This window comes from Aeoliella mucimassa (genome assembly GCF_007748035.1).
Lineage (GTDB): Bacteria > Planctomycetota > Planctomycetia > Pirellulales > Lacipirellulaceae > Aeoliella > Aeoliella mucimassa.
Genome location: NZ_CP036278.1, coordinates 4,613,715 through 4,671,385, shown reverse-complemented (window position 1 = coordinate 4,671,385; position 57,671 = coordinate 4,613,715). Strand labels below are relative to the sequence as shown.

Below are 57,671 nucleotides of genomic sequence, written 5' to 3'. Positions count from 1 at the left end.
AACGAACCAGCATCGCCAAGCGAGGCCCCCCAAGGGCCCCACCAGTCGCTCTCGCCCGCCAATGCGGCCCTGCGAGAGAAGCTGCGTCGGTTCCGCCGCGAAACGCCCCGCGACTAGCTGGCAGACCAGAAAACAGCCGATTTGCCGCGAATTGCGAGGGGGAGAACCCACTGGCAAATCACAGAAAGCGTGATATATTATGAGACTCGGACGAACCACGGCCCCGGCCGCTGGCTTTGTCCCACCCCGAGGGCGCGTAGCTCAGTTGGTTAGAGCGCTTGCTTGACATGCAAGAGGTCACAGATTCGAGTTCTGTCGTGCCCACTTCTTTTAAGTTCTTTGGCAGACGCTAGTTAGCGTCTCCGGCCTGTGGTTATCTTCGTCTGGTTGTATCCGTACAACTGGGCGGCCACCGGGCATGCCGCGGAAGCGAAGAGTTCCCGCTTATTCTCTTCGTAAGCCAGCGGGACCAATCTTCCTTAACAGCAATGGCAAGCCTTGGACGAAAGACTCTATCAACAGTGCGTTTTGCAGGCTGAAAAAGAAGACCAAGATGGATAGCCTGTGTGCCTATGACTTTCGGCACGGGTTCGCAACAGAGACGCTGAAGCGTGGAGTGGATACCACAACCGTACTCTCGCCGCTCGGCTGAGTAGCTCCCCTGTCCCGTAGCCCAGCAGGCAGGTTTTCTTAGCTGCAAAGTCCGCTATGCCCTGCGGATCGCCCAACGTGGATGGACCATCAAGAGGCATGCTTTTTGAGGTTCGATTCCAGGCGGGTTCTGAGTTGGGCAGGAGTCATACCGAAAGCATAGGTTACGCACTCCAGCGGAGAGCCGCTACAATCGAACCTATGGACGAAACCAAAATCATCGCCTGGCTGGACTCACTCACGGATAAGCAATTCGCAGAGTTTTTCTACAAGGCAGTCGCAAACCGGTCTACCTCCGATCACCCTGATTGGCGAGGGCACCTAGTGCTTGCCGACGCCCAGCAAGTCACAGAGGAACCGTGGTCATTCGACTTCATTGGACTACCAGCTGAAGGGAATTGGGCGGATGATAGCCCGCTGTGCCAATCTGGTACATGCGGTGTTTGTGGAAGCCAAGTTAGGTCTATTGCAAAACACGCTAGTTGCCCAGTTTGCTTGTCAGGAGTTTCTTGTACCTAGAGTATTGCGATGACGAAGGACGACGCTCTTCGCATCGCTGAGAAGCACGCCATTGAGAATAACCTGCCGTGGGACGACCGCTGTGTAGACGTAGTATTCGATGATGAGTATCCTGCCGAAAATGGTGAGTTCGTACCCACGTGGATGGTTAGGACCAACGCAGACCGCATGGGCGGCAACCTAGATATTACGATAGACGCCACAACGAAAGTTGTGATCGAAGCGATTTGGTGCAACCGGTAGAAATTGAAGCTCGTACTTATCTACGCGAGGCAATGCAAGTCCATGTCAAGGCTACGCTTTAGCTCAGTAGACCAGTCGCACTCTGCCAACATCGTTAAGCAACTTCGAAGTCTCACCGATCTTCCGGTCTCCACAATTCTGAACCATCTAAACAGCGGACTTCCATTAGTTGAAATCACTCCCTTTACGACTACATGGGAGGACGACCGCGTGAAGCTTGTAAAGATCGCAAAAGCGATTGAATCAGGGGACTTGCCTTTCAAGGTCACGGAAGTCTACGAAGATGGTTCCGAGGCAGATGTCTCCCCCACGATGCTCCGGAACTTAATTCAGCACTTTCGTGAAATCGAGTTGGAGACCCAAAGAGATACAATGTTGGAACTAGGAGATATAGAAATCCCGTCGCAGTTCACGCCCGTTGATGACGATTGGACTCAGTAATGTGCCAAAGTCGCAGCCACTCGCTCTCTTCCTCGCTCCGAATGGTGCATTGTTATTCAAAATACTACGTACACCCCCATACACAGTGATTGTCATGCATCAGGTTCTCGACAATCTGATTGACCGCTTCCGTAGGGCACAGGACCTCGCTGTAGATACATTGCTTCACGATTTGTCGATTCCACTTGGCCTTGTTGAACAATTAGTCACAAACCTCCGTAAAAACTAACGTGGAATGGAACCACGTACCTTTTTTACGGAGATCGAACATGGCTACGAAAGAAAAACGAACCTACAAAGTCACGAACTGGAAGGAGTATAACAAGTCGCTCATCGAGCGTGGAAACATCACTATTTGGTTTAGCGACGAGGCGTTGGAGAACTGGGAACATCCTAACGACCAGACAAAAGTCGGTCGCCCTTTTGTCTTCAGCGATACGGCGATCGAGTGCTTGCTGACGATTCGCGAACTGCTGAAACTTCCCTATCGGCAGACTGAGGGATTCGGCCGCTCGCTGGTGGCGATGTTGGGCGTCGAGGCAGCGATTCCCAATTATTCTTCGCTCGCCAAGCGAGCCAGCAAGCTGAATGTTTCGCTCGATATCGCTAACAAGAGGGGCGACATCGATATCGTGGTGGATAGCACCGGCATGAAAGTGTTTGGCGAGGGCGAATGGAAGATGCGGACGCATGGCAAGTCGAAGCGGCGGACATGGCGGAAGCTGCATTTGTCGGTGAATCCTGACACCCGCGAGATTGTGGCGGAGATTTTGACCGAGAACAGTTGCCACGATGCCGATGCGGTTCCCGAAATGCTGGAGCAGGTGGAGCAGCCCGTAAAAAAGTTTCACGGCGACGGTAGTTACGACAAGTGGAAGGTTTATGAAGGGCTGGAATCCGAAGGCATTGAGCCGGTGATTCCGCCGCAGCACAACGCCAAGATCAAACAACATGGCAACTCTGCGGAGGAGCCTTTGCCCCGGGACGAGGCAATTCGTCAGATTCGACGCAAGGGGCGTAGGAGTTGGAAAGAGGAAGTGGGCTATCATCGTAGAAGCTTGGCGGAAACGACCATGTACCGAGTGAAACAAAGCTTTGGGAGCCATCTCAAAAACCGAGTATTCGAAAACCAACAAACGGAAGCCCGCTTGCGCTGTAAAATCATCAATCAATTCACCCAACTCGGGCTTCCACAGTTCGAGTGGAGTTAGTCAACAAGGCCCTGTAAAATCATCAATCAATTCACCCAACTCGGGCTTCCACAGTTCGAGTGGAGTTAGTCAACAAGGCCATTCCACTTCCCGAATCCAATCGTGCGTGGTCGTTCTACTGTGCTGCGAATGGTCTACATGAAGCGCGAGAGTTGAACGGAATCGGTATCTACGCACATGGTTATGGCGTAGAACTGAAAATCAACGATCTTGTTATTGACTTCGATTGGGGCGACAACGGCGAACCCGATGGATTCGATTCTTGGCGGCTCTGGAGCTTCCAAGCTGACAATTGCCCAATAATGGAATGTTCGCACAACGCCGTGAAGGATTGGCTCGAATTGGCCTTTAACGATGGCGAACTAATCAAGGACAGTTCGCTCTATTACGACCCCAGACGCCGTGCATCGTGACGCTTTCAGATGCAAGCACTTACGCGTGTTGCCCCCATTCCTTCCCTCCGAATGGTGCTTTGGTCACTCGCGGAGCGTCAGCAGAAGTTGCCTAACGGCCAGGAAGCCTTGGACGAAACGCTCTACCGCTCAGATTCTTCTATCACACGGCGGAAGTGGGCAAAGTCGGTCTTCGCCTCTTGAATCGATAGCCCTGGATTGATTCTGCGATGTTCTTTGATGAAGGCCAGTTGGTCATTGGCAAACGCGTGCTCCGAAAGAGCCTTAGTGGTCACCTTGGGTGGGGGCAACTGGAGGTATACGTGGTCGGGACGCCACGCCCCCCAATCTAGACCACGATGAAAGTGGCCCCACTTGGTGGCATCCTTCGTACAGTGGAAGCCGTGGATCGGACCGACCGCTAGGTGAACGCAACGTGAGCACTTCCGCGGAACGGTTACCTTGGCTTTCACAAACTCATCTTCGTACTCAACCGGGGCCGTCGGACCATCGATTCCACACGGGCCGTGGTCGAGGTGCAGAAAGCGGCCAACTTCCTCGATAAACCGCGTGCACTCGCCTTCAAACAGATGGCGGCACTCGGAACACTTTTTCGGCACCGCACCAGACAATCCCATATGACCGAACGGCACCGGCGGCTCAATCGGACCATCAACGGGGCAAGATGGAAAGTAATGGATGTACACAATGCAGGTCGGCTTAAGTGTATAGTCGGGCTATCACAGAGTCTTGATTATACGCCATTCACACTTGAATACGCACGACCAGCAATACTACGAGCGTAGGGATTGGCTGGAAAAAGACTACGTCTAGAGGGTGCTTGCCCTTAATGCGGGATCGCGGTCCTCTATCTCAGGCTTGACTTGGGTAGAATGGCAACTCCACCGGCGTGATTCGGACTAGATGCAGGTGGGTGTTGAAAAGCCTCACAACCAACGCCGGTCTCATGCCCTTTCGGTAGGGCAGAAGCCGAGGGTGCCGAGCGATGAGTAATACAACTTGGCTCTGGGAACAACTTCACGACCAGTTCGATACGGACGATGGTTCCCTGCCAGATGTGTACTTCGAGAACCTTAATCCTGATGCGATCATAGGAGCGTATGAGCTACTTATAAGTCGTGCGAAGTCTACCGTGACAGAGTGCCCTGTTTTTTGGTCCAAGACGGATGAACAAGAGCACCCATTGAACTCCGTACCAAATGCCGCTGCCCTGGTAGTGTGCGATGAGGCGGAACCGTTCCACGTCGTTCTTGGTGGAATTGAGGCTAGGGGGACTGTCATTCCTGATTTGGGCGTGTTCGTATTTCAGGAGTGTATTGCACTAGACTACCGAATGGGGGCTGAGTGGGGTCCGCTACAACTGGACGCCTTCTTTGGGCTACTGCTGGAGTTATCGGCTTTGGATCAAACTTGCCGACTTACGTTAGACGAACATGTGCAACAGGGATTTCAAGATCGCTTTCACACTGCGTTCCTTCGCTTCAAACGCGAGAACGCACCACCAGAGCATTGAGAAGCTCGCAGAAACCTTCCTGCCTCACTTCGTCGCACAAGTATGGGATTAGTCGTGCAGACATGAATCGAGATTTGTTCCGCACAACTGAGAGTTGGTATGGTTCATACTATGAACTATGCGTGGAACTTGGAGCAACGGGAAACGACCAACTGCTTCTAGAAGCCTTACGTACAATTTGGGCACAACCTCCCCTCTTTGGATCGTGGACTAACCGCAGCGAGTTCGGAGGAGTATGTTCAGACTTTCAAATTGAGGAACGCACTGTTGTACACCACTACGGCGTACTCACTGTGGGAAAAGCCGAACTTGGCTGTTTGACATGTGTTGTGCGTGAATCTGATGGATCAGATTGGCTTGACCTGTGCGTGCCAACGGGGATGCTAGAACTTGCTTTCGATGTTGCCTACCCGCTGGAACGAGAGACAAATCCGTGGATGGCAAGCGTTGATTCTGCTTACATCTCGATTGCTACATCGGTATTCGCATCGTGCCCATTCCAATTGGCACTCGTCGGCGAAGAGGTGTCTGGCTTTACAGACGCTGCTTCAATTACCCCCAATGACGTTGGGCGTGGGGTTTTTCTACTGCCCGATGCACTAGCGGAATCGCTTGGAATTGAATCGCAGGCAAGTCGTCGCTCTAAGGGCCTCGTAAGCATCGGTCATACAGACAAGTAAGACTGCCCGATCCCTCACTCCGAAATGATCTTAGGTTTCTCCCTGAGCGTTTGCAGAGGTTGCCCAACGGATAGTTAGGCAGCTTTAGGAGGAACGCTCTACCGCTCAGATTCCTCTATCACACGGCGAAAGTGTGCAAAGTCTGCCTTGGCCTCTTGAATAGACAGCCCTGGATTTATTCTGCGATGTTCTTTGATGAAGGCCAGTTGGTCATTGGCAAACGTGTGCTCCGAAAGAGCCTTGGTGGTCACCTTGGGTGGCGGCAACTGGAGGTATACGTGGTCGGGACGCCACGCCCCCCAATCGAGACTGCGATGAGCATGCCCCCACTTGGTGGCATCCTTTGTGCAGTGGAAGCCGTATACCGGATCGACTGCCAAGTGGAAGCAGCGTGAGCACTTTCGCGGAACGGTTACCTTGCCTTTCACAAATTCGTCTTCGTACTCAACTGGGTCCGTCGGACCATCGATTCCACACGGGCCGTGGTCGAGGTGCAGAAAGCGGCCAACTTCCTCGATAAACCGCGTGCACTCGCCTTCAAACAGATGGCGGCACTTGGAACACTTTTTCGGAACCGCACCAGACAATCCCACATGGCCGAACGGCACCGGCGGCTCAATCGGACTATCAACGGGGCAAGATGGAAAGTAATGCGTGTACACAATGCAGGTCGGCTTGAGTGTAAAGTCGTGCTATCACTGAGGCTTGATTATACGCCACTCACACTTGGTTACGCAGGAACAGTAATACCACGAGCGTAGGAACTAACTAGAAAAAGACTACCCTAGAGGGGGCTTGCCACGACAGTTTGTCCAAATTCCGACAGCCATGAGGCAATTCGAATTGTTTGGCGCGAATGCCTAATCGATGCACGCTTGCCAAAGCTTCCTAAAAGCTGATCGAGTCCCGGTTTTTGATACCTCTGGACCCGCGTTTCACGGCGAGTAAATCCACACTGGCTGCCGTTCCACGTTGCAGAGCCATTGGAATGGTCTCTCAAAAACTCCAGTTTTCGCTAGTAATTGGCCACCTATGGTGTTCTAATGAATAGGTGATAGTTGTCCGTAGTCAATTGTCCGTTGTTGGAGGATGGAATGGTATAGGAGTGTGAGGGGGGCTTTGAATGCCAGCATCGACGCGCAGGCGATGGTTCGCCGGCGTGGGCGTTCGCTGCTGCGCGTGTTGGTAAAGTGGTTGGTGGGGCTGCGTCGCTGGAAGCTCCTGGACCCACCCTTGTATCTTGCAGAGGTGGTGCTATCAACGATTTCGCCGTCTTCTGCGGAGTGAGCGTAGCGAACGAAGTAGAAGACGGCGGCCGCCGGTAGATCGTCCCACCCTCGGTCCTCACGAGACCGATCTCGTAGCTGGATCGCCGGCCGGCCGCCTGTCGCATTAGCCCGAACAGTCGCCAGAGCTGTTTTAACAAGCTCGCATATGCAAGGAAGGGTAATCGATGGAAAACCATTTGCAAAGTACTTGGATTGGGATCGATGTTTCCAAATACCACTGGGACATCGTCGTTGCGGGGCAACCGCAGATGCATCATTGGTCTGCCGGTCAAGAAGGATGCCAGCAACTTCGGCAGTTGTTAGTGCAGCATCAGGTGACCCACGCCTGCCTGGAAGCCACGGGAGGTTGTGAACGCATGCTAGTCGACTTCCTTCGCGAGCAAGGGATTGCGGTGAGTGTCGTCAATCCACGTCAGATTCGCGACTTCGCCCGCGCGCAAGGTCAGCTCGCCAAGACCGATCGCCTCGACGCGCTGGTGATCGCCCGCTATGCCGTGTTGATGCAGCCCAAAGAAACCCAAAAACCCTCGGAAAACGAGCAAAAACTCCGCTCCCTCCGAACTCGTCGTCAGCAGGTGAGTGATGCTCTGACACGGGAAAAGAATCGGCGAGGCACGCAGCGAGATGAGCAGGTGCGTCAGTCGATCGAAGAAGCGATCGACTTCTACCAACGACAACTGGAGCAGCTCGACCAACAGATTCAACAGCTCATCAAAGCCGATCCTCAGTTTCAAGAACGCTCGTCGCTGCTAGTCACGGTGCCTGGCGTAGGAACGACGACGGCGGCGGCCTTGCTCGCCGATATGCCGGAGTTGGGCACTCTCAATCGTCGCGAAGTGGCACGCTTGGCAGGGCTGGCACCGATCAACCGCGACAGCGGAACCTTGCGTGGCAAGCGTATGATTGGCGGCGGTCGAGCGGCGGTGCGTCAGGGACTCTACATGGCCACTCTTGTGGCCACCCAGCACAACCCGATTATCCGCGAACACTACCAGCAACTTCTGCAGCGAGGCAAAGCCAAGATGACCGCTCTCACCGCCTGCATGCGAAAACTACTGCTGATACTCAATGCCATGATCAAAACAAAAACGGACTGGAAATGCTCCAAAGAGACTTGAACTTTAAGACAGTCGCTACTGCCCTTTCTAACTTCCAACTCCCAACATCCAACTCCCAACTCAAAATACTTTCCCATGGATGGGAATCTATTTTGGGCAATAACAAAGGAGGTGTTGATGTAAATGCATACAGACACACGACTTGCGATGAGTTCCCATCGCGAAAATAGATTCCCATCGGATGCGTTTTGGGAAATGGGAATCTATTCGAGGCCGAAAACCACTGGTTTTGTAGAGTGGGCGGAGATTCAATTTTCCCATCGGTGGGAAAATTGGGAATCTATCGCGAGCGGAGGAAGCCCAGCGTGTGTGCGGCGAGAATCATGCCCACGATCAGCAGCCCGGCGTGGGGCTCCGGCACCCGCATCATTTCGGCAAACGCCGAAGCACCATACGCATCGGTATAGAGTTGTTTGAATTGCACGAAGTCGTCGTAGTTACTAAATCCGTCGAAGTTGAGATCGCCGTGCAGGTAGCGCTCGGTCTTCGTCAGATTGGAAACATCGGTATGCATATTCGCCACCAACGTCAGCCAATCGGCGCGATCGAGCTGACCGTCGCCATTCAAATCGCCCGCCAGACTGTTTTCCAACACGTAGTCCACGGTCGCTACTCGCAAGTCGATGTAGCTACCGGTTTCGTCGCTTCCGAGGCCGAGTACCAGGAACTCGTACCACTCGGTCAGCAGCTCCCAGGGGGCCGACGGGGCAGGGGGATTGTGCGACAGGAAGTCGTCGCCATCGCCGGAGGATTCGTAAATCGAAACTCCAAGGTCGAGCTGACGCAGCGAAAGGCCAACTTCGAGGTCACGCTCGCGATTATTGCGATCAGTACCCCCTTCGGGATTCACGTCGAGCAAGGCGTTGTCGAAATAGAACAGCAACCCGTCGGTGCCGGAGCGGTATTCCAAGGTGATGGTGTTGGAGGTCGATGTAAAAGCTCCACGATTGCGATTGAACTCTTCTCCCTCTTGGGTGAAGGTCAGTCCGTAGAGTTTGTCGCTCGCGTAGGTCTCTTCGACCCCGTACATATCGAGTCGCGGATTGTAGGTGGTTTGCAATTCGTCGTGGGCGTAGATGCGATAGACCCCATCGCCGACCTGATCGAGATCGGGTACTTGTTCCGAGCTGAGCCAATCCATGTTGGTCAGCTTCTCACGAACCGAGAACTGACCTCGCGAGATGTTGCCCATCACCGTGTAGGGGTCGCCGTACTCGTCGTAGTTAATGCCATACGGCATCGCCTGGGCGCTGTCGGTATCGGCCGAGTATTCCACGTAGGTCTCGGCGTCGTAGTCGTACACGTAGGGAGTGAAGTTGTTATCGTTTCGCGCCCGCCAGGCTCCGGAATGGGGGGAACCAACTCGGTGGCCGAGTTCGTGGTCGACCACAATCTGTCCCCAGTTCGAAGTAATGTCTTCTTGCAGCGCAGTGCTGTTGCCCCAGGCAATGCCCGACCAGCCTTGGTCGGGATCGGGCTCGGTCGCGCTCAGGTCATACACCTTGGAATGGAAGTCGTTCGGCTCGATGCCATAGTGCGTGCGGACGTACGATTGGGCATCGCCGGCCCAGTCGCCGTCGCGGGTACCGTCGTCGTTGAGCACGAGCGGAACGTCGAGAATATGGGCGTAGTGAAAGTCGAAGGTCCCGCCGGAACTGGCCGCGTAGAACTCGCGGGTGAGTATTTCGCTGGCCTCGATCTGGCCGATGCGCGTATCGCTGAGCGGGGCCGCGTCGACGTCTCGGACCACCATGTACAAGCCTTCGTAGTATCCCTGGCTTGAAGAGAGATTTTGCCGCGGAAAGGTGGCGGCCGTGCAGTCATCGATGGCGACAGCAAGCAGAGTTGCTATCAGCAAACCAATGCACCGAAAGAATGGATTGTTCATGTTGTCTTCTCTGTTACTACGCCGGAGTTCACTCGACGCAGTGACCGCTGCCCTGCTCGTCCCCGCCCTCTCACAAGGCAGGGTACCCGCCCGCTACGTTCCGACAGTAGCGGGCGGGGTTCCCATTTTCTTAACGTCGACGCATCGCGGCAACCGCTGCGACACCAAAGAGAGCCAAGATCATCGTGCCTGGTTCTGGCACATTGAGCAGCTCACCTGGCGACAATGCAACGTCGCTGATGCGAACTTCATCGATATAGCCATAAGCGCGATCGCCATGACCACCATCATACATACCACGACCAACAGTGAAGTTGCCTGCATCCCAGTCGCCACCGTCGCCTGCACCAGCGCTCAGACCGGTGTTGGTGCTTCCGCTAGCGAGCAGGTCGGCTTGTGCAACGAGTTGATAGTTGCTGGGATCCTCTTCCGACGAGAGGTAGACAGACAAAGTGCTTCCGTCGCTCACCGCAGCGGCGTGATACCACAGCGCGTCGTTGGGATCATCCACACCATATTGCCAAGTGTCGACAATGTTCTCGGCCGAAATCGCTTCGTGCCAGAAACCAGCTTGGTCGGCAAACTTAAAGGCAATCGCGTTGCCAGGGACCAACTGGAAGTAAAGTGCCGAAACCGCGGCGTTATCGGTCACAGCGCCGTAGCTGTCGCGTCCGACGAACGTGCGATGGCCGCCATCTTCGAGCTTGATCGAAGCTTCGATGGTGAACTGGGCAGGGGCAAACGACTCGATACCAGTCGGGCCGGTGAACATGCCAGGATAGCTACCGGTGTTCTGCACACTCAGTTTATTGGTTTCGCTGGTGCTCTCAACGATGGGAGCGGCCACATCGCTGCGATAAGCGTGTCCCGCATATTCTCCGGTGATCCAAGCAGAAAGATGATGGCCGTTGCCCGACACGTCCATGACGTCGGCCGACCAGGTGTTAGCATCGACCGCAATATGCTCGAGATCAGCATCCGCGGTACCATCTTCAAATCGCCAATAGGCGATGGTGCTAGCGTCTACAGCGACGCCATACAGGGAAACATACCCTAAGATTAGGGTCCAAAGCATTCTTCGCATGAGCACTCTCCAGGTGAAAAGAAAAGGATGAAAGTCGTCAACAGTAGCAACTCATACACTCACAACAACCAATACAAAAACCGATAAATGCACATTTACAATTACATTCGATCTCACAGTACTCAGTTCGCGGGAGCGGTGAGATTAAAATCCATTACCTGCGATCCGCTCTTTACTTCCACGGTTTGCATATTGCCAACCGCGTTGTAAGGAACCGTGTCGATGGTTTCGACTGGCTCGGTCGATCCGGGGGGGATTTCCGGGATTTCGTAACCCGAGATAGAAACCTTCTTTTCCCCAACGGTGGCTTCTTCGATGTTGTACTTGCCATCCTTAATAGGGCTGGCCACCGGAGTACCACTGCCATCGACGGAGGTAAAGGTAATGTTCCCATTTGCTACAGGGGTCCCCTCGTATTGAACGGTACCCGAGATCGAGGGGGTGCCGCCGCAGCCTGACGCTACGAGCGAGACCCCCAACAGCAATAAACAGAATCTGATATTCATAGGTAAATGACTGAAAGAGATAGGGAATAGCAGGCCATCATGGCACTGCTATGAAAGGGAGTTACAGCGAGCCATTTACTTCGCCTTGATCACGCGTTCCAGCGGCCCGCCAGATAATCCAGTCGACGTCGTCCTGGACGAACTTCACCGAGCCATCAGCCATGGCTGCCACGACCCCACCAGGGTGATAACTGCGAGCTGCGGCGAAACCACGAGCTCCAGCGGGTTTCAGACTTCCGGGATGCAGACCAACGGTGCGAGGATAGCAAGGTGCAGGATAGTCGTTGTCGCCTTGGTCCGCGGGACAAGGTCCATGGATTCGGTCTTGCATGCTCGAATTCGGTGGTGTTGCGGTAGAGAACAGTGCTCCCCCCATGTTGCCATAGACGGTTTCACCGAGGGCTCCACCCCATTCCGGAATCGTCGGTACGATACCTTCGGAGAGCATGACTGTTTGCGAGGTGCCATCGACAATTTGAGCCAATCGACATTCGAAGGTGCGGTTAGTGAATGTCATGTCTCCGGGGGTACGGTCGACCCCCGATTCGGATTTAACAGAAAAGACGCCCGGACCAAAGGGACTTGTATCGGTACCATCCGATAGACGGAACACACGGAACTCAGCTTCAGTGAGTCGGTCGCCGTACATGTCGCCGTTGCCGGTGCAGCCACGGTAGTTACCACGATAGAAACCATAGGCGGGAGTGCCGATTTCGTTCGGTTGGGGGGTGTCGTCGCTTGGGCAGTAGAAGCCATCGATAATTGCTTCGCGACTGGAGCGAATCCGGGGGTCGTCTGCCAGTGGGGTGTAGTTCGCAACGCCTGAGGTGCGGATCGGTGTTTCGGGAAGGGTCCAGAAATTGTCGAAGACCTGTTGCTGCTCGATTTGAGGAAGCACCAATGCGGTCCAGGTGTAAGCGTCCCACAAGTCGTACTTGCGACCATAGGGCAGGCGACGATTGGCCGATTCGTAGTTGAGATTGGCGAGCGCCAGTTGCTTCATGTTATTCGTGCAAGCGGCGCGGCGGGCTGCTTCGCGGGCCGATTGCACGGCCGGCAACAGCAGAGCCACGAGGATGCCAATGATCGCGATGACCACCAGCAATTCGACGAGGGTAAATCCTTTTACACCCCGATGTGCGAGACTAACTTTTTGTGGGTACATGATGGCCTTGTTGACTAACTCCACTCGAACTGTGGAAGCCCGAGTTGGGTGAATTGATTGATGATTTTACAGCGCAAGCGGGCTTCCGTTTGTTGGTTTTCGAATACTCGGTTTTTGAGATGGCTCCCAAAGCTTTGTTTCACTCGGTACATGGTCGTTTCCGCCAAGCTTCTACGATGATAGCCCACTTCCTCTTTCCAACTCCTACGCCCCTTGCGTCGAATCTGACGAATTGCCTCGTCCCGGGGCAAAGGCTCCTCCGCAGAGTTGCCATGTTGTTTGATCTTGGCGTTGTGCTGCGGCGGAATCACCGGCTCAATGCCTTCGGATTCCAGCCCTTCATAAACCTTCCACTTGTCGTAACTACCGTCGCCGTGAAACTTTTTTACGGGCTGCTCCACCTGCTCCAGCATTTCGGGAACCGCATCGGCATCGTGGCAACTGTTCTCGGTCAAAATCTCCGCCACAATCTCGCGGGTGTCAGGATTCACCGACAAATGCAGCTTCCGCCATGTCCGCCGCTTCGACTTGCCATGCGTCCGCATCTTCCATTCGCCCTCGCCAAACACTTTCATGCCGGTGCTATCCACCACGATATCGATGTCGCCCCTCTTGTTAGCGATATCGAGCGAAACATTCAGCTTGCTGGCTCGCTTGGCGAGCGAAGAATAATTGGGAATCGCTGCCTCGACGCCCAACATCGCCACCAGCGAGCGGCCGAATCCCTCAGTCTGCCGATAGGGAAGTTTCAGCAGTTCGCGAATCGTCAGCAAGCACTCGATCGCCGTATCGCTGAAGACAAAAGGGCGACCGACTTTTGTCTGGTCGTTAGGATGTTCCCAGTTCTCCAACGCCTCGTCGCTAAACCAAATAGTGATGTTTCCACGCTCGATGAGCGACTTGTTATACTCCTTCCAGTTCGTGACTTTGTAGGTTCGTTTTTCTTTCGTAGCCATGTTCGATCTCCGTAAAAAAGGTACGTGGTTCCATTCCACGTTAGTTTTTACGGAGGTTTGTGACTAATTGTTCAACAAGGCCGTACATGATTGTAACCCTCCTTCGTAGTACTTGTCCGACAGGCGGACCTCCCTTTGGAATTGGGAGGGAGTCCACCCATCGAGACCAAAGATCCTTTGTGCTAGCGACTGCGGCGGTAGAACAAGCCCAACAAACCAGTTGCCAACAAGGCAATCGTGCTGGGTTCGGGAACCGAGGCAGTGCTAAGCGAGCCAGATATGTAATTCACACCACCAATGAACTGGCCAGAACCAGGGCGACCGTAAGTGAAGCTCAGGTCTTCGCCACCCATGGCGGTGTTGTAGATGTTACCGAGGGAATATGAGGTGCCGGGTTGCATTGAGGTGCCGGCTGCTTCGAGCAATAATTCGGAGAGGATGTTAGCATCCGAACCACCTGCTTCGGCCCAACCGCCACCAGAGGCAACAGTGCCGAAGTTGGCCTTCCACACGTCGTAGTCGGCTTGCGAGTAGGTGCTGCCAAGGTTGTCGCGCCATACGGTGTAGTCGCCCAGGTTCACTTCGCCATCGCTGTTGAAGTCGCCAGGGGTGTTGGCCACGATGCCTTGGTCTTCCAGGCTATTCCAGTTGGCTACCGACAATGCGCCGGATTCACTGGTGATTTCGTAGTAATCAAGCGTGATGGCGGAAGGCGACTCGTTGCGGAGGGTGACCGCACCGCTGGTGGTGTCGACATCGATCTGCAGATTCTGACCACTTTGGAAGTGCAACAGGTTGCTGATCGAAACCGCGTCGTCGCTAATGCGAACTTCGTCGATGTAGCCATAAGCACGGTCGCCATGACCACCACCGTACATGCCGCGTCCGACAGTCCAGTTGCCGGCATCCCAGTCGCCACCATCACCAGCACCGGCCGTGAGTCCAGTGTTGGTACTGCCGCTCGCGGTGAGATCGGTCTGAGCAACAAGCTGATAGCCTGTGCCCTCTGTCCCATTTGACAGATAGACCGAGAGTGTGCTGCCATCACTCACCGCGGCGGCGTGGTACCAATCTGCTAAGGCGGGATCGTCTTCACCAAATTGCCAGGTGTCGACAATACCGGGTTGTGAAATGGCTTCGTGGAAATAGCCATCTTGATCGGCAAACTTGAAGGCCAGAGCATTGCTTGGAAGCAGTTGGAAATAGACTGCGGCAACATCCGGATTGTCGGTGGCAACGCCCTGGCTGTCGCGGCCAATAAACGTGCGGTAGCCGCCATTTTCTAGCTTGATCGAGGCTTCCACGCTGAACTGAGCGGGAGCGATCGTTTGGATACCAGTGGCACCGGTAAACATGCCAGGAGAGCTACCGGTGTTTTGCACGCTCAGATTGTTGGTTTCGCCGGTAGCGGCAATGGTCGACGAGGCGACATCGCTGCGATAGGCGAAGCCGGCGAAGTCGCCGGTAACCCAGGCAGACAGATCATTGCCGTTGCCCGAAACGTCGGGAACGTCGGCCGAGTAGGTGTTGCCATCGACCGCGATGTGTTCCACATTCTCGTCGGCAGTGCCGTTTTCGAACCGCCAGTAAGCGACCGTGTCGGCTTGAACCGTGGTTGAGAGCCAGGCCATGCTGAAGAACGTTAAGGTGGCACAGAGGCCAACGCATTTGGTGAATCGTTGAGTGATCATGGATAAATGTCTCCGCTATGTGTGAAGTAAATCGTGGTGTGTGGTTTAACCGCGGCGGTAGGCCAAAGGAGCCAAGCAGAGTGCGAGGAGCACCACGCTGGCGGGTTCTGGCACTGCCGAGTTCCCACTCACGAGTGCGGCAAAAGCCTCTGCGCCGTTAGCGGCCACATAGGCGTCTTTGAAGAGACGGAAATCGTAGTAATCGGTATCGCCATCGCGATCGAGGTCGCCGTGAAGGAAGCTCTCGTAGCTGGAGTTCACGGTGTAGTCCGTATGAACGTTAGCCACAAAGGCGTCGAAGTCGCTGGCGTCGAGCACTCCGTCGGCATTCAGGTCGGCCGCGGCAATCGCACCATCAAAGCCGGTGTATACGACCTGGCCAGCAGCACTCGAACCGCTAGCAAGCGTGTAAGTGAATACCAGGTCTTCGTAAGGCGACACGTTCCACGCAGCACCAATCGACTGATCGCTCATCGCAGCAATCTGGCCACCGTCGCCGGTGCCAGTTTCGCCGATCGACATCTCGGTGCTGGAGGTTTCGGTCCAGGTGCCGTTCGGATCGAACGAGCCGGAATCGATGGAGGTCCACGAGATGGGATCAAGCGAGCCCGAAGCGGAGGTGATGGTATAGCCAAGCAGGTTGAGTTGGGCGCCGGTGTCGTTCGCTACCGAGATGGTGCCATCTTCGCGATTGACATAAAGGGTAGGCAACGCTAGAGGAGCATCAACCACCGGACCAGTAGTGTAGTTATTGGCAACTTCCGTGGCGTCGAGGGCGTGACTGTAAACGCTGAACTCGTTGTAGCTGCCGTCGAACAACGCGTCGCCCCATTGGGCGCGACCAAGCCAGTTGTTCACATCTTGAATGAAGGTGAAGTCGACAAAACCTTCGTCTTCGACCGGACCGGTGGAAACAAGCGAGCCATCAAGGTACAGGTTAAGCGTTCCATTGGCACCAGCGGTGGTATCGAACTGGTCCACCGACACAACGATATGATGCTCGACACCAGTGCTGAGTGGGCCATTGGGATCGGGAACGAAGTCTTCTTGGCCAGTGAGCGAGTGAGTGGATGCGGCAAAGTAGTTGCCAGCGTTGCCCGAAATCGGATCGACAATATTGCCACCGGTGCGGGGTACGACGATCAGGTAGTCGGATTCGGAGCCCGAACCGGAGACGTCTTCACCACCGTTGCTATGGCCGAAGTCGCCCAGGCGTGCCCAGTCGCGATTTTCTTCGACCGTGGCCCAGAACTCGAGGCTGAACTCGAAGAAGTCGCCATTGTTGGCTGCCGAGCTGATCAGTCCGTTCGGCAAATTCACGTAAGCACCAACGGTCGAGGGATTCGAAAAGTCCTGGTTCGAGTTCGCACCATTATTGTTGGTTAAGTAGACCTGACCATCGTTGTAATAGGCAATGTTCGATGGATCGACCAGTTCGCCGTCTTGACCACCGACCGAGTCAGCGACGTTCGCAAAGTTGAACGTGTAGCGGTTTACCAGATCGGCCTGAGCGGTTGTTACCAACGACAGCAAGGCCGAGAGAGCGATAGAAAACGGGATGGAAGCATGTAGCATACGAGAGCAAGTCATTGGAGCCCTCCTTGCGGGTAGAGGAGTGAGAGATTGGAACTTCGTCAAAGCGAGTAAGCTAGGTTGTAAATAGGAGTAAATACGTAAGTGCGATTAGATGTTCGGTTGCTGCAAGTGCGTGCATTACGCGACTTGGCGACCCAAGATCGGAGTTCAGCTACGGACCAAAAGCAGAAGGGTGGTCCGGTAGATTAGAAGTAAGTTCATCGCCGTCGTCGGCGGCGTGTAAAGCGATAAGACCTAGGTCGACATACTGCCCGCCAATCGATTGGTGGCAGTGAACAGCAAGAACAGCCTTACCGGATAGTAGTAGTTTACGAGACTCTTCAGGAATTTCAACGATGCGGTAATCGGCCGTGAAGCCAGCTAGTTTCAAGACCTCTCGGCCATTGATATAGATCTCCGCATCCTCATCATGATGGATATTAAAGTAAATCGAATCGCCGTTCTTCGGTGCGGTGAATTCCACTTCCTTTCGCAGCCAAATGTCGGAAGTGTTCCATTCGGTGCGAACCGTTGCCCCTGGTGTGTTGGGCGAACCGAATCCAGCTTGGCCTCTGAGCCACTTCGAGTCGTCGAAGTCGGCCGCCGTCCAATCTTTGGCAGGTGTTTCGGTGGTATAGCTCCAGAACTCGCCAGCAATCGAATCATCCTGTGAACTTGGTACCAGTACTTGCAAATTGGGGGCAGGAGCGTAGAGCCGCTTGTTTAGCTGGGTGATTGCTTGCGGATCACACTTTAAGACCCGACGATTGTAAGTGGCGAAACCGTTCACTTCGCCTTCGACGTCGGTCAATTGCGTGTAAATCGCCGCAGCAAGCCCTTCGCGTTTTAGCAGCCAAACGTTGTCGAGAAGCACCTGATATTGATTTTCGAGTTCCTGTTGCGATTCGAGTGTCTGGTATCCCCAGCTTCCCGACTCGAACCACAGGTTATCTGGTACCACGAGTCCCAGGCCGCCGAACTCACCGATAATCGAAGCACGCCCTGAACCGACTTCGTGCATGTCGGGCCCCGGGTAACTGTGCATGTCGATCAAATCGCCCTCGCCGCGATCGCTCCAGCCGCTGGGGCCATCGACTAAGCGGGTGGGATCGTAATCTTTAATCCAGCGAATAATCTCGTTCGTTTTGAACTGCCCCCAACCTTCGTTGAAGGGGGTCCAAACGATGATCGAAGGATGGTTGCCAAGCGTGTCGATCATCGCTTGCAGTTCCTTGCGGAATCCCTGCTCCGAATCGGAACTGCGAATCAGGTCTTGCTCGTTGGGACCAATCGCCCGATCGCTATTTGGCATGTCTTGCCAGACGAGCATGCCCAGCTTGTCGCACAGGTAATACCACCGCGAAGGCTCAACCTTCACGTGCTTTCGCAAGGTGTTGAACCCCAGCTTCTTTGCCGTTTCGATATCCCAGCGGAGGGCTTCTTCAGAGGGAGCCGTGTAGAGACCATCGGGCCACCAACCTTGGTCCAGCGGACCCAGACAGAACTGTTCGCGGCCGTTCAGGGCAATGCGACTTTGGCCTTGAGAATCGGTAAACAGATTCACGCTTCGCATGCCGAAGTAACTGTCGACATGGTCTATTGCCTGGTACTTACCAGGGCCAGCGGTGGTGACTTCCACGCTTAAGTCGTAGAGATAAGGATCGTTGGGGGACCACAAGCGTGCCTGCGGAACTTGCAGCTCCAGAGGCTTGCCAACGGGGCCGCTAGCTGCGATCACCTTTCCAGCGGTTGTCTTGCTGGTGACTCGAAGCACCAAGTCGTCGGTTGTGTCGCCAGCCACTTCGGCAATCACTTCGAGCACGCCGGCCTTCACCTTAGGAGTGAGTTTCAGCGAAGCGATACGAGTCGCGGGAACCGGTTCCAGCCAGACGGTCTGCCAGATGCCGGTGACGGCCGTGTAGACGATGCCACCTGGCTCGAGCGATTGCTTACCATGTGGTTGATCGCCGTGGTTGGTGGGATCGGTTACCCGAACAAGAACGGTTTGAACGTCCGACTCAGCAAGGGCATCGGTGATGTCGAAGCTGAAGGGATCGAATCCCCCTTCGTGCCGCCCGACTTCGGTGCCGTTTACCCACACGGTGGTCGCCCAATCGACCGCTCCGAAATGAAGCAGTAGTCGTTCGCCTGGTTGGTGGTCGGCTTTGAACTCGTGCTGGTACCAGACGGCTTGATCGGGGGTAACCGCACGCTGCACGCCGGAAAGCGTCGATTCTACGGGGAACGGAACCAGGATCGATTCGTTGAATTCCTGGGGTTTTGCGTCACTTAGATCGGTTTGGGCGAAGTCCCACTGGCCGTTGAGGTTCTGCCAACGCTGACGAACCATTTGGGGGCGTGGGTACTCGGGTAGCACCTGATTGGTGTCGAGCGTCTCGCCCCAAGGTGTGAGCATACGCTGAGTCTCCTCGGCTGCCATTTCCGTAGAAACCGCAACCAAGCAGCAAATAGCACATGCCAGTCGTATGAACGACGCTAGAGAAGCCACCTAGTAAACTCCCGCCAAATCACTCACGCACGCTACACGTTATCTTGCGGCTGAATAGCCTCAACGGTTGCGCACCAAGCCGTGGTGCGACACTCAGAAACCACCTTGTTAGTCGCGTAAAAGCCGAAACGTGCGGAAAAAAGTAATATGAGTAGGGGGCCAAGCAAGAGGATTTCGAGAAGCTAAGCTACCGCTTCTCGAACTACCTACCCCTCACTGGCTGTATGTTTATGGTGGGAATAATTCTTAATCTTAATCCGCTTTCACGAAATTTGAAAAAAAGATCGTTATCTTAAGTCAGACCCGCACTAATCCGCATCTAGTTATGGCGGTTCCGTCTTGAATCTCTGCCGAACCCCTGCAATCTTATGAGTAGGCGACGTGTTATGGTGTCTCTTGGGGAGTGCCAGAACCACAGCTCTTCCTTAGGTAGGAACTCCGTGATTCGGTGTGGGAGTTCCTGATCGCGATACGCTCGCTTGTTCCCGCGGCGAGAAGCTGTTGCATCCGCTGTTCCCGTCTTTGCAAAGGCGGTGCAGGTGCTCTGGAAGTCGAGTTTCTTTGATAGATTGCGATTAAGATTTCTGGGGGTTACTCCACATACAGGTAATGGGAGTGCTTACATGGCGGTAGACGACCGTAACCCATCCGAGCGCCGTCTCGACTTTGCCACGCAGTGGGCAGAATCGTACGACAGAATCCGCGCGTACGTGCGAATTTTCGTCCCCGCATGGCATGATGCGGAAGACGTGATTCAAGAGACCGCGGTGGCGATCGCCAAGGATTACGAGAAGTACGACCCGGAACGACCTTTTCTCGAATGGGCTGTAGGAATTGCACGCAACCGCGTGTACGAATACTACCGTCGTTGTGGACGTGATCGGCGAATGCTTTTCGATGTCGAAACCGTCTACAAGATCGAAAGCACTCTTGTCGAGTTAGAAACACAAGTCGACGACTACCTGGAATCGCTGGAGCATTGCTTGGACTCTTTGCCGAAACGGTCGCACTCGATGCTTGAGTTGCGCTATAAGCAGAGTTTGAGTACTGGCGAGATCGCCAACCGACTCAAAATGACTATCAACTCCGTCTATTCCCGTCTGTCGCAAATTCGCATGGCGCTGCGCAACTGCATCCATCGGCGACTGCAGAAAACGGAGGAGCCGACTACATGAGTAGATCTCTCGAACTTCTCAACGCCTATCTCGATGGCAAAGAGCTATCGCCCGCTGAAGAGCAAGCACTGTCGCAGTGGGTTAACGATCCAGACAACGCGAAGACGATCGTCGAGCTGGCGATCATCCATTCGCACATTCAGCACTGGATGTCGGTGCCTAGCTTATTTTTGGGCTGTAATCGCGAAGCCAAGATTCATCGAATCGATGGACCCGAGTTGGTGCCTTGTCCCGCGCGGCCGAAAGTCCACAAACCCCGTCGCATAGCCAACTGGTACCTTGCGCTCGCAGCCAGCCTCATGCTGGCCGTCGTCGCGTATCGCGGATATCCCTGGAATACAACGAATAACCCCGTTCCTATTGCCGCAGCGAGCTCCAGCACTCAACCTCAGGCGGATTTCGCTCCGGAGCCTGTGGTAGTGGCCACCGTGACCGAGGCGCTCGAAGTTCGCGTGCCAGATCGCGACGTTCATAGTGGTACCCATATTCAGATCGACGACAAGTTGGTGGTCGAGTCGGGGATCCTCGCTTTTACCACGAACGATGGAAGTCGCATGGTGGTCGAAGCTCCCGCGGAGTTGCGGTTCGGCAGTGCGCGGCAGATTTTTCTCGACTCCGGCAAGTTAACCGCACGCGTCGAAGGGGGAGAGACCGGACTCGTGGTCGTGACCCCCACCGCCCGCGTGATTGATTTAGGGACTGAGTTCGGCGTAGCCGTTGGTCCGCAGCGAGATACCCGCGTTGCCGTGTATGAGGGAGTCGCCGAACTTTATGGTTCGGCACCGACCGACGGGGCGGCTCCTGCTTCGCGACGCATCAATGCCGGACGGGCTGGGTACGTGGCTAGCCATGGCGAGCTGATGTGGACCGTGCAAACGCTTCCCTACGACCGAGAGTTCATCCGCCCTGACGAAATTGAGTCGATCCGTCGGGCGCGTCATGGTTCGGCCGAGGCTACCCAGCAAGTCAGTTTCTTCACGTTGCAGCGCACTCCCGGACTGTTGGGGTACCAATCGTTCGATATGCCCTCTCGAGGAGAACGTTACGCTTTCTCGTTCAAGCAAACGATTCGAGCGGATCAATCCCTCGTGTTCGGTGGCGATCTCAGCGACCATCACCTGTATTCCTCTGGCTCTTTGGTGGTTGGCGAAGATGAAGAGGTATTTCTCGATCTCGATACTTCAGCCGACTCGCCACTTGCGAGGGCTGGGGTGCTTACGGAACAAGGCCATGTCGGACGTTCCGGCAGCGAGCTTTGGCTCGCCTGGAAATCGCGAACCGTCTACCCACAGCATCTCGGTAGTCAGGCTGGTTTGGCTCTGATGTTTGGCGACCAGCGTCTGGTGCAGGAACCGTTGTTCTTTGGGTATTCCGATAATCGCGATACCTTGTCGGCCGTCGTGAATATCGGCAGCCGAATCAATCACATGGAACTCGATGCCGATCCCAATACGTTTGCGATTGATCACTTGAAGGTCGACAACTCCGTGAAACAATGGGTGGTGCAAATCATCTTTGGCGAGCGGTCCGACAAAGTGGCAGTATGGTGCGACGTACCATTTGCGAACATTCGCGAAACACGTCCGTTTGTCGAAACCATGCATAACAACATTCTCTTCGATCGCATTCAGCTGCGTACGAGCGAAGGGGGATCGCCCTGTGTATTCGACGATATCGTGATGGCCTCGAATCTCGAAGCCATTGCTAGTTCCGAGGCCCTGGATGCCGACTTCGTCGCGATCGAGCCGGTGATGCCGACTCTGGTGATGTACGTTCGCCCGTAGCACGTTCGGCGAATCTCGGTGCAAGCCGGCCTGGACCGAGTTCATGGTAAAATGCTGCTAGTGGTTCTCGCGTGGGCACGCCTTGATGAAAGTCAGGCGAGTCGCCCACGGCATCGAAATTACCCCTAGAATCCAGGCGTTTTGCATGCATCTCTTCTTGATTCAAACAGGTGTTCGACCTGCTCGCTTATCGTTTGTTGGTCTTGCTGCGTTGATGGCAGTCGTGTTGCTTTCGCAAATGGAGCCCACGAATGCAAGCGATGGCTCCTCGGCGAAAGCTGAGTTGGCAGGCACATGGAACTTTGCCATCGATCGCGACGATATTGGGATCGCAGAGCGATGGTTTGCAAGCACGCTGCCCGACCAAATCGACTTGCCAGGCATCCTGCAATCGCAGGGGTATGGTAACGAGATCACCACCGACACCCCTTGGGTGCTCGGTCTCGGTGGGGAGTGGTGGAAGCTACAGTCACCGGAACTACGCCAGGCCTTCTCACAGCCAGGGCGTGTAGAGGTGCCATTTCTATCTCAGCCGATTCGTCATTATCTGGGGGCGGCCTGGTACCAGCGTGTGATCCACACCCCCAGCGACTGGCAAGGCCAGCGTGTTGAATTGTTTCTGGAGCGGCCCCACTGGCAATCGACCGTGTGGATCGACGATCAGGAGATCGATACGCAGCGGAGCCTGGTTGCTCCGCATCGATTCGAGCTGGGCATCCTCTCGCCGGGTAGCCATCGTTTAACAGTACGCCTCGACAATCGAATGATCGTCAGCGATCCGAAAGGTAACAACGGGCACACGCCCGATGCTCACGCGGTGTCCGACGCGTTGGGAGCCACCTGGAATGGAATCGCGGGAAGCATCGAACTGCGGGCGACTCCTCCGGTTTGGTTGGCCGATGTGCAAGCGTTTCCCAACGTAGAAGACAAGACCGTGCGTCTGGCCATCGCCATCGGCAATCTGACCGGCGAAGCCGGCACCGGAGTTGTATCCGTAGCGGGTGTGCAGAAGCAGGTGGACTGGCAACACGACGGCGGGCAGGCGAATGTCGAAGTCGTGCTGAAACCAAACGCTTCGACTTGGAGCGAGTACGCACCCAACTTGCAGCAATTGCAGGTGCTGCTCGAGTCACCGGTAGGGACGGACTCGCAGCAAGTGACGTTCGGCTTTCGTGAGATTACCTGGCAAGGCACTACTCCGCTAATCAACGGGCGCGAGGTGAACTTTCGCACGACGCATTTTGGCCTCGACTTTCCTCTGACGGGGTATCCGGCGACCGACGTCGAGTCGTGGAAGCAGATCATTCGGCGCTGCCAGGAGTTTGGGCTCAATGGCATTCGCTTCCATTCATGCTGTCCTCCCGAAGCGGCGTTTACCGCGGCCGATGAGTTGGGTTTTTATCTGCAACCAGAGTGCGGGCTATGGTCTCCGTTCTATCCCGATGGAGTCTTCACGAAGTTCCTCGAAGAAGAAACCGCCTTGTTGCTCCGCGCATATGGCAATCATCCTTCGTTCGTGATGTTCTCGCCTTCGAACGAACCGTCGGGTCGCTACACGCAAGTAACGCCAGAGTGGGCGAGTCGTTGGTATCAGCGTGATCCCCGGCGACTTTATGCTGCTGGCACTGGTTGGAATCGCCCCGAGCAAGTGTTCGGCGGGCCACAGTTTGCTGGGTTGGTTCGCTTCGGCAAAGGGGAACTTCGCAACGAGTCCGGATGGTTCGGTAAGGATTTTCGCACCGCGCTTGAAGGGGTGGAGATCCCCGTGCTGGCCCACGAGATTGGCCAATGGTGTGCTTATCCCGACTTCGACGTGATCGACAAGTTCACAGGCTATATGCAGCCGTCGAACTATCGCATCTTTCGTTACATCGCCGAACGCAACGGGGTGGCCGATCTGAATAAGCCATTTGCCGAGGCTTCCGGCAAGTTCCAATTGGCTTGCTACAAGGAAGAACTGGAGGCCAACTTGCGGACCCCCGGTTTGGCAGGGCACCAGATGCTCGACATCCGCGACTATCTGGGGCAAGGAACCGCATTGATCGGAGTGCTCGATGCCTTCTGGGACCCAAAGAGCTACGTCACCGCCGAACAGTTTCGGCGATTCCACAGCCAGACCGTCCCATTAGTGCGATTGCATCAGCGGATATTCCAGACGAATGACACGCTGGAGTGCGATGCGGAGCTCTACCACTTCGGAGAGCAAACGCTCAACGGTGCGCAGCCTTATTGGAAGGTGATGGATGCTGGGGGCAACGTACTCGCCGCTGGGCAATGGGAAGCGAGAGACATCGCCCGCGGGAAGTGTCAGCCGCTCGGGAAGGTGAAGTGCCAGCTTGAGTCACTGCCTGCCCCAGCCACTTATCGATTGGTGGTTGGTCTCGAAGGGACCTCGATCGAGAACGACTGGAATTTCTGGTTGTATCCCGAATCGCAACCGACAACGGAGTCAAAGGAGGTGTTGCTCACCAGTCGTTGGTCGGAAGCGAAAGCGGAGCTAGCACAAGGCGGGACCGTGTTGTTCAATCCCGGCGAGCGGGATTTGCCCGAGTCGCAGTCGCCGAGAATGCGGCGGACGCCGGTCTTCTGGAATATCCAGATGACCGTCCGCCCACCTCGCAATCCGCTCCCGCGGTTCGACGCCATGTTGGGGATGTTGTGCGAGGCCGAGCATCCCGCGCTAGCGAGTTTTCCGACAGAGAGTCACTGCGACTGGCAATGGACTTCCATCGTCAACGGAGTGCGATCCGTGAATCTCACCCACGCCCCGCAAGATCTTCAGCCGATTGTCTATGCGATTGACGATTGGAATCGCAACTGGCGATTGGGCGTGATCTTTGAATGTCGCGTCGAGCATGGGCGGCTGCTGGTGTGCAGTATTCCACTCGATCGCCAGTCGCCGGTGACCGAGCAGTTGCGCGAATCGCTGCTGCAGTACGCTGCTGGCGAAGCCGCGCTGCCAATGGCGACGCTCACGCCGCAGCAGGCCGATGCGCTGTGGACGGCGAATATTGCAGAGGCCGAAGCGCCGGGCGAGCGGACTTTCGATCCTGACCTCGACGACGGTTCCGGCGGTAATAAGAAGCCTTGATCGCGATTTCACAAGTCGCTCGCGATGATTGCCAGGCTGTCTGCTGCGCTGCAAGCTGACAGTCTGCTGGCTAGCCGTTATGATGAAAGGCGGTACTATTCACGTAGAAATTCGATTAAGCGTCCCGCGGTGCCATTGAGGACCAGGGACACGAACGCTAGAGGACATGATGTCATCCGCAAACGAAAATCTGTCGGGCCCCATCATCATCGGTTTGGGCGAGGCGCTCTTCGACTGTTTTCCTGACCGCCAGCAGCTTGGCGGAGCCCCCGTGAACTTGGCCGTGCACGCAGGGGCGTTGGTTTCTCGGCTTGGTGGGCAGGGGCTGATCGCTACCGCGGTGGGCGACGATGCACTTGGCAAGACTTTTCTCTCGCTCATCGACGAGCATCAAGTCTCCGATGAACTGGTGCAGATCGATTCGCAACATCCCACGGGGCGCGTCGACGTGCAGGTCGATGGCGATGGTCAGCCGACCTATGAGTTTCAATCGGACGTCGCGTGGGATTACCTTGCGTTCACCGAAGCCTGGCAACAAGCGGCCAGCAGCGCGAGTGCGGTCTGTTTCGGCACGCTTGCACAACGCTGCGAAGCGAGTCAGAAGTCGATCAGGCAGTTTCTCACCACCGCAGAGCAGGCGTTCAAACTGTTCGACGTGAACCTGCGGCAAGATTTCTACTCGGCCGAAGTGCTCCGCGGGTCGTTCGAACTCGCCTCGGCGGCGAAGCTCAACAACGAGGAACTGCCCATCGTGCTGGAGTTGCTCGGGCTCGCTGGCAACGAAACTGAAAGCATGGATCGCGCCGCTCAGGCGTTGATCGAGACCTTTGATCTGGCCTGGGTCGCGGTGACGCGAGGCCGACAAGGTACCGCGTTGTACGCCGAAGGCGAGTGCTACACGTCCGAAGTGCCGCAGTTCGAGCGGCACCCGAACGCCGATAGCGTGGGGGCGGGCGATGCCTGTGGGGCGGGGCTGCTCGCTTCGCAGTTGCTCAGTTGGTCGTACGCCGACCGCGTGGCGCTGGCCAATCAAATGGGGGCGTTCGTCGCCTCGCAGCCGGGGGCGACTCCCCACCTGCCCGAGTCCGTGTTCGCCAAGCTCCAGTAGCCGAAACTCGCCGCGAGAGCTTATCGCTCCCCCCATCCAAAACTCTCGGCCAGCATGCCGATTCGCTGGCTCCGGAGCGTCTTTTCTGGCTGCGCAAACTTGCAGGGATGCGGAAAGCCGCTTTCCTTGGGCGATCCTGGCTAGTTCGAGATACCGAAAAACCGCGTGTTTTCCGCTTTTCAACTCATCGTGCGACGTAATAATTGCGAAAACAATATCGTGTATTATTATTCATGTAAACAGTGTCGCTGTTAGCTAGCAAGCGTTCATTTCCTTTTTCGTTCGGCAAGAATCCTCGTGAATACTCCCTCCAATCATCCTGCTGCTGAAACAACACCTGGGCCGCGGTGGACGTTTCTAACCAATCACGCCCACGTGCTTTTGGAATTGAAGACCCATCCCGATATGGTGCTTCGCGAGGTCGCGATTCGGGTCGGCATCACCGAGCGGGCGGTGCAGCGGATTGTGCAGGAGTTGGAGGAAGAGGGATTCCTCGAACGTCAACGCGTTGGTCGGCGTAACCAGTATCGAGTAATGCTCGACAAACACCTGCGGCATCCTATCGAATCGCATTGCACCATCGCGGAGCTACTGAGTCTGGTGGCAAATGATTCGAACAAGGTAAGCCAGAGCTAACTTTCACGCCAGTTGGCAACGTAATCGTTCAACCCATTGATCGCATCGACCATGACGTCTTTACTCGAAGCTTCACCCAAGACCAAGCTCTCCGCTACGCTCGTTCGCATCTGTCGCGAGTGTGGTGTCGACATCGAGTTGTTGCGGGCCGAGCAATTACTCAGCGAAGTGCAAACCGCCTGGCCGGGAGAGCCGCGTCAGATGTGGGGGAAGTGGCTCGTCGAGTGCTGCAACAGCCTTGCGCTACGCGCTCAGACTCTGGAAGTTACGACCGATCAAATCGCAGAACTCGCGACCGACGGAGCCAAGCTGGCGGGGGGATTTACCGACTCACATGGTCTGCAGGTGATCGTCGGAGGGAACAGCAAGGGTATTTATCTGGCCGAAGGCCCGTTCGAAGGTTCGCGATTCACGCCGAAGCCGCAGTTCGAGCAACTCGTGGACGAAGCGGGTGCGCATGGCGAAGTCGCCCATTGGGTGGTGGTCGAGCATCCCGAGCTATCCAATGTCGATAGCGCTCGCGAACTGAAGCATCGTCCGATTCGTCGGTTGCTCCGCATCGTGCGTCCGGAGTGGCCTGATATTTGGATGATTTTGGTGTTCGCCACCGTAGCGGGGGTGTTGAATCTGGCGACCCCTATTGGTGTCGAAGCACTCGTGAATACGGTTGCCTTTGGCCGGTTGCTACAACCAGTGCTGGTACTGGCAATCCTGCTGTTCGGCTTTCTCGCATTTGCCGCGATGATGAAGGCCATGCAGACCTACGTGGCCGAAATCATCCAACGGCGACTCTTCGCCCGCGTCGCAGCCGACTTGGCGTATCGCTTGCCGCGAGTCGAAGGAGCCACGCACGGCAAGTACTACGGGCCCGAGTTGGTCAATCGCTTCCTCGATGTCGTCACGCTGCAAAAAGTAGTTGCTAACTTGCTGCTTGATGGGGTGAGCATCGTGCTGGCTACCCTCGTCGGCATGGCGGTGCTTGCCTTCTATCATCCATGGCTTTTGGGCTTTGATTTCCTGCTGATCATCATCGTCGGCGTGGGGCTGGTAGTGCTCGGTCGCGGGGCGATTGCCTCCGGAATCGACGAGTCGAAACTCAAGTACAAACTAACCGCCTGGTTCGAGGACGTGATTCGCTGTCCTACCGGATTCAAGTCCGACGGAGGGGCCGAGTACGCGTTCGATCGAGCGAATCGTTTGACTTCGCAGTACCTGAAGATTCGGCAAGCGCACTTTAGCATTCTGTTCCGCCAAATCGTGTTCACCCTCGGATTGCAGGCGGTCGCAGGCACCATTCTGCTCGGCGTCGGTGGCTGGCTGGTGATTCAAGGGCAACTATCACTGGGGCAACTCGTCGCGGCCGAGCTGATTGTCACTACCATACTTTCTTCGCTCGCCAAGCTTGGAAAGCACCTCGAAGGATTCTACGACCTGGTGGCCGCAGTCGATAAGCTCGGTGTCCTGTTCGACCTGCCTGTCGAGCGTCACTCGGGCATCGTCGACACGCTGAACACCGAACATGGTTTGCCTGTTGCGTTTCACTCGGTGCGGGGCAACGCGGGCGACTTCCTCGTTCAGCACTCGCTAACGGGCAAGATAGCCGCCGGCGAGCGAGTCGCGATTCTTGGCGCAGCCGGCAGCGGCAAGTCGACTTTGGCACGCATGCTGTATGGACTCGAATCGCCAGCCGCTGGTCGGGTGGAGATCAAAGGGTGCGAACCTCGCGACCTGCGTCCCGACGTGCTTCGCTCGGTGGTCGCGGTGGCTGGTGAGGTCGAATTGTTCGAGGCCAGTATTCTTGAGAACCTACATCTCGGAAGGCCCGGCGTTACCGTTAACCAGGCACATAAGGTACTTGAGTCAACCGGGCTGCTCGAGAGTGTCTACAAGTTGCCCGATGGTCTGGAGACCCATCTGCTACCGAACGGGCGGCCCCTATCGTCGGTGCAGCAGAAGTTGCTCATGCTCGCTCGGGCGATCTCCGGAAATCCTCAACTGCTGATTGTCGATGGATTGCTCGACGCATTGCCCGACGAGCAACTCTCGCAGGCGATCGATCTGCTGCTATCGCCTGCGGCCAACTGGACCGTGGTGGTCATGACTAGCCGGCCCGAGATTGCAGCCCAGTTTGATCGTCGACTACAACTTCACGCCACGAAAGCGATTGCCTGATTTTCAGGGAGCCTACCATGAGTACTCTTGCTAATAAAGTCGCCAAGAAACGCGTGTTCAGCGACGCCGCCTACGACGAGCAGGCTTTTCCCGCTCTGCGACTAGCACGGGCTGCGCGGTTTGTCCGGCGTTTAGGCCGCGTGCTACTCACCATGATGTTCATTCTGATGGGCGTCATGTTGCTCGCACCCTGGCAGCAATCGATCCGCGGCAACGGCGAAGTGATCGCCTTCGACCCGTTCGAACGCCCGCAACCGGTGCAAGCTCCCATCAAGGGACGGATTGCCGAGCGTGGAGAAGGCGTGCAGGAGAATGCCTACGTGACCAAAGGGCAATTGCTCTTCCGCATCGAGGATCAGGATCCGTTGTACCTCTCGCGACTCGAACAACAGCTGGTCAACGCTCAAACCGAAGTGACCGTAGCGGAAGATCGCCTGGAACGCGCCCGGGAATTGCGCGACAACAATCTGCGGATCGTGGATGTTACCACCGAAGAGCTTTTGGCCATGCGAACTGCTCGCGATGAACTGGTGGAAGCGTACGATAACTTCGTCGATCAGTCCGTCAATAAACTCGAGGCCGAACGCAACAAGCTGGTGGCCGCCCAGGCCAAGCTGGCTCAGGCCGAGGCCGACTACAAACGGAAGACCGCCCTGTTTAACGATGGGATCGAATCGCAACTCAAGCAGCAGGAAGCCGAGCAGAAATACCGCGATGCGATGGCCTACGTGAAAGTGGCCGAGCAAGAGGTCGAGAACGCTACCAACGGGGTCGCTGGCAAGAAGAACGAACGCGAAGCCAAGCGACAAGAGTGGCAAGCCAAGATCAACAAGGTGCTCTCGCAACTCGAGAAGTCGCGGGCCGAAGTCGCCAAAGCCGAGATCGATATCAACAAGACCAATGAAGAAATCAATCAGAAGCGTTCGAAGCTTCTCGACCAGGAACGCAAGGTGGCCGTGCAACGCACGCAAGAAGTAGTCGCTCCGCGCGATGGATATATCATGAATCTCACGGTGTTTGATACAGCCTCGATCGTAAAGCCTGGCGATCAACTCTGTCGTATCGTACCACGGACCGAACAACCGGCAGTGCAGGTGTGGGTCGCGGGTAACGACGCGCCGCTCATCACGCCTGGACGCAAGGTGCGTTTGCAATTCGAAGGCTGGCCAGCAGTGCAGTTCTCGGGGTGGCCCTCGGTGGCCGTGGGAACCTTCGGTGGCGAGGTGGCCTTGGTTGATGCCACCGACGATGGAATGGGTAAGTTCCGTGTCGTTATTCTGCCTGATCCCGAGGATGAGCCGTGGCCCAAGTATCCCTATCTCCGTCAGGGGGTGCGAGCCAACGGGTGGGTGCTTCTCGATAAGGTGCCACTGGGCTATGAGGTTTGGCGTCGCATGAACGGATTCCCCCCTTCGCTAAAATCGAAGGAAGCCGCCGAAAAGCCGAAGGCCCCCAAGATCAAAATCTAGGGTAAGTGGCATGGCTATGTTCTTGCGTGGTGGCCGTTCGTCCCGCGGTTCTGAAGAAGTAGCCTGAATAGGAACTTTGCCAACGCTCCAGTCGTTCTGCTGGCGGCAAAGTGGCCAAAAATAATGGTTGAATCTCTGCCCCTACTTGGTCTAATAGTAGGTGTTCGGATGAACATGCTTTGCCTGTGAGGCTGGCGTGATTCCGCACCGTTATGTTCACTGGTTTTTTGTTGTGCCCCCACCCTGGAGGCAATTGAAATGAGTTACGTCGATAGCGATTGTCACAACTTCAGAACTGGAAAGGAGTTATTGCGATGGGCCGCGACGTAAGAATTGCCCCCACGAATCGATTTGGGGATTTTGGGGGCAAAATAAACGTGCGTGCGTGTCCCGTTTCGTGCCGGCTTGGAAGTTTACCGATTGGTCAAACTTTGGTGACTTTCGGGCATCTAGGCTACCGATAGTATCGGATAGGCCCTCTTTAACGATGGACTCGGGGACCGGCGTGCTAGCAGTGGGGCATTACACTTGAATCACCGTATCGAAAAGCTGACCTACATCGCGCTACTGCTGACACTAGCAGTCGGTTGCAGCAGCACGCGCAACTTGTTTGTGCCAAGTGTGTCGAAGTCGCTAGCAACCACATCTCAGCCAACTACCCTTCAAAAGACGCAAGGCAGCAACCCGGAGATACCCAACCAGTTGGTGACACCGGCTTCGCTGGTGGTCGACGAGTCGACCACCGACGGCGAGGATGTCGTGAACGCGGAACCGATTCCGGTCGCGTTGCCAGAACCGATGGAATTAGATTCGCAGGAGCCTGATTTGACGGTGGAAGAGCCCACCGAGCTGGAGTCGCCCGAAGTGGTGGAACTTGGTCCTCCAGCAGCGCCCGCAGCCATTGCGGTGATTCGCTCGGTTCGTAATCATTTCCCTTTGGTGCAACAAGCCGAAGCGAGTCGCGTGATCGCCTCGGGCGAGGCGCTGTCGGCCAGCGGGGCGTTCGATCATAAGCTCGACGGCTACAGCAATGCGCAGCCGATGGACTATTACGAGAACAACTGGCACAAGTGGGGAGTCAAACGCGATACGATGTGGGGCGGGCAAGTCGCCGCGGGTTACAAGCTCGGTCGCGGATCGTTTGAGCCGTGGTACAAGGAACGGGAAACAAACGACCTCGGCGAGTTTGGTGTTTCGCTCACCGCTCCGATCGGTCGCGACTGGGCGATCGACGCGAATCGGGCCGAGCTATGGCGAGCCCAGCTCGAACGCAACCGCGTAGAGCCTTTTATTCAGGCCCAGCTGCTAATGGCCATTCGCGACGGCATGCACTCCTACTGGACTTGGATCGCAGCCGGAGAAAACCTTCGCATTGCCGAGGATGTGTTGCAGCTCGGTATCGACCGAGCGAAATACTTGAAGCGTCAGGTTGAAGAAGGCGAGAAGGCGGAAATCGATATCGTCGACAATCGCCGTATTATTGTGTCGCGGGAGTCGAAAGTCACGCTCGCCCGCCGAAAGCTCGCCCAGGCTGGGTACAAGCTGTCGCTATTCCTGCGTGATAGCAGCGGCACGCCGGTGGTGTACGATGACCCGGCGCTGCGGCTAGGGTTCCCAAAAGTCGACACACCTAATGAGCTAACCTTTGATGCCGATGTGCAGATGGCCCAGGACAACCGCCCTGAACTGCAGGAGTTGCAAGTGGTGCGTCGGCAGTTGTCGGTCGCCTACCAGCAAGCACTCAACGAAACGCGAGCCGACATCGACGCCGGCGTGTTCGTGGGGCAGGACATCGGAGCGGCCACCAAGTCGCGAGATAAGTCGGAGACGGAACTCGAAGCCACGCTCACGGTTTCCGTTCCCCTCGAGCGCCGCAAGGCTCTGGGAAAAGTGCGGCAACTGCGCGGCAAGTTCGCTCAATTCCGTTCGAAGCTGCAGTTTGCAGAAGAGAAAATCGCCACCGAGGTGCAAATCGCCCGGGCAGCACTGGTCGCTGCGGCCGAACGGGTGGAGCAGAATAGTGAAGCCTTGGAGCTGGCAGCAAGAATGCGAGAGGCGGAACAGCGCCTTTACGAAGAAGGGCAGAGCACCCTATTCAATCTGAACCTGCGAGAGCAGCAGCAAGCCGAAGCGGCCGGCGGACTCGTGGAGTCGCAATTAGAGTTCTTTACAGCCCTGGCCGATTACACAGCCGCATTAGGTCTCGATGGAACAGACCTGGAGTTCATCTACGCCGCGGATGAGCAAGCAGCTGAAGAAGAGCCATAACCGAAGGGAGGTACTATCGAACGATAGAACACTAGGTCGTGTTGACATTCATGCCAAGCTGATCATGAGTGACGCCAGGCAGAGGAATCCATCGTAGTTTCGATCAGTTTTATCGTATCGTGTAGCGACCCTACGGTAGTGTTTTAACCGGTTGAAGAACCGCTCCACGACATTTCGGAGTTTATAGCGTGTGCGATCGTACCTTTTCTGTCGAAACCCACGGCGAGTCGGAATCACCGGCTTCGCGCCTTGGCGACGAATCTGATCGCGAAACCAATGGCAATCATACCCTTTGTCGGCGACGACGTATTCGGGAGTTAGTCCTTCCAGCAGCGTTTCTGCTTGGTGCATGTCGTGTCGGTTGCCACCCGTCAAAGTCAGACGAACCGGGCGGCCATCGCCCGTTACCGCGGCGTGGACTTTCGTTCCCCAACCTCCGCGCGAGCGGCCCATGGCTTCGCCACCGAGCCCCCTTTTACGCCCGCTGCGTGTTGATGGGCTCGGACCGTTGTCGAGTCGAGTAGCAAGTGCTCCAAGTCGGGCTCTTCGCCCAGAGTCTCCAAGACTTGCCGCCAGACGCCACGCTTGCACCATCGATTGAAACGCTGAAATACCGAATTCCAAGGGCCAAAGCGAGTGGGAAGATCGCGCCACGGCGCGCCTGTGCGGGCGATCCACAACACCGCGTTCACGAACCGACGATTGCTCGCCGCGGTTCGACCGGGATCGCCGGATTTGCCAGGCAAATGGCCTCGAATCTTCAACCATTGTTCGTCTGTCAGTTCGTGCCGTCGCATCTATTCGCTCCTCCATGAGCAGGTAGGGGACGACACCGTGATACCATTTCGACAAAATCTACGCTACATAAATGTCAACACGACCTAGTCTGCCGTCTCTGGTTGAAAGAGATAGCCAGCAGCTAGGCGTTACGACTCTGAACGATCAGAGTTTCTGCCAGCAATTTAGGATCGAGCGGTTTCAGGAACCAACCGTTCAAGCGATGCTGTTCCTGGTCGAGTCCCGCCTCGCTAGCCGAGCGTCCACTCGTGACATAGATCTGCATTTCGTCGAAGCGTTGCTTGGAACGCAAGTGCTTGATGAGCGTCCGCCCATCGCATCTCGGCATGAGCATATCGACTAGCATGAGATCGGGAGCAGTTTCGCGTTCCAGGTACTCAATGGCCTCGGTGCCGTCGGCCGCCGTGGCGACCGTTTGACCGCTGATACGAAGAAAACCGGCAAGTAGCTCACGTTCGTTGGCGTTGTCTTCCACCAGCAGCATCCGCGAACCATTCGCAGGCTGGATGGCTTGTGGGGGCGGTTCCGACTTGCCTGAAGTTAAAGAGTCGTGAGCAGCAAACTGCTTGAGTTTATCGATGATTGTTTCGAAAGCCAGATTCGCATCCAATTGTTTCGCCGAAGAGTCCTTCGCCGCCAGGCAGGCTTCCTGCTTGGTCTGATAGACATGGAGCATCAGCATGACTTCGTTGAGTGCATTTCGCATCTCATGCCGCAGCTCCTGGGGGATGCGAAAAACAGTTTGCTTGCTTCCGGCACCTTTCTTGTGGTCCTTTAATTCGTCCCGCAATACACGCACTTCGAGAGGAGCATGCACCCCCAGACGCACTCGAGAGCCACGGATGTCGATCACTTGGACAGAAATGCCCAGGTCAGGAAACCTGATCTTCTCGTCCTTTTGTCGCGAGAGAATAAGCATGGCCTTCTCCATGTCGATGCAGCTGAATGGAATACCTACCCGGAAAGTCGGCTCAACGCTCTTAGCTGTGAAAGGACGATGACGAACCAACAAAGTATATGCCGGGAGGCTTACTCTTCCGTGCTCAAGCCGTTTGCCGCATCCTGCGGAACGGCGACCACCGACTTAAGGAGATACATAGGCAATGATCGACTATGGAGCTAACTACAATCGATCTCGCAAATATAGTCAATACCGTTTTTCGGGTTGCCGAAAATCTTGGTCGGAGTTTCTGTGTGGGCAGTTTAAGTATATTGCGTTAGGTGGGACGACCACCGAGGATTCGCGTTAATAAATCAGGATCAACTGGTTTGACAAGATGTTCGTCAAAACCCGCAGAAAGTGCATTCGTGCGATCGGCTGGCTGACCATAGCCTGTAAGTGCGACGAGGAAAGGTTGGTGATGAGAAGAGTCGGCGCGAAGCCGTTTGGCGACATCATAACCGCTTAAACCAGGGAGTCCGATATCAATGATGGCTGCTTCGGGTTGGTTCTGCTTAATTAGTTCGAGTCCCTGTTCGCCGTTGGGGGCAGTGGAGACTTCGAAGCCCGCGTCTTCGAGTAGAAAAGCCAGCATACGACTGGCATCTACGCTGTCTTCCACAAGTACAATCTTCTGGATACCAGCGTTGGTTGGTGGTTCGCATTCGTTGACTTCCGCTGATTCATCGGGTTCACACGTCGGTAAGCGAAACGAGAATACACTGCCTTTGCCCTCGCCATCGCTAGTAACAGCAACACTCCCACCATGCAAGCCAACCAGTGATTTTACTAATGTCAAACCAACCCCGAGCCCACCATCCGCCCGATCCAAGGTGCGATCCGCTTGTTCAAATAGTTCAAACACTTTCTCGAGATGTTCCTTGGCAATTCCCACCCCATGATCTCTGACACTCACGATCACCTCGTTGTCCTCGGTCTCCATACTCAGGTCAATGAAGGAATCATAAGGGGAGTATTTCGAGGCATTCGTCAATAGATTGGTGATCACTTGCAGGATGCGAGGTTCACTACCATGAATCCACACCGAGGAAGTCGGCAAGTGCGTGTGGATCTGCTGCCTTCGCTTTTGATAGCGAGTCGTTACCGCTTCGACGGCCACTTTTACTGCATGCTGCAATTCGAAAGGATGTTTTTGAAGTTGGATTTTTCCCTGGCTAACGCGCGATACGTCGAGCAAGTCGTCGAGCAACGTCGACATGTGGGTCGACTGCCTTTGAATGACTTTTGCCGCATGCTCATTGGAAGAGTCATCGTTGCTAGAACAGAGCACATGCGTGGCGTTTAATATGGTAGAAAGGGGGTTGCGAAGTTCGTGCGACAACATGGCCAGGAAACGATCTCGCTGCTTGACGGACTGTTCCAGTTCTTCGAGTGCCTGACGCAAAGAAGTGATGTCGACCAGCGTGAGCAATACGCTGCGCCGCGTGGTGGTGACATCCTCCGGATCGAGATAAGGGAGTATCCGCAGCAGGAACCAGCCGTTGTCGCGAATGCGGACTTCTTGTTCAAAGGGTTCGCCGGTGCAAATCACATGCTCAATGCGATCCGCCAACTCGGCAACTTCAATTGAGTGACTGAACGTATCGATACGACGACCTACATCTTGCGGCAGAAAACTAAACGTATCGGCAACTTTCGGTGTAAATTTGCGAATGCGCATTTCGGAATCAAGAAACACCGTATGCACTTCGGTGCTGTGCAGCAGGTTGTCCATGTCGCGTGTGAGTTCGGAGAGCTCGGTGATTTTCGACTGGTGTTCTGCGTTTACCGTATACAGTTCCTCGTTCACCGAATGGAGTTCTTCGTTAGTGCTCTGCAGTTCTTCGTTCGAAGCGACCAGTTCTTCATTGGCTGCTTGCAGTTCTTCGTTGCTGGATTCGAGTTCCTCAATGGTCGCTTGAAGGTTTTCCTTGGTGAATCGAAGTTCTGTTTCCAGGGCGAGCACTTGTTCGGCCGAAAGGTTGTCGGAACGAAGTGTTGCAGGAGAGGGGGAGTGTTGTGCTGCATGAGAAGGCTGGAATTGAACGAGTACTCCATGCACGCCACGCCGATTGTCGCGGATCGGCAAAGCTGAGATGTCGAGCAATTCCTGGGAGTCACTCTGATCTACCGCAACTCCAGTGTAGGTAACTTGGGATTCACTGTTCAAAGCCTTTCGCACTGCCGCGGCGACCGAGATGCGAAGGTCGCCGACGAGTCGCTGATAAACGTCAATCGTCGTTCGCCCATGCTCTGTTTGAAGGTACTTGCCAGCGTCGCCAAAAGTATGAAGCAACGAACCTTCCTCCGAAATCAACAGGGAGGGGGGCATTACTGATTCGAGTAGCACATCGTACGTGCTTAGTAGCAAGGGGTCGTTGAATGGAGTTGTTTTGTTGCTGACAGACGGTAGTCCGTTTGGTTGCGTGCTTCGATTCGGTGTCATGGACCGCCAGCGTTTGTCGGCGGCGATACGTACATCCCGTTTTTTCTCGTAGAGCTTCCAATGCGTATCGAGTGTTTCGAATTCATCGGACAATTCGCTCGTAGATTCACTAGCCCCCAAAAACAGAAGTCCGTTGGTGCGAAGCCCAAAGTGAAATAAAGAAAGTATTTTGGTTTGTATATGAGGCTGCAAATAGATCAGTAAGTTGCGACAAGAGATGAGATCGATCTTGGTGAAAGGAGGGTCCTTAGTGAGATTGTGACGCGCGAAGACTATAGACTCGCGAAGTTCGGGGCTAACGCGAAATCCTCGTGCGTCGCGGCGGAAGTAAAGTTCAATCCGCGAAGGGATTACCTCCGATAGAGATTCTTCTGAATAGATTCCAGCACTGGCTGTATCGAGGAACTCTTGGTTCACATCGGTGGCAAATAGACGAATACGAACTTGCTTTTCGTAGAGCGCCAGTTGCTCTTTGAATAGTATGGCCAGAGAGTACGCTTCCTCGCCAGTCGCGCAGCCGGCAACCCAAACTCTTACTTCGCTATTCTCTTCGGCATTGTCGATGAGCGAGCGTATGCCCTTGGTAGCCAGTTGTTCGTACGCATGTCGATCGCGAAAGAAAGTAGTGACCCCTATCAATAGGTCGCGATAGAGCAATTCAAGCTCATCGGGATGAGAGTCGATATGGGCAATGTAATCGGCAATGTGAGTGAGTTCCTGCATTAGCATCCGCCGCTCGACACGACGAACTACTGTGCTTAGTTTGTAATAGCCAAAATCGAGCCCGTAAGCGTCTCGCAAACGAGTGAGGATATGCTGCAGGTTCGGCTGCTCCGAAGTTGCAGCGTGCAACGAGTCGGTAATGTCGGCGATGGGAGGGTCGGCAGCGTACTGCTCGATCGCTAGAGGGATATCCTCAGGAGCTAGGGCAAAGTCGACCACGCCCGTTTCGATCGCACTACGAGGCATGCCAAAGAACTTGGCCGTTTCTTCATTCTGAGCGATGACAAGTCCGCCAGCGGTATGGATATCGACGACTCCCCGTGAGCCATCCGAGCCAGTGCCAGAGAGGACAACGGCGATCGATCGCCCGCCTAGGTCCTGAGCAAGTGAACGGAAAAAGTGATCGATCGGTAGTGAAAAAGGAGCTTGTGGATCTCGTTCCTTCAGTAGTAAGCAACTTTCGACGACGACAATTTCCGACTTGGGAGGCATTAAGTAGATAATGTTTGCTGCGAGTCGCATTCCACTTTCGGCTTCTAGTACCGGTAAGGAAGTCCAACGAGAAAGCACTTCTCTCATCAGACTGTTGAAGTCTGGAGACAGGTGTTGCACGACGACAAACGACATGCCTGTGTTGATTGGCATGTTTTGAAAAATTCCTTGGATGGCTTCGAGACCTCCCGCGGAAGCTCCGATGCCAACCACATGGGTTGGTTCGGGCATTTGTCGATCACCTTCCGTCATGGATCGGGCTCCTTTGTCCATTGGGAGTGTTCGACTTGCGAGTTAGGTTTACGAAAAGAGTCGATTCATTCAGATGTGCGATCACAAGATGAATCGTTGGAAGCGATGCGTACTGCTCAGCGTGCTATCCGATTTGTGAGTTAAAACTCAAGAGAATAAAGCCATTACACGACCCCACAAATATCTCGCCGTCGTGACTGGTGCTAGCAAGCTACGAAGATGGTACTCGGGATCGACTCGCGTAGCTATAGCGAGACGCAAAGGTTTTTAAGATCGCAATCGGAAGCAAAGCCCGATGAATCGCACACCTGGCAGCTGTCTGTTTGCGTGAACTTAACACCTTCGCGAAGGATCAGCAGTGTCTTCGTTTCAGGTTGTCAGTGTTATTGAGAAGAGCGGAAAGCAACAGCGTGATGCATAACAGAGTAGCTAGGGAGTATCGCTGCTTGGGCGAGTTACTGGGTTCTCGAGCAATGTCAGTCGCTTGTTTGTAGCGTCGAGTTCGGCCAACACTCCCATGGGAATCGTGCCATTGTTACGTTGGTGGCCTGCAGGAAAGTTCATGAGCACCGGGTAGTCGGCGTCGGAGAAGAAATCGTGAAACACGTCGTCGATCGAAATCTCCTCGCCATCGGTATCTTCGTTTTTGCGACGGGTAAACGAGCCGAGAACCACGCCGGCAAGATCGTCGAGTTTACCGGCCGATTTCAGCGTTTGCAGCATGCGATCCACCCGGTAGGGGGCTTCGCCGACGTCTTCGAGAAACAGAATGCGACCTTTGGTTTCGACCTCGTATGGAGTCCCCATCAACGCATGCACGAGCGACAAGTTGCCACCAATGACTCGACCGGTTCCTTTGCCCGTTACCAAAATAGTGGGAGCAGGGACTTCGGGGTGACCGGAGGTTACCTCGATCGCGTAGCCTTTCGACCACATGTTGGGATCCTCTGGCACGCTGTATTTCTCAGCAAGCAGCGCCCGCCAGAAGTAATGATCGGCAAAAGGAGCAAGCTTTTCCGGCGAACCCAAACCCCATTCGGGTACTGGGCTATGGAAGGTCACGAGGCCGGTTCGCTGATGGATGGCGATGTGCAGGGCGGTGATATCGGAAAAGCCGATCATGATTTTTGGATGTTTACCAATCTCCTCAAAATCAAGCAGGTCGAGAATTCGAGTGGTGCCGTAGCCACCGGTGCCGGGAAAGATGGCATCGATTTCCGGATCGGTGAACGCGTCCATCAATTCCTCCGCACGGCGCTGGTCGCTACCTGCCAGGTAGTCGTTCGCTCGGAACACCTCGTCGGGCATGCGAACCTTGAAGCCAAGCTCGGTGAGTCGCTGTTTTGCGCGAACCAGTCGCTCACGGTCCAAGGGGCTTGCGGGGGCGACGATGGCAATTGTATCGCCCGGTTGCAGTGCCTTCGCGAACTGGATCGGCTGCTCAGCGCGAACGCTTAGAGCGAGACTTGCAAGCACCAAGGTCGTAACCAGGAGAGTCGTCAGTAATCGGTTCATAACGTTCTAAAGTGGGGCGGTGCAAGTTGGGTTAGCTGCTTACTAGTGGCACGTCGGGTCGATTGGGAATCATCAGCCCCGCGGTTTCAGAGAGTTCGACACGTGTGCCGAGTGGTACTGGCAGATTGCAGCGAATATGGCCAACCGGATAGTTCGCCAGCACTGGGATGCCGAGGGGGGCGAAGCACTCTTCGAACAGTTCACTCAGTCTCTCGTCGTCGATCGGTTCTTCGTTTGGATTCGCGGTGAATTGACCAAGCACCACGCCGGCTAGTTCGGAAAAGAGCCCAGCAAGTCGACACTGTGACAGCAACCGATCGATACGATACGCCTCCTCGCCAACATCCTCTAGCAGCAAGATGGCTCCTGAAGTGTTGGGAAGATACGGAGTGCCGATCAAACCGGTGAACACTGCTAGGTTGCCACCGACCAAGGGGCCAGATGCGCTACCGGAGTGCATGAAGTGCGGCCGTGGCATTTCGGCGGCCATCGGTGGAGTGGTGCAGGGCTCGCCCATCAGGGCGTTCCAGTAGTAGCTGGCCACCCATTCATCGAGGCCGTCGACGTGCCCGATTCCATCTTGAAGGTTTGGCCCATGAATGGTCGCAACCCCTGCATGGCGGTTGATCGAAGTATGCAAAGCGGTGATATCGCTAAAACCACAAAGCAGCTTGGGAGTATTGGCCAATGCTCCGAGGTCGAGATGTTCGAGAATGCGAACGACGCCATATCCCCCACGAACAGGAAGAATGGCTTTGGTCTCGGGATCGTGGATGGCCGCGTTGAACTCGGCCGCGCGATCCCGATCAGTGCCCGCCAGGTATTTGTAGCGACTCGTAAGGTCGCGATATGTTTTCGTGCGCAGCCCGCGTGCATGCAGTATCGCCACAGCACGCTCCAGGGCGTCCGGATTGATTGGGCCTGCGGGAGCGATAATGCTGATCGCGTCACCGGCAGATAGCACGGGTGGGGGAGTAAGTGTGGTCATCAGCTGGAGTAGAGTGCGATTCCTAAGGCAAGGGCGGCAATCATGGCGGCCACGTCAGCGATTAAGCAGGCGGGGAGCGTGTGGCGGATCTTCTTGATGCCAACCGAGCCGTAATAAACGGTGAGGATGTAGAACGTGGTTTCGGTGCTGCCTTGCATGATCGAGGCCGTTTTGCCCAGGAATCCATCCGGGCCGTGCTCCTCGAAGATCTCAATCAACACCGACCGGGCGCCGGTGCCTGATAGCGGGCGGGTAAATGCCAGCGGTAACAACTCAAGCGATTCGGCAAGCGAACCAAAGCCCACTGCAGTGAGTCCATAAGCCAGGATGTTCTTGACGTCTTCGAAAAAGCCGCTCGAGACCAATAGCCCAATCACAAAGAGCATGGCGACAAGATAAGGGATGATGGTGACCGCGACGTTGAATCCTTCCTTGGCTCCGGTGACGAACGACTCGTACATCGGTACCCCACGGCGTGCAGCAGCCAGCAGGATGCCCAGGATTAAAAAGGGGATGGCCCATTGATTGACCACTTCCATCGTCCACATGATTCGTTCTCCTGTTACTCTTCAGTGGATTCGGAAGTAGGTTCTGCTGCAGCGGCTACCGGAGATGTTTGATACATCGGAAGCTTGGAGAGCATGCGAGCAGCAAAGATCGCCACGATAGTAGCCAGCGAGGTAACCATCAGCGTCCCCGCAATGGGTTGCGTTGGTTCGCTGCTGTTGTAGAGCACGCGGTAACCAATGATCGCGAACGGAATAAGCGTGACGTTGCTCGTGTTGATCGCCAGGAACATGGCCATCGAGTTGGTTGCTGTATCGGGCTCAGGATTGAGATCCTGCATTTCTTGCATGGCCTTGAGACCCATCGGCGTCGCTGCGTTATCGAGTCCCAGCATGTTGGCCGACAGGTTCATGATGATGGCCCCTTGAGCTGGGTGACCATCAGGGATGTCGGGAAAGAGCCATCGCATCGCGGGGCGGAGCAGGCGGGCGAGCGACTCGATCAGACCTGCGTCGTTGGCAATCTGCAACAGGCCTAGCCAGAGAGCCATGATGCCGATCAAACCAATGCAGAGTGTGACGGCTGTTTTAGCGGAATTCAAAGCCGATTCGGTTAGTCGTTGACCACTGGCCAGAAGCCCCCGTTCTCGCACCTCGTCTTCGCTTTGTTCCTCGGTGGTCGATGAGGTTGTATCGGCCGAGGCGGGATCTTTCGACTCGCTCACCACAGCGGTTTCTGGCTGTCGCGAATCGACGACTTCTTCGTAAAGGCCTTTTGCGAATCCGTACGTGATACCGATAACGGCTAGCCAAAACCAGACTTTGTTAAGCATGCGAAACTCTTGGTCTTACTCTTCGGGTACTTGGTTCAGCGGCAATTCTTTGTACCGCGAGGCGTCAATCTCCTGAAGGCGATTTTGCGAAATCGAAATCAATGCGGTCATCAATGCAACGTAGTGCAACTCGACCAGGTCGTTGGCCTGGCTGTCGATGTCGGGCCAGCCGCCCGCTTCCAGCAGCGCGGTACTAGCTCCCTGGTTTTGCACCCACTCGCCAAAGGCGGTCGGCATGTATCCTGCTTCGTAGCGGGTGGCGTGCCCTTTGAGCAGACGCGTGCCAACAGCAAACATCTCTAATGCGAGCTGACGTGCCAGCTTCACACTGGGAGTTACCGTGTCGTCGTCGTTGATCGGCGGGGCAAGCACGCTGATCGCCGCGACCTGTTCGGTGCCGGTTACCACCTTGTTCGCCCGCTGGTTATGTAAGTTGAAGCCAAAGTTGGGTTTTAAATCGAGAGTTACTTGCCGCAGGATTCGTCCCTCTGGCGTTGCCAGATCAACCGCATCGCGATTGATGTCGATGCCTTGGGCGTTCTCACGGGTGTTGAGGTCGGCCCCATCCGGATTAAGCATCGGCATCAAATGCAGTGTGCAAGTTTCCAGGAGCTTTAGCTCGCCGTTCACTTCCTCCTGCCCACTCACTAGCGTGTTGAGCAGGTCGAGCAGCACGGCCGTGTGCGTAGGCTCGTCGCCATGCATTTGCGACCACATGAATACTTTGTTCGGACCAGTGCCGATCGTGGCCAGGTACACTTCCTGTCCATTGTGCGACTTGCCAACTGTGCGGAGTTGGACTGGATGTTTCTCGCGATTCGATGCGGATGTTTGTTCGAAGCCCTTCAGCCAGGTAGCGACATCCTTTTGACGCAACTCTCCCGGATTCGCGGGCGAGATGCGAAAGCGGTGGTGGAGGTCCAGCAAATGCCGATCGGTTGGACTCAGGTCTTCGAAGGGGAATTCACGCATCAATCGGTATCTGGTTGGAAAGGAGTGGTTTACTGTTCGCTCTTATACTGCTCGGCAACCTGCTCGGCTTTGCGCATGACACGCAGCAAGTTTCCGCCGAGGATACCGCGAATCTCTTCGTCGCTATATCCCCGGTCGATCAAACCCTGAGTGATATAAGGGTAGGCAGTCACGTCGTCGAGTTGGGCAGGGAGCGTGGAGACTCCATCGTAGTCAGAGCCAATTCCTATGTGTTCGGCGCCTGCAACTTCGGCAATGTGGTCGATATGGTCGAGCAGGTGATGGATCGTGCCGCGCGGCATCGGGTTTTCTTTACGCCATTGTCGCACTGCGGCCTTGGCTTCCTGTTCGGTCATCTCCGCGTTTACCCGTTTGCGGAACTCGAACAGCTCCTTGTAATTTTCAATGGCTTCCGGAACGAGAAAGCCAGAGAAAAAGTTGACCATGACCACGCCATCTTCGTCGTTGGTGTTCAGCCGCTTCAGTACTTCGTCGGGCACGTTGCGCGGCGAGTCAGCTACGCTTCTGGCCGACGAATGGGAGAAGATGATCGGAGCCTTCGAGGCATCAAGGGCGTCGTGCATGGTTTCGGGCGACACGTGCGAGATGTCGACCATCATGCCGATTTCATTCATCCGCTCGATGACTTGCACGCCAAAATCAGTGAGTCCACCATGTTTTGGATCGTCGGTCGCGGAATCGGCCCAGGGAATCGTGTCGCTGTGGGTGAGCGTCATGTACCTCGCGCCCAGGCTATAGAGGTGTTCGAGGTTCGTGAGCGAACCCTCGATGCAGTGGCCACCTTCGACACCAATAAGCGACGCGATCTTGCCTTCGGAGTGAATGCGAGTGATATCTTCGGAGGTGAGCGCTAGCTCAAACGCTTCGGGGTATCGACGAATCATCGCCCGAACCAATTCGATTTGGCGAATGGTCTCGTCGCGGGCGATGTTGCGATACGCGTAGTCGGCAGGCACCCAAACCGACCAAAACTGACCGCCGACGCCACCTTGGCGGAGTCGAGGAATGTCGGTCTGAAGCGTGGATTGCCACTTGGAGATGTCGAGCCGATCGAAGTCGCCGTTGGCTTTGTCGCGAATCTCCCACGGCATGTCGTTGTGCCCGTCGATGAGCAGCGACTCTGCGTGTAGTTTCTTTGCTCGTTCGGAAACGACAATCGGCTTGCCATAGTCGAGCGTGCTGTCTTGCTCGTCTTCGGCTAACGCGAAGGGAGCCAGCGTGCAGCAGGCCGCGACCAGCACACACGTCCACAGACGAGTGGTTGGTGATGGGGATTTGTGCTTCGGCATAATCATCCTACTCGTCGGCTGAAGGTGCGCCTGTGGTGGAAACTTCGCTCTTGTTGCCTAGGTGTAGTTCGTTCGACCAGACGTAGCGAAACAGATTCCGCATATCGGCGTAGCGAGCGGGGGTGGAGCTTGAGCCAAGTACCACGCCTACGATTTCTACACCATCGCGTTCGCCGGCAGCCACCAAGCAAGCCCCAGCCGGGCCGGTGGTGCCCGTTTTTACACCTAGGTAACCTTCTCGCTGTAGCAGTTGGTTCGTGTTCTTCCAAACGATCTGTCGTTTGTAACCAACGACCGATTCGACCTCGACGAGATATCGTCGGGTGCTCACGATCTTGCGGAAGGTCTCGTTTTCCAATGCTTTGCGGCCGAGGATGGCCATGTCGGCAACCGTGGTCACGTGACCGCGGGCGGTCAGGCCGTGAGAGTTGCGATAGCCGGTGTCGACCATGCCAAGCTCCTTGGCGGTGTCGTTCATGGCCGCGATGAAGCGGTCGTAGCTATCCCCTTCGCCATCGGGGTTAATCAACTCACCGAACTTCTCGGCCAAGGCCACCGAAGCGTCGTTGCCCGAGGGAAGCAGTAATCCATAAAGCAATTCGCCAACGGTAAGCTGCTCGCCAGCCTTTACGGCCGAGGTCGACCCCGAAGTGTCGTCGGCGCGTTGCGAGAAGGTGATGGTGCTCTCAAGTGCTTCAGGATGGTCTTCGGCGTACTTGAGCACCAAGTAAGCGGTCATGATTTTCGTAGTACTCGCTGGGTCGCGAATCATATGTTCGTTGTCGCCAGCGAGCATGGTGCCAGTTTTCACGTCGACAAAGCACCAGGCAGGGCAGGTGACGATCGGTGGACCGGTGAGTGGTTCACGGGGTAGTTTCTCTTCGTTCACCGCAGCGATTTCCGCAACCGTGGGGATGGCTTCCGATTCGTCCACGAGTGGGCCGAGGGCTTTCCACATCTGGCGATCAACCACTCCATTGGGTTCCAGCGACTCTTGTTTCTGGAAGGCGATCACTGCCGACTCGGTGTTGGGGCCGAAGTCGCCATCGACCGAGATATTCGGCGACGGCTTCAGCCGCACGTTCAGCGTGCGTTGCAGGCCTTCGACCAGGTCGCCGGCTGCGCCGATTTTCAGCGTGCGAGCAATCGCCGGAGGGGCCGCTTCGGCATCGCCGGCAAAGTAGTTGTAGGCGATCAAGCCAATTTCGGCGGCCAGCAGTTCGGCCTCGTTGCTATCGTCCCAACTGTGGTCGTCGTTCTTGGTGGTCAGTACACAGAAGGCGATCTTGCCTTTGGGGGTATCGATCAGTCCCGCGTCGGTACGCGAGTCGCCGACCGAGCCGGTCTTGTGGGCAATTCGAATACTCTCGGGGAGGAGTCGCGGTACCCCTGACTTGGCGGTGCAGTCGTAAAGATGCTTGAGGATTTGTTCGCAGTCTTCCTTGCCAAGGAACTCGTCGTTGCTCACCAACTCGGCCAACTGAATCATGTCGCGACAGCTGGTGCTGCCGAGGCCATACTTCTGGCTTCGCTCAGGGTTCACCGAGGTATCGCGGCGGTAAACTTTGGAGTTGAGCCGCGTTTCGTCGCAGCCCAACGATTCCATCAAGCGGTTTGTCTCCTCGATGCCAACCTGGTCGATCACCAAGTTCGTGGCAGTGTTATCGGAGAAGGCGATCATCAGCTGAATCGCATCTCGCAACGAGAGCTGCAGCCCTGGCGAGAAGTGTGTCGTCAGTACCCCTGAGCCGGGAACCTGGTCGTCTTCTTTGAGCGTGATCGGTTGTTCCAGCTTCAGTTTGCCTTCATGAATGGCCTTGTAGGTGGCCATCATGATGGGGAACTTGATCAGGCTGGCGGTTGGCATCGCCTGATCCGCCCGGTAGGCGAACGTCTCGCCGGTCGGGAGGAATCGAATCATCACCCCGACTTCACCGCGGTGGTTCTCGATAAGCGGAAGAACCAACTTCTCCAGTTCCGACGGCACAGGCTTCTGGTCCCTGGAGGCTTCCGGCGATTCTGCCTTGGTCGAAGTGCTGAAGCAGGTCGTAAGCAGCAGGGCAGCCGCCAGCATCAGGTGCTGGGTGTATCGTGGATGCAGCATAGTCTCGGCTTGGTAGAGAGTAGGTTGGTGGAATTACGTCAGCGGTCCGGTCAGCAGTTGAGCACCGGTGCCATTGCGATCGGAGAAGTGGCAGATTCCCTTTTCCACTTTGACTCCCTCGGCAATGTCTTCCGCCAGAAGCACCGCTCCATCCATGTCGATGTAGTCAAGCATCGGTAGCAGTTGCGCCAGAGCCGAGATGCCGACCGACGATTCGGTCATGCAGCCAGCCATGAGCTTCAGCCCTAATTCGCGAGCCTTTGCTACCATGCGGCGAGCGGGAGCCAAGCCTCCGCACTTCACCAGTTTGATGTTGATGCCGTGGAACTTGCCGGCGCACTTTTCGACGTCGGACTCGACCACGCAGCTTTCATCCGCGATCAAAGGCAACGCCGACCCTTCGTAGGCGAGTCGCGCCCCTTCGTGGTCGTCGGCTGGAAGTGGTTGTTCGATGAATTCGACCCCCAGCTCTTTCAAGATCGGCGAGTACTCGATGGTTTGCTCGGCTGTCCATCCGCAGTTGGCGTCGACTCGAAGCGTCGCATCCGTATGCTCGCGAAGTGCCTTAACGATTTCGATGTCGTTGTCGGTGCCGAGCTTGATCTTGTAAACCGGCCAGCCTGGCATCTCTTCGAGTTTGGCGACCATCGTGTCGATCGTATCGATGCCGATGGTGTAGTCCGACGGAGGAGCGGTCGACAGATCGAGCCCCCAGAGTTCGTACACCGGCTTGCCAAGCAGTTTGCCCCACAGGTCGTGCAGCGCCTGGTCGAGGGCCGACAAGGCGAACGAGTCCTCGGGCAACTGAGACGCTAGTTCGGCCAGCAGGGGTTCGGGATCACGTGCCGAACTACTGGCTAGCAGCGGGCGGACGCGTTCCACAGCGCTGGCCATCTGCTCGGCCGAAGCATTGTAGTACGAGTTGGTGGTCGCTTCGCCGTAGCCGTATTCCCCCGATTCGTGCAGTTGCACGATGAAGGTGGGTTGGACGTTCGTCGATCCCCGCGCAATAGTAAACGTATGGCGTAAGGGAAGTTCGTAAACTCGATAAGCAAGGTCCAAGAGTGTGCGCTTTCGTAGCTAAGGCCTGTTTAGTTGGAAGATGCGACCGAGCTGCCAATCAGCTCTTTCTGCAATTCGAGCACCGCGTTGGCGAGCGGCGCCGCGCCGTGGCGGAACACATCGCAGGCGACCACGCCGAGTTCACCACTGACGCGCTGGCATTCTGCGTCGGCCTCTTCGGGACTTAGCAAGCGACTGTTCACGGCAACGCCGATCAATTTGGTGGGCATATGAATCGAAGCCAATGTTTCGTACACCTCGACCAACTTCGGTAGCGGAGTAAGCGGCACATGCGGCATGCCATTAATCGTTTCGCGACCTGCTTCGTAGACCATGATCAAACCGTGTGGCAAGCACCCATGCAGCAGGCCCGCGGTAACAGCCGAGTAGCGAGGATGCGCCAACGAACCCTGTCCCTCGAACAACAAGATGTCGTGATGTTGATTCGCGAGAATGAGTTTCTCTACCGCTCCGTTCAAGAAGTCGCTGACCACGCAGTCGACCGGGCAGCCGTCGCCTTCGATCATGATGCCAGTCTGGCCAGTCGCGACAAACTTGGCGTCGTGCCCCATCCGCTCCAGTTCGCGGGCGACTTCAATCGAGGCGACCATCTTGCCGATGGAGCAGTCGTGTCCCACCGTGTGGATGCGCAGGCAGTCTTCGCGCAAGCCTTGACGATGCGAAACATCGCGCTCGTTGTTCTTACGCACGTCGAAGATCGTGCCACCACTCTCGGCAGCGCGATCGACTAATCCCTGATCGTTGGAAAGGAAGTCGTGCAAGCCAGAGACGACCGACATGCCGCGACCAAGAGCGTCGAGGATGATATCGCGCCATGCGGCCGGCAGCTTACCACCCATCGGAGCAATTCCGATGAGCAGTGTGTTAGGGGCATCCGCGTCGTCTAGACTCGCAACGATGGGGGTGTCGCCACCAAAGCCCAGCACTTCGCCAGACGTCTTTCCCGCTTGGGTCGAGTCGAGCAGGGCGACAACCTCCTCGGGGCGGTAACGCAACACGCTAACTGCCGTCTTGGCCGTGATGGGATTCGAATGGCCTTCGGTCAGGATGACGATTCGCCGAGCTTCCATGGATTACACTTCTTCTTATTGTGGGGGACTGAGCCCGTACCGAGCGCCTAGCAAGTTGATGGTAAAGGCCGATGCGGGCGAGTTGAAGCGAAAGCTGCGCAACATTTTATCCTTATCGCGCAATCATCAGGGTAGCGACTGCAAGTTCGGTTGTCACGCGGGGCGGCATGATATGCCTAGCAGCCGCTGGATGATGGCCGCTTGCGAAACCGGCACGTCGCTGAACGCACAAAACCGCGGGGCGGATTCGGAAAACTTATCGAGGATACCGGGGACGCCGAGCGACACGACTACGGTGTTCGGCAGTTTCGCGAGTTCTTGGAACAGAGCCAGTTGATCGTCGAGCAGGCCAAATTTATGCCAGGCGGCCGGTTTGACGATCATCGCCAGTATCACCTGCTCGCTCGAAGTGGCCGATTGCCGGGCGGCTTCGATGGTCGAACTATCGACTTCGGGCGTTAGCTCGAAGTACTCCGCTTGATCGAACTGTTGCCGGACGATTTTGCCCAACGGCTGTTCCGGTGGATCGATCGAGGTGACAAATGGTTTGGCCAGCAAGCAGGTGGTTGGTTTCGTGCGGTCTAGTGTAACAGTAGGACTCGACTGAAAGGAATCGATCGCTTGAGTCGCCACTCGTTGGCCAAGTTGAAGGATCGATTCTCGTTGGATTTCGAAATCGCTTTGCGGGGGAAGCGGCTGGCAAACACGTTGCTTGAGTGCGATGATTCGGGAAGCCGACTCGTCGACGGTCGATTCATCGAGTAGCCCGTCGCGAACGCATTTCACTAAGTAGTCGATCACGCCGATGGGGTCCGCAACATCTAGCAGCCAATCGATGCCTGCGTTCAGCGCGGCCAGACAGAGTTCGCCTTCGTGATCGAAGCGATCGCGGACTCCGGACATTAGCAGGCTATCGCTACAGATGATTCCTTCGAAGCCAAGCGACTCGCGCAAGAGCCCTTTGAGGATCGGCGCGGAAAGCGTGGCCGGCAGACCACTCGGATCAAACGCGGGATACGCGACATGAGCGGTCATCACGATCGAACAACCTGCATCAATCGCCGCCACGAAGGGGGGCAACTCCGTCGAGCGAATCGACGCCTGATCGCGGCCTAACTGTGGCAGCGAATCATGCGAGTCTTGTTCGGTATCGCCATGGCCAGGGAAGTGCTTAGCGCTCGTAGCGACCTGTTGCGACTCGCAACCTCGCACATAGTCGGCAACTAGACGCGAGACTCGCCCAGGATCCGTTCCAAAAGCCCGCGTGGCGATAATCGGGTTTCGGGGATTCGTGTTTGTGTCGGCTACCGGACCAAAGGCGATTTGAATACCAGCCAGTCGAGCTTCGATGGCCGTCGCCTTACCGAATTCGTAAGCTAGCGAAGGATTGGTCTCCTCCGCCACGCTACTTGCAGCTCCAAACGCGCCTGCGTGCGGGAGCACGCTCACGCCATGCACTTGTTGTCCGCATCCGCGCTCGATGTCGGAACCCACAAGCAGCGGTGTTGTCGCGAGCGATTGGAGATGCTCAAGCACGTCGCGGGTCGTCGGCCAGACTCCGTTGAAGAGTGTCAGGCCGCCGATGGGGCAGCTCTTGATGAGCTGAGCAATGCGCTCGGCGTCCGCATCCACTGTACGAACCGGTGGTAGGTTCGACCCGATGCGAACATTGATTAATTGCCCGATTTTCTCTTCGAGCGAGGTTGGCATTTCAATCGACTTGTTAGGCATCTTCAATTTCAAACGAGTGTTTTGGAAAAACGAACAAATTCGCGGGAGACCACCGCTCCGCATTGCTGGCGATAAAACTCCACAGGGCCAACCCACGGAATCGTCGCCGTCGGATAACCCGCCTGGTACATGTCGTCCAGGCAGATAGCGAGTAACTTAGCACCGATGCCACGACCTCGGTACTGTGGGCAGGTGCCCATTGGACCAAACCAACCGGTTCCGCGGTTATTCGCATTGTGGGCAGCAAACCCGATCACGCGATCTCCATCCATCGCAAGGTGCAGGGTCGAGGGAGTGTTGCTCAGCGCGACGGAAACCTCCCCCCACCAGCTTGGCCAATGTTGTTCGAGGAAGTCACGAATGGCCGGCTCATCGGCGGGAGTCGCCCTCGCATAGGTAATGCTGTCGGTATTGTTTACTTGGACTTGGCTCGGCAGGTTGCGGTGCGACCACTCCGCAAGATCGACCTGCATGTTGCAGGCCTGACCTTTTACGACGTATTGTCGAGCATGGAACAGCTCCGCAGCAGCCTTGTAGCGTGTGTCGACTCCCGGAGTCAGGTAGTTAGGAGCCGACTCCCCGACCCGCATTTCGATGGCACCTTGCGCTTGGCAGCGTTCTTCCAGTGCCTGGCAAAGCTCGCTGGCAACACCATCGCGTTGGAAGTCGGCATCGACTGCGAGCAATTTAATGATGCCAGTGGTTTGCTGAGGGGTCTGTCGGCAAACAGCAGTGGCAAAGCCAGCGAGTTGCTCCCCCTCGAACATGGCGAGGGAGAGTTGGGCGTCGAAATCGACGTCGCCCCAGATCTTTTCATTCAGCAACGGCAGGGTAAGCCGGTCGTATTCGGCTACCGAGTTCCACAAGCTCAGCAGCGCGGGAGCATCCTCCTTGCGAAGTGGTTGTATCGTTCGCATTGGGGGACAACCTCTACTCTGCACTGGCTTTGCCGAAGTTCGGATCGATGGGAACCAACATGGTCACCAGGAAACTCGGCACCGTGGCCACCATGACCCACACGAAGAACCACTGGTAGCCAATCCACTCTTGGATCGCGCCAGAGATCATGCCGGGCAGCATCATGCCGGTTGCCATGATGCCGGTGCACAGCGCGAAGTGAGAGGTTTGGTGAGCCCCTTTCGCCAGATAGAGCATGTAAAGCATGTATCCGGCGAAGCCAAAGCCGTAGCCAAATTGCTCGATGGCGACCGCGCCGGTTACCACCCAGATGTTGGTGGGTAGCCAATAAGCCAGAGCGATGTAGACAAGGTTCGGCAGATTGATCGCCACGGCCATCAGTAAGAGCCACTTGCCGAGACCTTGCTTGGCAACCACGAGACCTCCGAGGATGCCACCGATTACCAGCATCAATACGCCTGCAGTGCCATAGATGAATCCGGTATCGGTTTCCGTGAGCCCCAGCCCCCCCGATGCCCTATCATCGAGCATGAACAGGGGAGCCACTTTGGCAAGTTGTGCTTCCGCAAAACGGTAGAGCAAGATGTAGCAAATGCCAATCAAGACGCCAGGTTTACTGACGAACGTATCGATGGTGTGTACCAGTTGATGGAGGATCGGCTCTGCCGACTCGTCGGACGATGCTTTTTCGCGTCGCGGGAGCATGATCGCATGGTAGGCGGCGACTATCAGGAACGCTCCAGCGGCTAGATAGAACGTCCGCGACCAGGCGTCGCTCGTCGGCATCGAGGTTTCGATCAGCTTGCCAGCCAGCATCACCAGCAATCCGCGACTGGCAATGATGCCCAATCGGTAGAACGTGCTACGAATGCCGACGAAGATCGCCTGCTGATGGGCGCTCATGCCGATCATGTAGAATCCATCAGCAGCAATATCGTGCGTCGCCGAAGCAAAGGCCAGGACCCAGAAACAAGCGAGCGTCAGCATGAAGAACGACGTACTACCGCAGCACATGGCGATGCCGGCCATGCCAAGCGTGATGGTAAGTTGCATGGCAACAATCCAGCTTCGCTTGGTCCACAGCACATCGACCAAAGGACTCCAGATCGGCTTAATCATCCACGGCAAGTAGAGCAGGCTCGTGTAAGCTGCGATCGCTGTGTTGGAGACCTCCATCCCTTTGTAAAACACCAGGGAGACGGTCATCACCAATTCGAAGGGAACCGCTTCGGCAAAGTACAAGCTAGGTACCCATGACCACGCACCAGCAGAACTCTCTGCAACCGGAGTGCTGTTCGGTTCTGGCGAAGTAGCGGACACCGCGGAAGATTCGTACGGGTTGCTGGCTTCTTGGTTAACGGAAGCTTGTGAACCGTCGGTGGGATTACTGTCAGTCACGAGTTTTCTATCGGTATTCGATGGCGGATTTGGGAACGGGCTTGCCAATGCGATTGAGCCGGTCGACTGGGGAGACGACGATTGAATTCGCGGAAGTTAATTCCTGTTCCAGCACACAAGTTGCTGCGGAGCCGGGAACGACTTTCGTGATCCATGTGCCATCGGTCTCGACCTGCACGAGCCATAGCCAAGGAACATTCCCCTGGTCGACGCTCATGGTCAGGCTCGTACCCTCCGTTTGGTTTTTGACGACTACGTGCGGCTTGTTCACTGCGGAGTCGGGTGCATCGCACCAAGTGGTTGCGGGCGGAATGCATGGTTCGGTGTAAACTTGGCTCGCGAGAAGATCTTTCAATCCGCTGCGATTCTCCTTGATCGCTTTGATGCTGAAATGGATGTGACCCGCAGCGGTGCTTTGCTTGCGGACGAGTTCGATTTGCTGCTCGATTTCACTCGTCGGCCAGCCCTCTCCGTTGGCGAGCACTTTGGACGTGAACAAGCCGGGCCAGATGTGTCGCTCGTGGGGATTCTGTTGCTGCCACCACTCGAGCAGTACGGGGAAGCTCTGAGCCTTCTGCTCGATTGGCCAGTAAAGTTGAGGACTCATGTAGTCGACCGTGCCGTCGACGAGCCACTTCTGCGAATCCGCGTACAGCTTGTCGTAAGCGTCGAAACCTCGAATCGATTCTGGCTGCCCTGGGCGATAGATGCCGAAGGGGCTAATGCCGAATCGAACCCATGGTTTGGCCGCTTTGATTTCTTTCGCGAGTCGCTCCAGCAAGTGATTCACATTTTGCCGACGCCAGTCGTCGCGGGTGAGTTGTTTGCGTGCGGGAGTGCTCGTTTGATACTTCGCCCAACTCTCTTCGTCGGGGAATGAGATCTCTTTGCCTTCGTCATCGGTAATGGGGTAAGGATAAAAGTAGTCGTCGAAGTGCACGGCATCGATGTCGTATCGCTGAACCACGTCGAGCACCACTTTGCAGCTATGATCGATCGCCGCTGGTTCGCCTGGATCGAGCCACAGGTACTTGCCGTACTGTTTGACGATGTCAGGTTGTGTTTTGCTGATATGGTCGGCCGCGAGTTTGCTGGAGCCGGAGGGATGCGAAGCTCGGAACGGGTTGAACCAGGCGTGCAGTTCGAGTCCCCGCGCGTGGGCTTCGGTTACTGCAAACTCCAGCGGATCGTATCCATCCTCGGGGGCGGTGCCTGCGGTGCCGGTCAGGAATTCCGACCACGGTTCGAGTTGCGACTCGTACAAGGCGTCGCAGGCTGGGCGTACCTGGAACACTACCGCGTTCATCTTCAGATCGCGGGCGAGGTCGAGCAGTTCGATGAGTTCCTTGCGTTGAGTCTCGGGCGACAAGCCAGGTTTGCTGGGCCAGTCGATGTTGGCCACGGTCGCGATCCAGGCTGCCCGAAACTCGCGGGCGACCGGCGGCGGCGAACCCGCCAGGCACAGGCCAGGAATTGAGCAGAGGACCAGCAGCAGGATGGCAAGGCGTGATTTCACGGCAGGGGCTATTCATTGGGGGGATGCGAATCAGTCGGCAAAATGGCCGTGTTTCAAGCATAGCGACTACCCCTTTATGCTTGCACGCCCGAATTGGTATCTCTGCGTGAAATCGAGAGACTATTGCGCGTAAGCGTTTGTTAGTTCTAGCGGAGTGACTAAGATTGGAAATCGGAGAGGAGTAATCCATCTCCGTTTGGGCAGCACGCCACTCCGCCGATCGCGGCGGAGTGGCGTTTTTTTATGGCCAGCGCATCACCTCATTCGAGTAGCCCCATTCGACTAAGCCAGTCGAGTAGTCCGTAGAGCCTTTGTTGCCCCGTCGGCTAGGCATCGCAACAGTCGGCAGATCACCAGTCGGCGATGGGTATTCATTGGGGCCAGTTGCTCACCAGTCGGTGTCCAATTCTGCAGCCAAGCTCCTCGCCTTGGCAGAATAGATTCCCACAGCGGAGGAATAGATTCCCAATTTACCCACCGATGGGAAAATTGAATCTTCGCCCGCTCTATAAAACCAGTGGTTTTCGCGCTCGAATAGATTCCCACTTCCCAAAACGCATCGAGTGGGAATCTATTTTCCCGCTGAGCACTTATCGCAAGTCGTTTACCAGTCGTGAGTTGCATCAACACCTCCACGAAATGTGCCCAAAATAGATTCCCACGGGTGGGAAACTATTTTGGCTGGACGTTGGACGTTGGAGGAGGCTGCAGGGTGGGGCCAGGAGCTTCCAGCGACGCAGCCCCACCACCGCTTTACCAACGCGCGCAGCAGCGAACCCCCACGCAACCGAACATTCGCCTGCGCGTCGTTAAACGTTCGAGTTCACAGCAAGCTTTAAATCTCTCAATCACCTCCTTTTCACCAAAAAGCCAACAGCCAACAGCCAATAGCTGAAAGCCGATAGCCAACACTACCTGTCCATTAGAACACTACGGGTGGCCAATTTCCAGCGAAAAATGGGGCATCCAAGAAATGGTTTCGCCCGCCAGCCGGCAGCCGAATGATCGCGCGAAGTTCCTGCAACGGTGGCATGCACAAGGAAGCGTCTTGGCGGAAGCGCTCGCGTTATTCTGCAAACAGCGTTTTGCGGAAGCTACGCGGGGTCGAACCAAATTGCTTGCGGAACGCGATGCCAAATCGTGTGGCATCCGAGAAGCCCGAAGCGAGTGCGATTTCGGTAATCGACATCTCGCGTTTGCCCAGAAGTTCGCGTCCACGTTCCAAGCGGACTCGGCGTATCTCTTCAGCCGGCGAACGACCGAGGTAAGACCGCAATTGGATTTCAAGGCTGCGACGCGAAATGGGGACTTCGCGCAGGATGTCCTGCACCCCGATGCCGTGATGGGCGTGTTGTTGAATGTAACGAAGCGCCTGCACCACTAAGGGGTCGTCGATCGACAACACATCGGTCGAATGGCGGCTTGTCACCCCATGCGGTCGTACCAAACGCGATTCTTTGGGATTCGCTTCGCCCTCTAGCATCTGATGAAGCAGCTCGGCCGCTTCGTAGCCGATCCGCTCGCTCGCCATCGACACCGAGGAGAGGGGAGGGCTCGATACATCGCAAAGCAGGTCGTCGGTATCGCCTGCCAGAATGGCGATTTCGTCGGGGATGCGGATTTCGGAGAAGTGGCAGATCTCCGCAAGTTGATGCGCGTGATACGCATCCACCGCAAACACCGCTACGGGGCGCGGAAGCGAGGTGAGCCAGCGATTTACGCGCCGTTGTTGTTCGTCCCAGCTAATCTTTCGGCCCGCGCGGTAGCCAGGGCGGTAGTGGTGGCACTCGTAGCCAGCTTCTTTCACCGCTTCGGCAAACGCATCACCGCGGGCGGTGCTATATCGATGACTCGGAGGAGCAAAGTAAGCGAAGTCGGTGAACCCACGCGAAGTGAGATGTTCCAAGGCAAGTGCGGCCAAGGCCACCTCGTCGGTATTGACTCGCGCAACACCAGGGGCGTCGGTAAACACGTCGTCGACGTCCACAATCGGAAGACCAGTGGCCAGCAGTTGGCTGCATTGAATGCGATTGGCGATGCGGGCAATCACACCATCGCCGCGCCAACCGTCGGGAAGCGCGGAGCGATGCTCGTGGTCGCGCGGATCGATCAGCAGATGCCAAGGCATCCCTTTCTCGACATAGTTAGCGATTCCACGAATCACCTTACGGCCCCACGTCGACTCCGTCTCGATGAGGATCGCTATTTGCCGAAAAGTAAGTTTGGAGGTCTCGTTGCCCAGTTTCTTCATCACTCGGCAGTCGTCTATAATGGAAGGTAATGCATCAACCACCGTTTGGTAGGCCGGCGGCAGGCCCCATTCGGGAGCATCCCGTGTGATCCAGTAGTTTATCTTACTCTGGAAATCTCCAGCAGTATGCGCTAAAACGAGATTTTTTTCATCTCTGGCGATTGGGTCTGGTAATATTTATCGCCCCGAGATGTGCATTTTTCGCCTGATTGGTATCATCCCTTGGGCAATTTCGATCCCCCTGAACTGATTAGCAATCAAAGTGGCAAACAAGAAGACTTACAAATCAATTGGACTGATGAGCGGCACTTCGGCCGACGGTGTGGATGCCGCACTGATTGTTTCCGACGGGGAAGATAAGGTCGAATTTTACGGCGGCCTTACCTTGCCATACTCGCAAGATCTTCGCAGTCGCTTGCTGGAAGCCTCGCATCATAACGTGCCGACCGATGAACTGTTGCGCGTTGAAAAGGAAGTGACCCTGCATCACGCTCAGGCAGTGAAAGACCTTGTCGACCACCTGGGGGAAACCGCCGTTGATGTGGATGTCATTGGTTTTCACGGCCATACCGTGCGGCATATCCCACGCGAAGACATCACTCTTCAAATCGGGAATCCCTGGTTGTTGAAAGAGATGACCGGCTATCCTGTGGTCTTCGACTTCCGTCGT

General features: G+C 55.8%; 42 protein-coding genes, 1 tRNA gene and 1 pseudogene (2 of these 44 cut by a window edge). 17 read left to right on the top strand and 27 right to left on the bottom strand.

The genetic code is table 11. The features are described from left to right. The 6 genes from Pan181_RS26225 to Pan181_RS18315 all read left to right on the top strand — a co-directional run. A protein-coding gene (locus tag Pan181_RS26225) for an MMPL family transporter (RefSeq protein WP_197528493.1) crosses the window boundary here: on the top strand, positions 1-117 show its 3' end. It extends 3,024 nt beyond the left edge of the window; the window shows 117 of its 3,141 coding nt (coding positions 3,025-3,141); its start codon lies beyond the left edge, outside the window; the stop codon is at positions 115-117. A 133-nt stretch (positions 118-250) separates the two neighbouring features. Continuing rightward, positions 251-324, top strand: a tRNA-Val gene (locus Pan181_RS18340). Positions 325-1,179: 855 nt separating this feature from the next. Further along, entirely contained in the window at positions 1,180-1,413 is a 234-nt protein-coding gene (locus Pan181_RS18330; RefSeq protein ID WP_145248890.1) for a hypothetical protein, read from the top strand. Between the two features lie 210 nt (positions 1,414-1,623). Further along, positions 1,624-1,854 (top strand): hypothetical protein, encoded by a 231-nt coding sequence (locus Pan181_RS18325; RefSeq protein ID WP_145248888.1) that lies wholly within the window; start codon positions 1,624-1,626, stop codon positions 1,852-1,854. Between the two features lie 269 nt (positions 1,855-2,123). Next, positions 2,124-3,065 (top strand): IS5 family transposase, encoded by a 942-nt coding sequence (locus Pan181_RS18320; protein WP_145244898.1) that lies wholly within the window; start codon positions 2,124-2,126, stop codon positions 3,063-3,065. 59 nt (positions 3,066-3,124) lie between these two features. Beyond that, complete coding sequence (locus Pan181_RS18315) at positions 3,125-3,478, top strand: DUF6896 domain-containing protein (protein ID WP_145248886.1); 354 nt, start codon at positions 3,125-3,127, stop codon at positions 3,476-3,478. Between the two features lie 122 nt (positions 3,479-3,600). Here the strand turns inward: Pan181_RS18315 and Pan181_RS26220 are convergent, their stop codons facing one another. Continuing rightward, a complete protein-coding gene (locus Pan181_RS26220) occupies positions 3,601-3,753 on the bottom strand; it encodes a hypothetical protein (RefSeq protein WP_197528492.1) in 153 nt (50 codons plus the stop codon). Between the two features lie 710 nt (positions 3,754-4,463). Here Pan181_RS26220 and Pan181_RS18310 point away from each other — a divergent pair. Further along, positions 4,464-4,991 (top strand): hypothetical protein, encoded by a 528-nt coding sequence (locus tag Pan181_RS18310; RefSeq protein WP_145248884.1) that lies wholly within the window; start codon positions 4,464-4,466, stop codon positions 4,989-4,991. 778 nt (positions 4,992-5,769) lie between these two features. Here Pan181_RS18310 and Pan181_RS18305 read toward each other — a convergent pair. Next, positions 5,770-6,333, bottom strand: a complete 564-nt coding sequence (locus Pan181_RS18305) for a hypothetical protein (RefSeq protein ID WP_145248882.1) — start codon at positions 6,331-6,333, stop codon at positions 5,770-5,772. A gap of 791 nt (positions 6,334-7,124) precedes the next feature. Here Pan181_RS18305 and Pan181_RS18300 point away from each other — a divergent pair. After that, on the top strand, positions 7,125-8,078 hold the full coding sequence (locus Pan181_RS18300; RefSeq protein WP_145244891.1) for an IS110 family RNA-guided transposase: 954 nt from the start codon (positions 7,125-7,127) through the stop codon (positions 8,076-8,078). 280 nt (positions 8,079-8,358) lie between these two features. On the opposite strand, the gene Pan181_RS18295 is transcribed toward Pan181_RS18300, so the two are convergent. From Pan181_RS18295 to Pan181_RS18260, 8 genes are all read right to left on the bottom strand, one after another. Beyond that, on the bottom strand, positions 8,359-9,966 hold the full coding sequence (locus tag Pan181_RS18295; protein ID WP_145248880.1) for a hypothetical protein: 1,608 nt from the start codon (positions 9,964-9,966) through the stop codon (positions 8,359-8,361). A gap of 130 nt (positions 9,967-10,096) precedes the next feature. Next, positions 10,097-11,050, bottom strand: a complete 954-nt coding sequence (locus tag Pan181_RS18290; RefSeq protein WP_145248878.1) for a PEP-CTERM sorting domain-containing protein — start codon at positions 11,048-11,050, stop codon at positions 10,097-10,099. A 122-nt stretch (positions 11,051-11,172) separates the two neighbouring features. Beyond that, positions 11,173-11,556, bottom strand: a complete 384-nt coding sequence (locus Pan181_RS18285; RefSeq protein ID WP_145248876.1) for a hypothetical protein — start codon at positions 11,554-11,556, stop codon at positions 11,173-11,175. 61 nt (positions 11,557-11,617) lie between these two features. Further along, positions 11,618-12,721, bottom strand: a complete 1,104-nt coding sequence (locus tag Pan181_RS18280) for a DUF1559 family PulG-like putative transporter (protein ID WP_145252311.1) — start codon at positions 12,719-12,721, stop codon at positions 11,618-11,620. A 14-nt stretch (positions 12,722-12,735) separates the two neighbouring features. Further along, a complete protein-coding gene (locus Pan181_RS18275) occupies positions 12,736-13,677 on the bottom strand; it encodes an IS5 family transposase (protein ID WP_145244898.1) in 942 nt (313 codons plus the stop codon). 182 nt (positions 13,678-13,859) lie between these two features. Then, positions 13,860-15,368, bottom strand: a complete 1,509-nt coding sequence (locus Pan181_RS18270) for a PEP-CTERM sorting domain-containing protein (RefSeq protein ID WP_145248874.1) — start codon at positions 15,366-15,368, stop codon at positions 13,860-13,862. Between the two features lie 45 nt (positions 15,369-15,413). Further along, complete coding sequence (locus tag Pan181_RS18265; protein ID WP_145248872.1) at positions 15,414-16,958, bottom strand: LamG domain-containing protein; 1,545 nt, start codon at positions 16,956-16,958, stop codon at positions 15,414-15,416. Between the two features lie 157 nt (positions 16,959-17,115). Next, positions 17,116-19,359 carry a glycoside hydrolase family 2 protein gene (locus tag Pan181_RS18260; RefSeq protein ID WP_197528491.1) on the bottom strand — a complete coding sequence of 748 codons (2,244 nt, stop codon included), beginning with the start codon at positions 19,357-19,359 and terminating at the stop codon, positions 17,116-17,118. A gap of 716 nt (positions 19,360-20,075) precedes the next feature. Between Pan181_RS18260 and Pan181_RS18255 the strand changes: the two genes are divergently transcribed. From Pan181_RS18255 to Pan181_RS18220, 8 genes are all read left to right on the top strand, one after another. Further along, positions 20,076-20,627, top strand: a complete 552-nt coding sequence (locus Pan181_RS18255; protein WP_145248868.1) for a sigma-70 family RNA polymerase sigma factor — start codon at positions 20,076-20,078, stop codon at positions 20,625-20,627. After that, the gene (locus Pan181_RS18250) at positions 20,624-22,411 is read left to right on the top strand and encodes a FecR family protein (RefSeq protein WP_145248866.1); all 1,788 of its coding nucleotides are present in this window, start codon (positions 20,624-20,626) and stop codon (positions 22,409-22,411) included. Before Pan181_RS18255 ends, Pan181_RS18250 begins: the two co-directional genes overlap by 4 nt. A gap of 145 nt (positions 22,412-22,556) precedes the next feature. Beyond that, complete coding sequence (locus tag Pan181_RS18245) at positions 22,557-25,502, top strand: sugar-binding domain-containing protein (protein ID WP_197528490.1); 2,946 nt, start codon at positions 22,557-22,559, stop codon at positions 25,500-25,502. Between the two features lie 166 nt (positions 25,503-25,668). Next, positions 25,669-26,610 (top strand): PfkB family carbohydrate kinase, encoded by a 942-nt coding sequence (locus Pan181_RS18240; RefSeq protein WP_145248862.1) that lies wholly within the window; start codon positions 25,669-25,671, stop codon positions 26,608-26,610. 297 nt (positions 26,611-26,907) lie between these two features. After that, positions 26,908-27,246, top strand: coding sequence for a helix-turn-helix transcriptional regulator (locus Pan181_RS18235; RefSeq protein ID WP_231943634.1), 339 nt, complete (start codon positions 26,908-26,910; stop codon positions 27,244-27,246). A gap of 51 nt (positions 27,247-27,297) precedes the next feature. After that, complete coding sequence (locus Pan181_RS18230; protein WP_145248860.1) at positions 27,298-29,418, top strand: peptidase domain-containing ABC transporter; 2,121 nt, start codon at positions 27,298-27,300, stop codon at positions 29,416-29,418. Between the two features lie 17 nt (positions 29,419-29,435). Continuing rightward, a complete protein-coding gene (locus Pan181_RS18225; RefSeq protein WP_145248858.1) occupies positions 29,436-30,887 on the top strand; it encodes an HlyD family secretion protein in 1,452 nt (483 codons plus the stop codon). Positions 30,888-31,415: 528 nt separating this feature from the next. Further along, positions 31,416-33,155 (top strand): TolC family protein, encoded by a 1,740-nt coding sequence (locus Pan181_RS18220; RefSeq protein ID WP_145248856.1) that lies wholly within the window; start codon positions 31,416-31,418, stop codon positions 33,153-33,155. Between the two features lie 48 nt (positions 33,156-33,203). On the opposite strand, the pseudogene Pan181_RS18215 reads toward Pan181_RS18220, so the two are convergent. The 17 genes and pseudogenes from Pan181_RS18215 to Pan181_RS18135 all read right to left on the bottom strand — a co-directional run bounded on the left by Pan181_RS18215 (position 33,204) and on the right by Pan181_RS18135 (position 57,001). After that, positions 33,204-33,952: pseudogene (locus Pan181_RS18215) on the bottom strand (IS5 family transposase). Between the two features lie 122 nt (positions 33,953-34,074). After that, entirely contained in the window at positions 34,075-34,872 is a 798-nt protein-coding gene (locus Pan181_RS18210; protein WP_197528489.1) for a response regulator, read from the bottom strand. Between the two features lie 298 nt (positions 34,873-35,170). Continuing rightward, positions 35,171-38,806, bottom strand: coding sequence for a chemotaxis protein CheB (locus Pan181_RS18205; protein WP_197528488.1), 3,636 nt, complete (start codon positions 38,804-38,806; stop codon positions 35,171-35,173). 429 nt (positions 38,807-39,235) lie between these two features. Next, positions 39,236-40,321, bottom strand: coding sequence for a S66 peptidase family protein (locus Pan181_RS18200; RefSeq protein WP_145248850.1), 1,086 nt, complete (start codon positions 40,319-40,321; stop codon positions 39,236-39,238). Positions 40,322-40,352: 31 nt separating this feature from the next. Then, the gene (locus Pan181_RS18195; RefSeq protein WP_197528487.1) at positions 40,353-41,285 is read right to left on the bottom strand and encodes a S66 peptidase family protein; all 933 of its coding nucleotides are present in this window, start codon (positions 41,283-41,285) and stop codon (positions 40,353-40,355) included. 23 nt (positions 41,286-41,308) lie between these two features. Further along, positions 41,309-41,857, bottom strand: a complete 549-nt coding sequence (locus Pan181_RS18190) for a spore maturation protein (RefSeq protein WP_145248846.1) — start codon at positions 41,855-41,857, stop codon at positions 41,309-41,311. Between the two features lie 14 nt (positions 41,858-41,871). Continuing rightward, positions 41,872-42,648: a nucleoside recognition domain-containing protein gene (locus tag Pan181_RS18185; RefSeq protein WP_145248845.1), complete on the bottom strand. Its 777-nt coding sequence runs from the start codon at positions 42,646-42,648 to the stop codon at positions 41,872-41,874. Positions 42,649-42,663: 15 nt separating this feature from the next. After that, on the bottom strand, positions 42,664-43,620 hold the full coding sequence (locus Pan181_RS18180) for a M14 family zinc carboxypeptidase (RefSeq protein WP_145248843.1): 957 nt from the start codon (positions 43,618-43,620) through the stop codon (positions 42,664-42,666). Positions 43,621-43,649: 29 nt separating this feature from the next. Continuing rightward, positions 43,650-44,930, bottom strand: coding sequence for a dipeptidase (locus Pan181_RS18175; protein WP_197528486.1), 1,281 nt, complete (start codon positions 44,928-44,930; stop codon positions 43,650-43,652). A gap of 7 nt (positions 44,931-44,937) precedes the next feature. After that, positions 44,938-47,034, bottom strand: coding sequence for a serine hydrolase (locus Pan181_RS18170; protein ID WP_145248839.1), 2,097 nt, complete (start codon positions 47,032-47,034; stop codon positions 44,938-44,940). Positions 47,035-47,067: 33 nt separating this feature from the next. Further along, on the bottom strand, positions 47,068-48,096 hold the full coding sequence (locus tag Pan181_RS18165; RefSeq protein WP_145248837.1) for a dipeptide epimerase: 1,029 nt from the start codon (positions 48,094-48,096) through the stop codon (positions 47,068-47,070). Positions 48,097-48,125: 29 nt separating this feature from the next. Continuing rightward, the gene (locus tag Pan181_RS18160) at positions 48,126-49,187 is read right to left on the bottom strand and encodes a DUF1611 domain-containing protein (protein ID WP_145248835.1); all 1,062 of its coding nucleotides are present in this window, start codon (positions 49,185-49,187) and stop codon (positions 48,126-48,128) included. A gap of 153 nt (positions 49,188-49,340) precedes the next feature. Further along, positions 49,341-50,918 carry a glycoside hydrolase family 3 protein gene (locus tag Pan181_RS18155; RefSeq protein WP_197528485.1) on the bottom strand — a complete coding sequence of 526 codons (1,578 nt, stop codon included), beginning with the start codon at positions 50,916-50,918 and terminating at the stop codon, positions 49,341-49,343. Positions 50,919-50,926: 8 nt separating this feature from the next. Then, entirely contained in the window at positions 50,927-51,835 is a 909-nt protein-coding gene (locus Pan181_RS18150; RefSeq protein ID WP_145248831.1) for a GNAT family N-acetyltransferase, read from the bottom strand. Between the two features lie 13 nt (positions 51,836-51,848). Then, positions 51,849-53,156, bottom strand: a complete 1,308-nt coding sequence (locus Pan181_RS18145) for an MFS transporter (RefSeq protein WP_145252307.1) — start codon at positions 53,154-53,156, stop codon at positions 51,849-51,851. Between the two features lie 85 nt (positions 53,157-53,241). Then, a complete protein-coding gene (locus tag Pan181_RS18140) occupies positions 53,242-54,750 on the bottom strand; it encodes a glycoside hydrolase family 10 protein (protein WP_197528483.1) in 1,509 nt (502 codons plus the stop codon). Between the two features lie 1,066 nt (positions 54,751-55,816). After that, positions 55,817-57,001, bottom strand: coding sequence for an AraC family transcriptional regulator (locus Pan181_RS18135; RefSeq protein ID WP_231943877.1), 1,185 nt, complete (start codon positions 56,999-57,001; stop codon positions 55,817-55,819). Between the two features lie 262 nt (positions 57,002-57,263). Between Pan181_RS18135 and Pan181_RS18130 the strand changes: the two genes are divergently transcribed. After that, positions 57,264-57,671: the 5' portion of an anhydro-N-acetylmuramic acid kinase gene (locus tag Pan181_RS18130; RefSeq protein ID WP_231943633.1), read on the top strand. It continues 672 nt past the right edge of the window; only the first 408 of its 1,080 coding nucleotides appear in the window; the start codon lies at positions 57,264-57,266; its stop codon lies beyond the right edge, outside the window.

What these genes read in the sequence shown, in the direction of transcription:
- Pan181_RS18225 (WP_145248858.1), top strand. Translation starts at nt 29,436, where the DNA reads ATGAGTACTCTTGCTAATAAAGTCGCCAAGAAACGCGTGTTCAGCGAC.
- Pan181_RS18230 (WP_145248860.1), top strand. Translation starts at nt 27,298, where the DNA reads ATGACGTCTTTACTCGAAGCTTCACCCAAGACCAAGCTCTCCGCTACG.
- Pan181_RS18240 (WP_145248862.1), top strand. Translation starts at nt 25,669, where the DNA reads ATGATGTCATCCGCAAACGAAAATCTGTCGGGCCCCATCATCATCGGT.
- Pan181_RS18255 (WP_145248868.1), top strand. Translation starts at nt 20,076, where the DNA reads ATGGCGGTAGACGACCGTAACCCATCCGAGCGCCGTCTCGACTTTGCC.
- Pan181_RS18155 (WP_197528485.1), bottom strand. Translation starts at nt 50,918, where the DNA reads ATGCCTAACAAGTCGATTGAAATGCCAACCTCGCTCGAAGAGAAAATC.
- Pan181_RS18265 (WP_145248872.1), bottom strand. Translation starts at nt 16,958, where the DNA reads ATGACTTGCTCTCGTATGCTACATGCTTCCATCCCGTTTTCTATCGCT.
- Pan181_RS18245 (WP_197528490.1), top strand. Translation starts at nt 22,557, where the DNA reads ATGCATCTCTTCTTGATTCAAACAGGTGTTCGACCTGCTCGCTTATCG.
- Pan181_RS18150 (WP_145248831.1), bottom strand. Translation starts at nt 51,835, where the DNA reads ATGCGAACGATACAACCACTTCGCAAGGAGGATGCTCCCGCGCTGCTG.
- Pan181_RS18330 (WP_145248890.1), top strand. Translation starts at nt 1,180, where the DNA reads ATGACGAAGGACGACGCTCTTCGCATCGCTGAGAAGCACGCCATTGAG.
- Pan181_RS18280 (WP_145252311.1), bottom strand. Translation starts at nt 12,721, where the DNA reads ATGTACCCACAAAAAGTTAGTCTCGCACATCGGGGTGTAAAAGGATTT.
- Pan181_RS18300 (WP_145244891.1), top strand. Translation starts at nt 7,125, where the DNA reads ATGGAAAACCATTTGCAAAGTACTTGGATTGGGATCGATGTTTCCAAA.
- Pan181_RS18190 (WP_145248846.1), bottom strand. Translation starts at nt 41,857, where the DNA reads ATGTGGACGATGGAAGTGGTCAATCAATGGGCCATCCCCTTTTTAATC.
- Pan181_RS18175 (WP_197528486.1), bottom strand. Translation starts at nt 44,930, where the DNA reads ATGCCGAAGCACAAATCCCCATCACCAACCACTCGTCTGTGGACGTGT.
- Pan181_RS18250 (WP_145248866.1), top strand. Translation starts at nt 20,624, where the DNA reads ATGAGTAGATCTCTCGAACTTCTCAACGCCTATCTCGATGGCAAAGAG.
- Pan181_RS18290 (WP_145248878.1), bottom strand. Translation starts at nt 11,050, where the DNA reads ATGCGAAGAATGCTTTGGACCCTAATCTTAGGGTATGTTTCCCTGTAT.
- Pan181_RS18275 (WP_145244898.1), bottom strand. Translation starts at nt 13,677, where the DNA reads ATGGCTACGAAAGAAAAACGAACCTACAAAGTCACGAACTGGAAGGAG.
- Pan181_RS18260 (WP_197528491.1), bottom strand. Translation starts at nt 19,359, where the DNA reads ATGCTCACACCTTGGGGCGAGACGCTCGACACCAATCAGGTGCTACCC.
- Pan181_RS18180 (WP_145248843.1), bottom strand. Translation starts at nt 43,620, where the DNA reads ATGCGTGAATTCCCCTTCGAAGACCTGAGTCCAACCGATCGGCATTTG.
- Pan181_RS18170 (WP_145248839.1), bottom strand. Translation starts at nt 47,034, where the DNA reads ATGCTGCATCCACGATACACCCAGCACCTGATGCTGGCGGCTGCCCTG.
- Pan181_RS18135 (WP_231943877.1), bottom strand. Translation starts at nt 57,001, where the DNA reads ATGAAGAAACTGGGCAACGAGACCTCCAAACTTACTTTTCGGCAAATA.
- Pan181_RS18185 (WP_145248845.1), bottom strand. Translation starts at nt 42,648, where the DNA reads ATGCTTAACAAAGTCTGGTTTTGGCTAGCCGTTATCGGTATCACGTAC.
- Pan181_RS18160 (WP_145248835.1), bottom strand. Translation starts at nt 49,187, where the DNA reads ATGGAAGCTCGGCGAATCGTCATCCTGACCGAAGGCCATTCGAATCCC.
- Pan181_RS18285 (WP_145248876.1), bottom strand. Translation starts at nt 11,556, where the DNA reads ATGAATATCAGATTCTGTTTATTGCTGTTGGGGGTCTCGCTCGTAGCG.
- Pan181_RS18210 (WP_197528489.1), bottom strand. Translation starts at nt 34,872, where the DNA reads ATGCTTATTCTCTCGCGACAAAAGGACGAGAAGATCAGGTTTCCTGAC.
- Pan181_RS18310 (WP_145248884.1), top strand. Translation starts at nt 4,464, where the DNA reads ATGAGTAATACAACTTGGCTCTGGGAACAACTTCACGACCAGTTCGAT.
- Pan181_RS18270 (WP_145248874.1), bottom strand. Translation starts at nt 15,368, where the DNA reads ATGATCACTCAACGATTCACCAAATGCGTTGGCCTCTGTGCCACCTTA.
- Pan181_RS18200 (WP_145248850.1), bottom strand. Translation starts at nt 40,321, where the DNA reads ATGAACCGATTACTGACGACTCTCCTGGTTACGACCTTGGTGCTTGCA.
- Pan181_RS18295 (WP_145248880.1), bottom strand. Translation starts at nt 9,966, where the DNA reads ATGAACAATCCATTCTTTCGGTGCATTGGTTTGCTGATAGCAACTCTG.
- Pan181_RS18320 (WP_145244898.1), top strand. Translation starts at nt 2,124, where the DNA reads ATGGCTACGAAAGAAAAACGAACCTACAAAGTCACGAACTGGAAGGAG.
- Pan181_RS18205 (WP_197528488.1), bottom strand. Translation starts at nt 38,806, where the DNA reads ATGACGGAAGGTGATCGACAAATGCCCGAACCAACCCATGTGGTTGGC.